Here is a 57,671-nt window from a genome sequence, read left to right on the forward strand (position 1 = left end):
GCAGTTTTCGGCGGTAAGTTGCTTCAGTTCATCGAAGCCAAAAGGAAGTTGAAAAAGAGGTGTTGACAGCAGCGTGTAACGCTGTAGAATTCGCCTCCCGCTGATGAGAGATCAGAAGCGCAAGTGGTTGAAGTTGTTGAAGAAATCTTCGAAAGCTTCTGAAAATAATCACTTGACAGCAAATGAGGCTGCTGTAGAATGCGCGCCTCGGTTGAGACGAAAGATCTTAACCAACCGCTCTTTAACAACTGAATCAAGCAATTCGTGTGGGTGCTTGTGGAGTCAGACTGATAGTCAACAAGATTATCAGCATCACAAGTTACTCCGCGAGAAATCAAAGATGTAACCAACGATTGCTGAGCCAAGTTTAGGGTTTCTTAAAAACCCAAAGATGTTTGAACTGAAGAGTTTGATCATGGCTCAGATTGAACGCTGGCGGCAGGCCTAACACATGCAAGTCGAGCGGTAGAGAGAAGCTTGCTTCTCTTGAGAGCGGCGGACGGGTGAGTAATGCCTAGGAATCTGCCTGGTAGTGGGGGATAACGTTCGGAAACGGACGCTAATACCGCATACGTCCTACGGGAGAAAGCAGGGGACCTTCGGGCCTTGCGCTATCAGATGAGCCTAGGTCGGATTAGCTAGTTGGTGAGGTAATGGCTCACCAAGGCGACGATCCGTAACTGGTCTGAGAGGATGATCAGTCACACTGGAACTGAGACACGGTCCAGACTCCTACGGGAGGCAGCAGTGGGGAATATTGGACAATGGGCGAAAGCCTGATCCAGCCATGCCGCGTGTGTGAAGAAGGTCTTCGGATTGTAAAGCACTTTAAGTTGGGAGGAAGGGCAGTTACCTAATACGTGATTGTTTTGACGTTACCGACAGAATAAGCACCGGCTAACTCTGTGCCAGCAGCCGCGGTAATACAGAGGGTGCAAGCGTTAATCGGAATTACTGGGCGTAAAGCGCGCGTAGGTGGTTTGTTAAGTTGGATGTGAAATCCCCGGGCTCAACCTGGGAACTGCATTCAAAACTGACTGACTAGAGTATGGTAGAGGGTGGTGGAATTTCCTGTGTAGCGGTGAAATGCGTAGATATAGGAAGGAACACCAGTGGCGAAGGCGACCACCTGGACTGATACTGACACTGAGGTGCGAAAGCGTGGGGAGCAAACAGGATTAGATACCCTGGTAGTCCACGCCGTAAACGATGTCAACTAGCCGTTGGGAGCCTTGAGCTCTTAGTGGCGCAGCTAACGCATTAAGTTGACCGCCTGGGGAGTACGGCCGCAAGGTTAAAACTCAAATGAATTGACGGGGGCCCGCACAAGCGGTGGAGCATGTGGTTTAATTCGAAGCAACGCGAAGAACCTTACCAGGCCTTGACATCCAATGAACTTTCTAGAGATAGATTGGTGCCTTCGGGAACATTGAGACAGGTGCTGCATGGCTGTCGTCAGCTCGTGTCGTGAGATGTTGGGTTAAGTCCCGTAACGAGCGCAACCCTTGTCCTTAGTTACCAGCACGTAATGGTGGGCACTCTAAGGAGACTGCCGGTGACAAACCGGAGGAAGGTGGGGATGACGTCAAGTCATCATGGCCCTTACGGCCTGGGCTACACACGTGCTACAATGGTCGGTACAGAGGGTTGCCAAGCCGCGAGGTGGAGCTAATCCCATAAAACCGATCGTAGTCCGGATCGCAGTCTGCAACTCGACTGCGTGAAGTCGGAATCGCTAGTAATCGCGAATCAGAATGTCGCGGTGAATACGTTCCCGGGCCTTGTACACACCGCCCGTCACACCATGGGAGTGGGTTGCACCAGAAGTAGCTAGTCTAACCTTCGGGAGGACGGTTACCACGGTGTGATTCATGACTGGGGTGAAGTCGTAACAAGGTAGCCGTAGGGGAACCTGCGGCTGGATCACCTCCTTAATCGACGACATCAGCTGCTCCATAAGTTCCCACACGAATTGCTTGATTCATTGAAGAAGACGATAAAGAAGCAGCCCGAAATTGGGTCTGTAGCTCAGTTGGTTAGAGCGCACCCCTGATAAGGGTGAGGTCGGCAGTTCGAATCTGCCCAGACCCACCAATTTTGTGTGGGAAACGCCTGTAGAAATACGGGGCCATAGCTCAGCTGGGAGAGCGCCTGCCTTGCACGCAGGAGGTCAACGGTTCGATCCCGTTTGGCTCCACCACTACTGCTTCTGTTTGTTGAAAGCTTAGAAATGAGCATTCCATTGTGATGATGGTGAATGTTGATTTCTAGTCTTTGATTAGATCGTTCTTTAAAAATTTGGGTATGTGATAGAAAGATAGACTGAACGTTACTTTCACTGGTAACGGATCAGGCTAAGGTAAAATTTGTGAGTGGCTCGAAAGAGCCAAATCGAATTTTCGGCGAATGTTGTCTTCACAGTATAACCAGATTGCTTGGGGTTATATGGTCAAGTGAAGAAGCGCATACGGTGGATGCCTTGGCAGTCAGAGGCGATGAAAGACGTGGTAGCCTGCGAAAAGCTTCGGGGAGTCGGCAAACAGACTTTGATCCGGAGATGTCTGAATGGGGGAACCCAGCCATCATAAGATGGTTATCTTACGCTGAATACATAGGCGTAAGAGGCGAACCAGGGGAACTGAAACATCTAAGTACCCTGAGGAAAAGAAATCAACCGAGATTCCCTTAGTAGTGGCGAGCGAACGGGGACTAGCCCTTAAGTGGCTTTGAGATTAGCGGAACGCTCTGGAAAGTGCGGCCATAGTGGGTGATAGCCCTGTACGCGAAAATCTCTTAGTCATGAAATCGAGTAGGACGGAGCACGAGAAACTTTGTCTGAATATGGGGGGACCATCCTCCAAGGCTAAATACTACTGACTGACCGATAGTGAACTAGTACCGTGAGGGAAAGGCGAAAAGAACCCCGGAGAGGGGAGTGAAATAGATCCTGAAACCGTATGCGTACAAGCAGTGGGAGCCCACTTTGTTGGGTGACTGCGTACCTTTTGTATAATGGGTCAGCGACTTATTTTCAGTGGCGAGCTTAACCGAATAGGGGAGGCGTAGCGAAAGCGAGTCTTAATAGGGCGTCTAGTCGCTGGGAATAGACCCGAAACCGGGCGATCTATCCATGGGCAGGTTGAAGGTTGGGTAACACTAACTGGAGGACCGAACCGACTACCGTTGAAAAGTTAGCGGATGACCTGTGGATCGGAGTGAAAGGCTAATCAAGCTCGGAGATAGCTGGTTCTCCTCGAAAGCTATTTAGGTAGCGCCTCATGTATCACTGTAGGGGGTAGAGCACTGTTTCGGCTAGGGGGTCATCCCGACTTACCAAACCGATGCAAACTCCGAATACCTACAAGTGCCGAGCATGGGAGACACACGGCGGGTGCTAACGTCCGTCGTGAAAAGGGAAACAACCCAGACCGTCAGCTAAGGTCCCAAAGTTATGGTTAAGTGGGAAACGATGTGGGAAGGCTTAGACAGCTAGGAGGTTGGCTTAGAAGCAGCCACCCTTTAAAGAAAGCGTAATAGCTCACTAGTCGAGTCGGCCTGCGCGGAAGATGTAACGGGGCTCAAACCATACACCGAAGCTACGGGTATCACGTAAGTGATGCGGTAGAGGAGCGTTCTGTAAGCCTGTGAAGGTGAGTTGAGAAGCTTGCTGGAGGTATCAGAAGTGCGAATGCTGACATGAGTAACGACAATGGGTGTGAAAAACACCCACGCCGAAAGACCAAGGTTTCCTGCGCAACGTTAATCGACGCAGGGTTAGTCGGTCCCTAAGGCGAGGCTGAAAAGCGTAGTCGATGGAAAACAGGTTAATATTCCTGTACTTCTGGTTATTGCGATGGAGGGACGGAGAAGGCTAGGCCAGCTTGGCGTTGGTTGTCCAAGTTTAAGGTGGTAGGCTGAGATCTTAGGTAAATCCGGGATCTTAAGGCCGAGAGCTGATGACGAGTTAACTTTTAGTTAACGAAGTGGTTGATGCCATGCTTCCAAGAAAAGCTTCTAAGCTTCAGGTAACCAGGAACCGTACCCCAAACCGACACAGGTGGTTGGGTAGAGAATACCAAGGCGCTTGAGAGAACTCGGGTGAAGGAACTAGGCAAAATGGCACCGTAACTTCGGGAGAAGGTGCGCCGGTGAGGGTGAAGGACTTGCTCCGTAAGCTCATGCCGGTCGAAGATACCAGGCCGCTGCGACTGTTTATTAAAAACACAGCACTCTGCAAACACGAAAGTGGACGTATAGGGTGTGACGCCTGCCCGGTGCCGGAAGGTTAATTGATGGGGTTAGCTAACGCGAAGCTCTTGATCGAAGCCCCGGTAAACGGCGGCCGTAACTATAACGGTCCTAAGGTAGCGAAATTCCTTGTCGGGTAAGTTCCGACCTGCACGAATGGCGTAACGATGGCGGCGCTGTCTCCACCCGAGACTCAGTGAAATTGAAATCGCTGTGAAGATGCAGTGTATCCGCGGCTAGACGGAAAGACCCCGTGAACCTTTACTATAGCTTTGCACTGGACTTTGAATTTGCTTGTGTAGGATAGGTGGGAGGCTTTGAAGCGTGGACGCCAGTCTGCGTGGAGCCAACCTTGAAATACCACCCTGGCAACTTTGAGGTTCTAACTCAGGTCCGTTATCCGGATCGAGGACAGTGTATGGTGGGTAGTTTGACTGGGGCGGTCTCCTCCTAAAGAGTAACGGAGGAGTACGAAGGTGCGCTCAGACCGGTCGGAAATCGGTCGTAGAGTATAAAGGCAAAAGCGCGCTTGACTGCGAGACAGACACGTCGAGCAGGTACGAAAGTAGGTCTTAGTGATCCGGTGGTTCTGTATGGAAGGGCCATCGCTCAACGGATAAAAGGTACTCCGGGGATAACAGGCTGATACCGCCCAAGAGTTCATATCGACGGCGGTGTTTGGCACCTCGATGTCGGCTCATCACATCCTGGGGCTGAAGCCGGTCCCAAGGGTATGGCTGTTCGCCATTTAAAGTGGTACGCGAGCTGGGTTTAGAACGTCGTGAGACAGTTCGGTCCCTATCTGCCGTGGACGTTTGAGATTTGAGAGGGGCTGCTCCTAGTACGAGAGGACCGGAGTGGACGAACCTCTGGTGTTCCGGTTGTCACGCCAGTGGCATTGCCGGGTAGCTATGTTCGGAATAGATAACCGCTGAAAGCATCTAAGCGGGAAACTAGCCTCAAGATGAGATCTCACTGGAACCTTGAGTTCCCTAAAGGGCCGTCGAAGACTACGACGTTGATAGGTTGGGTGTGTAAGCGCTGTGAGGCGTTGAGCTAACCAATACTAATTGCCCGTGAGGCTTGACCATATAACACCCAAGCAATTTGCTTGCTTCGAGCTGAAAAGCGAAAGAGCACCAGATTGCGGTGTGTGAAGACGAAATGAACCGAAAGTTCGACTCTTGCAAACACCGAAAGCTATCACATACCCAATTTGCTGAAGCGAGGCCAGCTGGTCGCGACTCAGTACCCGAATTTCTTGACGACCATAGAGCATTGGAACCACCTGATCCCATCCCGAACTCAGTAGTGAAACGATGCATCGCCGATGGTAGTGTGGGGTTTCCCCATGTGAGAGTAGGTCATCGTCAAGATTAAATTCCGAAACCCCATTTGCGAAAGCAGATGGGGTTTTGTTTTGGGCGATCGGAAAGTGCGAAGACGCTCATCCGAGCAATCTTCAGTGCTAAAGTCCATGCCTCGATTTTGCTTTTCCCAAGGAAGCCGTTATGCCGGATGCGACGTCCCCCAGCGCTGGATTCATGGTGGTTCATGGCAATCGCCTGGACGAACTACGCAGCCTGGTGGTGAGCTGGATGCGCCGTTACCCACTGGCTCCCCTGGAAAACGAAATTGCCCTGGTACAGAGCAACGGCATTGCCCAGTGGCTCAAACTGGCCCTGGCGGAAGACCCAGAAGACGGCGACATGGGCGGCTGCGGAATCGCTGCCGCGATCGATGTTCAGCTCCCCGGCAGCTTCATGTGGCAGCTCTATCGCATGGTCTTGGGGCGTGACGAAATCCCCCCCACCTCCCTGCTCGATAAAGCCCCACTCACTTGGCGCCTGATGCGCTTGCTTCCTGAGCTCATTGATCAGCCGCACTTCGAGCCATTGCAGCGCTTTCTGACGAACGACGCAGACTTGCGTAAACGCTACCAGCTCGCGGAACGTCTGGCTGACTTGTTCGACCAATACCAGGTCTATCGTGCCGACTGGCTGGAGGACTGGGCCGCCGGCCGCCACCAATTGCGCAACGGTCGAGGGGAATCCAAGCCTCTTAACCCCGCCAATTGCTGGCAAGCCGAGTTATGGCGCGCACTGCTGTTGGACGTCGGGGAAGAGGGGATGGCCGAAAGTCGCGCCGGCGTCCACCAACGCTTTATCGAACGTATCAATGCTCTTGAGGAAGCGCCGAAGGGCTTGCCTTCTCGGGTGATTGTTTTCGGGATTTCTTCCTTGCCTGCCCAAGCGCTCGAAGCGTTGGCTGGCCTTGCCCGTTTCAGCCAAGTCTTGCTGTGCGTGCACAATCCTTGTCGCCACCACTGGTCCGACATCGTCGCCGACAAAGATCTACTGCGTAACGAATACAAGCGTCAATCACGCAAAGCCTGTATGCCGGTCACCATCGACCCACAAACCTTGCACCAGCACGCCCATCCGCTGCTGGCCGCCTGGGGTAAACAAGGCCGCGACTACATCAGTCTGCTGGACAGTTACGACGACCCGAACAGCTACCGCGCTGCCTTTCGTGATGGCCGCATCGACCTGTTCAGTGACAGCGAACCCACGACACTGCTTAACCAACTCCAGGACGATATCCTCGAGCTGCGCCCACTCAACGAAACCCGCGACCTATGGCCCGCAGTCGATCTGGAGCGTGACACCTCAGTTCGCTTCCACATTGCCCACAGCGCCCAGCGCGAAGTGGAAATCCTTCACGATCAACTGCTCCAACGCTTCAGCGCCGACCCCACGCTTCGTCCAAGGGACATCATTGTCATGGTCCCCGACGTCGACAGCTACGCACCGCATATTCGTGCGGTCTTCGGCCAGTTGGAAAGAAGTGATTCACGCTTCATCCCCTTTACCCTGACCGACCAAGGTCAACGTGGCCGCGACCCTCTGCTGATCGCCGTCGAACACCTGCTCAAACTCCCCGACAGTCGCTTTCCCGTCAGCGAAATTCTTGATCTGCTGGACGTCCCGGCCTTGCGTGAACGCTTTGCCATCAAGGAGCGCGACCTGCCCACATTGCACCGCTGGATCGAAGGTGCCGGTATCCGTTGGGGGCTCAACGCGGAACAACGGGCCGGCCTCGGTCTGCCAAGTGAGCTGGAACAAAACAGCTGGAGTTTCGGCCTTCGCCGTATGCTGCTGGGTTACGCCGTCGGCACCGGTGCTGCCTGTAACGGCATTGAACCTTACGACGAAATTGGCGGACTCGATGCGGCATTAATCGGCCCGCTGGTGGCTTTACTCGACGCACTCGGCGATGCCCATCAGGCGCTGTCCCAACCCGCGGCTCCCCACGAGTGGGGCGAACGTTTGCAACGCCTGATACAACTGTTTTTCCTGCCCAGCAGTGAGCACGACGATTACCTGCTGGGTCAGCTTGAGCAACTAAGGGAAACCTGGCTGGTAACCTGCGAGTCAGTAGGCCTACAGGATGAGTTATCGCTCACCGTAGTCCGTGAAGCATGGCTCGCCGGCCTGGACCAAGGTCGTCTATCCCAGCGATTCCTCGCCGGGGCTGTCAATTTTTGCACCTTGATGCCTATGCGCGCGATTCCGTTCAAGCTGGTTTGCCTGCTTGGTATGAACGACGGCGACTACCCGCGAGCCCAACCACCCTTGGATTTCGACCTGATGGGCAGCGACTATCGCCCAGGCGACCGTTCGCGTCGCGAAGACGACCGTTACCTACTACTTGAAGCGCTGCTATCGGCCCGAGACCAGCTTTACATCAGTTGGGTCGGCCGAAGCATCCGCGATAACAGCGAGCGTCCTGCGTCTGTTTTGATCGGCCAACTGCGCGACCATATCGCCAGCGGCTGGCATAACGCAGAACCAGAAAAGCCACTGCTGGACGCGATGACCCAGGAACACCCGCTCCAACCCTTCAGCGCCCGCTACTTCCACGAAGGCGATCCGCTGTTCAGCTACGCCCGCGAATGGCAGTTGCTACACGAAGCGCAGGTAGCCGCACCTGAGCAAGATGATCTGGCACAACACCATCAGGAAGAACCCCTGAGCCTCGGCCAGTTGCAAGATTTCCTACGCAACCCGGTCAAACACTTCTTCAGTCAGCGTCTGAAAGTGTTCTTCGAGGCCGCCGAAGTGCCGCTGGCCGATGAGGAACCCTTCGTTCTCGATGCGCTGCAACGTTACAGCCTGAGCGATAGCCTGTTGAATGCGGCGCTGTCCCAACCCGATCACCTGGACCAAGCCCTCAACGCCCAGGCCCTGCGTTTGCAAGGAAGTGGCTTACTGCCCATGGTCGGTTTTGGCGAGTGCCTGCGCAACGAATTGATCGAGCCCCTGCCGGGTTTGCTGCAACGCTACCAACAATTACTGGCGCTCTGGCCCATTCCACACATCGGTGCCGAACCGATCAGTTTTGAGCATCAAGGCATTGCATTGGAAGGCTGGATCAGCGGCCTGCACCGACGCAGTGATGGCGGATTGCTTAGCGTCACCACCATCCCCAATAGCATTGGATCGATCAAGGCACGCAAGTGGCATCGACTGATCCGCCCTTGGGTCAACCATGTGGTGGCGTGCGCCTGTGGCCTACCGTTGAGCACGGGTCTGGTGGCCAGTGACGATACGTTGCTACTGGCCCCGCTGGATAAGTCCGCCGCCCAGGAACTCCTCTGCAACCTACTGCTGGCCTGGCACAGTGGAATGAGAAAACCGCTGCCGGTAGCCGTAAAAACGGCCTTCGCCTGGCTTAGCCAAACCGACCCGGCCAAAGCGCAGGTGGCAGCGAGCAAAGCCTATGAAGGTGACGGCCTGACCACCGACGGCGAACGCCGCGAAACTCCGGCGCTTACCCGGCAGTTCCCCGATTACGCAGCCTTGATTGCCAGCGAAGAATTCGAAGGCTGGTGCGAAACCTTGTATCGACCGCTGATCAATGCCCCATGGCGATCACTCACAGGCGGAGAGGCCGGCGCATGAGCAGCAAACCCTTGGCCCTGGCCTTCCCGCTGAGCGGCAGCCAACTGATCGAAGCCAGCGCCGGTACCGGCAAGACCTTCACTATTTCTGCCTTGTATCTGCGTCTGGTGCTGGGTCATGGTGGCGATGAAGCCGGGTTCGGTCGCGAGTTGCTGCCACCGCAAATCCTCGTCGTCACCTTTACCGATGCCGCCACCAAAGAACTGCGCGAGCGTATCCGCATTCGTCTGGCCGAAGCCGCTCGTTTCTTCCGCGATGAGATCGAACAACCCGACGCGCTGATCGCTGACCTGCGCGCGCAATACCTCCCGGAGCAATGGCCCGCCTGCGCCAACCGCCTGGACATCGCCGCGCAATGGATGGATGAAGCAGCGGTTTCCACGATTCACAGCTGGTGCCAGCGCATGCTGCGCGAGCACGCGTTTGACAGCGGTAGCTTGTTCACCCAAACCCTTGAAACCGACCACAGCGACCTGCTCGGCGAAGTGCTGCGCGACTACTGGCGGCTGTTTTGCTACCCAATGCGTGACGACGCGCTCAACTGGGTGCGCAACAACTGGGGCGGTCCTGCCGCATTGATGCCTCGGGTGCGCGCACTGTTCGGCAGCGAAAGGCCCACCGATGAAACCCGCGAACCTGCGGAGCTGATCAATGCCTGCTTGCGGGAGCGCCGAGAAGCCCTGATAGAACTCAAGGCGCCCTGGCAGCAATGGGCCGCAGAGCTGCGTGACATCTGCCTGCAAGCCGTGGCCGCGAAAGCCGTTGACGGGCGCAAGATGCAAGCGCGTTACTTCGAGCCCTGGTTCGAAAAAATCAGCGCCTGGGCCGCTGATGAAACCTTGGAACAACTGGACATCGGCACCGGCTTCACCCGCCTCACCCCCGACGGCATGGCCGAAGCATGGAAGGGCGACCCGCCGCAGCACCCCGGCATCGACGCAATGGCCGGCCTCAAAGCCGCTCTCGACGCCTTACCAACCCCTGACGCCGCCGTGTTGCAACACGCTGCCGGTTGGGTGGGTAAACGCTTCGAAGAAGAAAAGCGCCGTCGCGCAGAAATGGGCTTCGACGACATGCTGATCCGCCTGAATGCCGCTCTGCAGGCAGAGGGCGGCGAACGCTTGGCCAGCGTGATCCGAGAGCAATTCCCGGTGGCTCTGATCGACGAGTTCCAAGACACCGACCCGGTGCAGTACAGCATCTTCGACAGCATTTACCGCATCGAAGAGAACCACCTCGACAGTGGCCTGTTCCTGATCGGCGACCCCAAGCAAGCGATCTACGCGTTCCGTGGCGCCGACATCTACACCTACCTGCGCGCCCGCCAATCCACCACCGGCCGCCACCACACCTTGGGTACCAACTTCCGTTCCAGCCATGCGATGGTCGATGCGGTGAACCATGTGTTCCAGCGCGCAGAAACGGGCCGGGGCGCGTTCCTGTTCCGCGAGCCGAATGGCGATAACCCGGTGCCGTTCCAGCCGGTGTTATCCCAAGGCCGCAAGGAAAAACTGCAGGTCGACGGCCAAACGCTACCGGCCATGCACCTTTGGCACCTGCCCACCGACCAGCCGGTGTCCAACGCGGTGTACCGCCAACAACTGGCCGCCGCCTGTGCTACGCAGATTGTCGAGTTGCTCAACGGCGGCCAGCAAGGCACGGCCGGTTTTCTAAGGCCGGATGACAGCTTCAAAGGCGTACTGCCGTCAGACATCGCCATCCTCGTGCGCGACGGCAAGGAAGCCCAAGCGGTGCGCGCCGAGTTGGCCGCCCGTGGTGTGCGCAGCGTATACCTGTCCGACAAGGATTCGGTGTTCGCCGCCCAGGAAGCTCACGACTTGCTGGCCTGGCTCAAGGCCTGTGCCGAGCCGGACGTCGAGCGGCCGCTACGGGCTGCCCTGGCTTGCGTCACCTTGAACCTATCACTGCCTGAACTGGAGCGTCTGAACCAGGACGAACTGGCGTGGGAACGCCGCGTGATGCAGTTCCGTGGCTACCGCGTGATCTGGCGAACCCAAGGCGTGCTGCCGATGCTGCGTCGTCTGCTGCACGACTTCAAACTGCCGCAAACCCTGATTGCCCGCAGCGACGGCGAACGTGTGCTGACCAACCTGTTGCACCTCAGCGAGTTGTTGCAACAAGCTGCGTCGGAACTTGACGGTGAACAGGCGTTGATCCGCCACCTGGCCGAACACCTCGCGTTGTCCGGTCAAGCCGGGGAAGAGCAAATCCTGCGCCTGGAAAGTGATGAGCAACTGGTCAAGGTCGTGACCATTCACAAATCCAAGGGCCTGGAATACGACCTGGTCTTCCTGCCCTTCATCTGTTCGGCCAAGCCGGTCGACGGCAGTCGCCTACCGCTGCATTACCACGATGAACACGGCAAGTCCCAAGTCAGCCTGCGTCCTACGCCTGAGTTAATCGCCCAGGCCGATGACGAGCGCTTGGCCGAAGACCTGCGTTTGCTCTACGTGGCCCTGACCCGCGCCAAACATGCCTGCTGGCTTGGCGTTGCCGACCTCAAGCGCGGCAACAGCAGCAGCTCGGTATTGCACCTGTCGGCGCTGGGCTACTTGCTCGGCGCTGGAGCTTCGTTGGGCGAGTCTGCGGGACTGGCGCGCTGGCTGCTGGATCTGCAGGAAGGCTGCCCGGCCATCCACTATGCCCACGTGCCCGATGCCCAAGAGATCATGTTTCATCCGCCGCGCAACCAAGCGACTTTGCTCGCACCGTTGCTGCCTAAGCGCAAAGCTGCCGAAAACTGGTGGATCGCGTCCTACAGCGCCTTGCGAATGGGTGAAAGCATGAGCGTCGCCAACCTCGAAGCGCCAGAAAGCCCACAAGCGCAAAAGCTGTTTGATGACGAACGCCTCGATCCCGACGCACCGCGTGAAGTGGCGGCTTCCGGCGGCGATATTCACCGTTTCCCACGCGGTCCTAACCCAGGCACCTTCCTTCACGGCCTCCTGGAGTGGGCCGGTGAAGAAGGTTTCAACGCGACGTCGCAAGCCATCGAGAACGCTGTAGGTGCGCGCTGCAATCGCCGTAACTGGGAAGGCTGGATCATCACCCTCAGCGATTGGCTGGGTCACTTACTGCACACGCCATTGCCTGTGGATAACGACCACGTCAGCTTGAGCAGCCTGCAGCAGTATCAGATCGAAATGGAATTCTGGTTCGCCAGCCACAAAGTCGACGTGCTTGCCCTCGACAAGCTGGTCTGCCAGTACACCCATAACGGTGTCTCCCGTGTCGCTGCCGAGCCGGTGCTGCTCAACGGCATGTTCAAAGGTTTTATCGACCTGACCTTCGAATACGATGGCCGCTACTACGTGGCTGACTACAAATCCAACTGGCTCGGCCCTGACGACTTGGCCTACACCCAAGCGGCCATGGAGCAGTCGATCCTTGAGCATCGATATGACCTGCAATACGTCCTTTACCTGCTGGCGCTGCATCGCCAGCTCAAGGCGCGTCTGCCGGACTACGACTACGACCGCCACGTCGGTGGCGCGCTGTATGTGTTCTTGCGGGGCACCCAAGCCGTCAGCCGAGGAGCGTTTTTCACCCGGCCGCCGCGTGAGCTGATCGAAGGCCTGGACCTGCTGTTCCAGGGCAAGCCCATCCCGCCCAAGGTTGAGCCCGCCTGGGAACAAGGAGTGTTGTTATGAGCCTGTTGCCATCACCGCTTGAGGCGCTGGAACCCCTGAGCCGCGCCGCCGACCTGGTGCAGTTGCTGGAGCGTTGGGTTGACCGCGGTTGGCTGCGCGCATTGGACAAAGCCTTCGTCGGTTTCCTGCACGAGCTCGACCCACACGCCGACCCTTTGGTGTTACTGGCCGCGGCGCTGACCAGCCATCAACTGGGCCACGGCCATGTGTGCCTGGATCTGTTCGAAACCCTCAAAGCGCCAGACTTTGCATTGTCCTTGCCGCCCGAAGGCGACCTGCAAACCGGCGCCATGCTGCTGCCGTCGCAGTTGCTCGACGGCCTCGACGGCGCCCACTGGTGTCACGCATTGGCCGCCAGCCCGTTGGTCGCCCTGGCGGTGGACGGCAGCGAATCGGCACACAGTCGTCCCTTGGTACTGTCGGGCACACGCCTGTACCTGCGCCGCTACTGGACCTACGAACGGCGCATCGACACCGCATTGCGCTTGCGTCTCGCCACCCAGGAAACCGTCGCCGCGGATTTGCCCCAACGCTTGAACGGCTTGTTTGACCAGCCGGCGCCCGATGGCGTGATCGACTGGCAAAAACTCGCCTGCGCCCTGGCTACCCGCGGTGCCTTCAGCATCGTCACCGGCGGCCCCGGCACCGGCAAGACCACCACCGTGGTGCGCCTGCTCGCGCTGTTGCAGGCGCCGGCCGTAGAGTCCGGTAGCCCGTTGCGCATCCGGCTGGCCGCGCCTACCGGTAAAGCCGCCGCGCGCTTGACCGAATCCATCAGCCAGCAAGTGCTGTCGCTGACAGTTCCGCAAAGCGTGAAGGAAAAGATTCCGACCCAGGTCACCACGGTTCACCGTTTGCTGGGCAGCCGTCCGGGCACTCGGCACTTCCGCCATCACCTTGGCAACCCGTTGCCCCTGGATGTGCTGGTGGTGGACGAAGCCTCGATGATCGACCTGGAAATGATGGCCAATCTGCTGGACGCGTTACCGCCCCATGCCCGCTTGGTGTTGCTAGGCGACAAAGACCAACTCGCCTCGGTAGAGGCCGGCGCCGTACTGGGTGATTTGTGCCGCGACGCCGAAGCCGGCTGGTACAGCCCTCAGACTCGTCAATGGCTGCAAGCCGTCAGCGGTGAAGACCTCGACGCCAGCGGCCTGCTGGAGGACCTCGACGGCAGCCATCCTCTGGCCCAGCAAGTGGTGATGCTGCGTTACTCGCGACGTTTCGGCGAAGGCAGCGGCATCGGCCAATTGGCGCGCTGGGTCAACCAGCAAAACGCCGAAGAGGCCCGCAAGTTACTGGCCGCGCGTAGCCATAACGACCTGTTCTGCGTCGGCCTTAAAGGTGAGCATGACCACGCCCTGGAACGGCTGGTGCTGGATGGGCAGGGCGATGGCGCCCAGGGTTATCGCTATTACCTCAACTTACTGCACTGCGCGCGTCCGGCCCTCGAAACCCCGCGCGACGATCTCGCCTGGACCCAGTGGGCGCAACAACTGCTGCAAGCCTTTGATGCGTTCCAACTGCTCTGCGCCGTGCGCAAGGGCCCTTGGGGTGTGGAAGGGCTGAACGTGCGCATCACTGCAGCCTTGCGCAAAGTGCGGCTGATCGAGGGTGACGAGCAATGGTATGAAGGTCGCCCGGTGCTGATGACACGCAACGATTACGGCCTGGGCTTGATGAACGGCGACATCGGTATCGCCCTGAAGCTGCCCGAAAGTGACGGCGGCCCTCAGGTGCTGCGCGTCGCTTTCCCACGTAACGACGGCCAAGGCGGCGTGCGATTTGTATTGCCCAGCCGTCTGAATGATGTGGAAACCGTATACGCCATGACCGTGCACAAATCCCAAGGCTCGGAATTCACCCACACCGCGCTGATCCTGCCGGACGCCTTGAACCCGGTGCTGACCAAGGAACTGATCTACACCGGCATCACCCGCGCCAAACGCTGGTTCAGCCTGATCGAGCCCCGTGGTGGTGTGTTTGAGGAGGCCGTGCGGCGCAAGGTCAAGCGTTTGAGTGGGCTGATGCTGGAGTTGGGTCCGGAGTCAGAAATATCTGACGCTGTGCTATCGTTGCGGCATCACCCCGATAACACCTGAGAGTATCGCTGCATGAACGTGGCCGTCTCGCCCACTGAGCGTAGTTTGAGCTGGAGACGCCTACTGCTGATGGCGGTTCTATGCCTGCTGGCACCTCGCGTATTTGCCGAAGCCCCGGGCCCGGCTGATCAGCGCGCCCAGGCGGTCACCCAAGTGGTACTTGGTATTCTCAGTTATGCCCGCTGGCCCGTGGAGCCTGAGCAACTGCGCCTGTGCATCCTCGGTCCGACTCAATACACCGACGATCTGATCAAGGGCACCACCCAGGCCACCGGTCGTCCGGTCGTGGTGCGACGCCTGCTGGTCGACCACCCCGATGTCGTCAACGCCTGTGATGCCGTGTACATCGGCAAACTCAGCACTGACGAACGCAGCCGCCTGTTTGACTCGTTGATCGGCCATCCGGTGCTCAGCATCAGCGAAGGCGGTGACCAGTGCACCGTGGGCAGCCTGTTCTGCCTGCGCGTGGGCGATGAGCAAGTGTCGTTTGAGGTCAACCTCGACTCGGTGGCGCGCAGCGGCGTGCGTATTCACCCCAGCGTGCTGCAACTGTCCCGTCGTCGGGCGCCGGCCTCATGACAGCCGTGACTGTGCGACCCACTCTGCGCTCCGTTATCGGCCGCGGGCATATGATCCTGGCGCTGGTAGCGGTGACCCTGGCCAGCGTGTCCCTGACCCTGCTCGGCGTCTTGGCGCTGCGGGTCTACGCCGAACACAACCTGCACCTGATCGCGCGTTCCATCAATTACACCGTCGAAGCGGCGGTGGTGTTCAACGACCGCGCTGCGGCCACCGAAGCCCTTAGCCTGATTGCTTCAACTGAAGAAGTGGCCCAGGCCGATGTGTTCGACGCCAGCGGCAGGCTGTTGGCGCATTGGGAACGCCCGGAAACCGGCATGCTCTCGCGGGTTGAACTGGCACTGGCGCATACCCTGCTTGAACAGCCCATCAATCAGCCGATCCTGCACCAGGGGCGGACCATCGGCAGCATCCACCTGACCGGCCACGGTGGCAGCCTGCTGCGCTTTCTACTCAGTGGTCTGGCGGGGATCCTAATCTGTACCGCTCTCAGCGCTTGGGTTGCCCTGCACCTCGCGCGCCGTTTGCTGAAGGGCATCACCGGGCCGCTGCAAAGCCTCGCCGCCGTGGCCCACGCCGCGCGCTGCGAACGCGACTTCGACCGTCGCGTGCCGCCGGCGCGCATCGCCGAACTCGATAGCCTGGGCAGCGACTTCAATGCTTTGCTTGGCGAGATGGAAGCCTGGCAAAGCCACCTGCAAAGCGAAAACGAAACCCTCGCACACAAGGCCAACCATGACAGCCTTACCGGCTTGCCCAACCGTGCGTTCTTCGAAGGCCGGTTGATCCGTGCCCTGCGCAGCGCTGCCAAGGCCAAGGAACAATTGGCGGTGCTTTACCTCGACAGCGACCGCTTCAAAGAGATCAATGACAGCTTTGGACATGCGGCAGGGGATGCCGTGCTCGTGGCCGTCGCCGAGCGCGTGCGTGCGCAACTGCGAGAAGACGACCTGGTAGCACGCCTGGGCGGCGATGAGTTCGCCATCCTGCTGGCGCCGCTGCACAAGGTTGAAGACGCCCAGCGCATCGCCGACAAGATCATCGCCAGCATGGACACACCGATTGCCGTGCCTGGCGACACCCAGGTGTTTACCTCCCTCAGTATTGGTATCGCCATCTACCCCGAACACGGTGTCACCCCCGGCACCTTGCTCAATGCCGCCGATGCGGCGATGTACCAGGCCAAACGGTTTTCCCAGGGCGGCCAGCAAACGGCAGAGTCGGAGCACTCTACCGCCAATGTTCAACACAGGAGTTGATCCCTTGTTTTCTAGCGCGCGCGTTTTACTTATCTCGTTGCTGGTGGCCTTCCTCGCCCTCGGCGGGTGCCAGACAGCCCCACCCAAAGGCCTGAGCCCGGCGCAGGTCGCAGTCCTCAAACAACAGGGTTTCGAACTCACCGACGAAGGCTGGGCATTCGGCCTGTCGGGCAAAGTCCTGTTTGGCAGCGACGTAGAAACCCTCAACCAACCCAGCACCGATATCGTGCAGCGCATCGGTAAGGCCTTGCTGGGCGTGGGCATCGAACGCGTGCGCGTTGACGGCCACACCGACACCTCGGGCAAGGAAACCTACAACCAGCAACTGTCCCTGCGCCGCGCGAAAAGCGTGGCGACGGTGCTGCAAGGCGTGGGCATGAAAGAAGAAAACATCCAACTGCGCGGGCTGGGCAGCGCTGAGCCCGTCGCGTCTAACGCGACAGCGGCGGGGCGCACCGAGAATCGACGGGTGTCGATTGTAGTCATCGCCGACTGACTGGACTCAGCGCGACAGCACTTTGCAATGCAATCAAATGTGGGAGAGGGCTTACCCCCGATGAGGGAGTATCAGTTGATGCATTTTTGACTGATCCACTGCGATCGGGGCATAGGCCTCCACATAACTCCCAAAGGCTGACACCTAACTCTGTGGTGAGCGGGCTTGTCCCGCGCTGGGCTGCGAAGCGGCCCCAAAACCAGCCGCTGAGTTCTAACAGGAAACTTCCCGGGTGATAGATGAGTAGATACCCATGTCTTGATGGCCGCCTGATAGCCGACCCAGGATGCTGGCCGAGTACATACCCGTTGCTGCGGTAACGGCGACTCAGGGGGGCGCCCTTACGGCGGCTCACTTTTGAAAAGCGCAAAAGTAAGCAAACCGCTTCTTAAAGAAAATCTTCGGCGTAGGCCCTTTAATCCGCGAACGTGATCTCCTGCGTCTCCCCCATCAACAACCCCTGGTTCTGCTCCGTCACTTCCCTGATGTAATCCCACAACAACGTAATCCGCTTCAGCTTCCTCAAATCTTCCCGGCAATACATCCAGAACTGCCGCGTAATCGCAATCTGCTCCCCCAGCACGGGCAACAACCGTGGATCTTGCGCTGCCAGAAAGCACGGCAAGATCGCCATCGACCGGCCCTGCTGCGCGGCCACGTACTGCGCAATCACGCTGGTGCTGCGCAGGCTGGCGCTGGCGCCGGGCACTACGTTGGCCAGGTAAAGCAGCTCGGAGCTGAACGCCAGGTCGTCCACGTAGCTGATAAACGGATGCTCGGCCAAATCCGCGGGTTTTCGGATGGGCGGGTGTTGGTCGAGGTATTCCTGGGTCGCATACAGCTGCAGCTTGTAGTCGCACAGTTTGCAGCACACGTAGGGCCCGTGTTCCGGGCGTTCCAGGGCGATGACGATGTCGGCTTCGCGTTTGGACAGGCTGATGAAGTGGGGCAGGGGCAGGATGTCTACCGAGATCGCGGGATACGTGTCGACAAAGTGGCTCAACTGCGGGGTCACGAAAAAGCTGCCAAAGCCTTCGGTGCAGCCCATGCGTACATGGCCAGACAGCGCAACGCCGGAGCCCGAGACTTGCTCGCAGGCCATGTGCAGGGTGCTTTCGATGGACTCGGCGTAACCCAGCAGACGCTGACCTTCGGGTGTCAGGACGAAGCCGTTGGTCCGGGATTTTTCGAACAGCAACGTGCCGAGGGACACTTCCAGTGAACTGATGCGACGCGACACGGTGGTGTAGTCCACCGCCAGGCGTTTGGCGGCGACGCTGGCCTTGCGCGTGCGGGCCACTTCGAGGAAAAACTTCAGGTCGTCCCAGTTCAGGGAACCCAGTGATGTGATGTTTTTTTGCATATTGGACCGGCTTTTATGTGCGTTCTTATTAGAGATTTGCACATCTATACTCCAAAAACAGTCCGAACGCCTCATTCTTCAAGGCGATTCAACGCCTTGGTTCTCTAGCATAAATATAAGATTTGGAGACCACATGAACGCATCTGCCGATATTTCCGTGCAACAGGTCAAGTTGCTGATCAACGGCGAGTGGGTCGAGTCCAAGACCACCGAGTGGCAAGACATCGTCAACCCGGCTACCCAGCAAGTGCTGGCCAAAGTCCCGTTCGCCACGGCCGATGAAGTCAACGCCGCCATCGACGCAGCCCATCGCGCCTTCCAGACCTGGAAGCTGACGCCGATCGGCGCGCGCATGCGCATCATGCTCAAGCTACAAGCCTTGATCCGCGAGCATTCCAAACGCATCGCCGTAGTCCTCAGCGCCGAGCAGGGTAAGACCATTGCCGATGCCGAGGGCGACATTTTCCGTGGCCTGGAAGTGGTGGAGCACGCCTGTTCCATCGGCACCCTGCAAATGGGCGAGTTCGCCGAGAACGTCGCGGGTGGTGTCGACACTTACACCCTGCGTCAGCCCATCGGCGTGTGTGCCGGCATTACCCCGTTCAACTTCCCGGCAATGATTCCGCTGTGGATGTTCCCGATGGCCATCGCCTGCGGTAATACCTTCGTCCTCAAGCCGTCCGAACAAGACCCGCTGTCGACCCTACTGCTGGTGGAGCTGGCGCTGGAAGCTGGTGTGCCGCCTGGCGTGCTGAACGTGGTGCACGGCGGAAAGGCTGTGGTGGATGCGCTGTGCACCCATAAAGACATCAAGGCCGTGTCCTTCGTCGGTTCGACGGCCGTCGGTACCCACGTCTACGACCTGGCGGGCAAGCACGGCAAGCGCGTGCAATCGATGATGGGCGCCAAGAACCACGCCGTGGTGCTGCCGGATGCCAACCGCGAACACACCCTCAATGCTCTGGTCGGTGCCGGTTTCGGCGCGGCGGGCCAGCGTTGCATGGCCACCTCGGTGGTGGTGCTGGTGGGGGCGTCCAAGCAGTGGTTGCCGGATCTCAAGGCGCTGGCGCAAAAACTCAAGGTCAACGCCGGTAGTGAAGCGGGCACGGATGTCGGCCCGGTGATTTCCACGCGCGCCAAGGCCCGTATCCTGGAGTTGATCGAAAGCGGCGTGAAAGAAGGCGCCAAGCTGGAGCTGGATGGCCGCGACATTCAGGTGCCGGGCTTCGAGCAAGGCAACTTCGTCGGTCCGACCCTGTTCTCGGGCGTGACTACCGACATGCAGATCTACACCCAGGAAATTTTCGGCCCGGTGCTGGTGGTGTTGGAAGTCGACACCCTCGATGAAGCCATCGCGCTGGTCAACGCCAACCCGTTTGGCAACGGCACCGGGCTGTTCACCCAAAGCGGTGCGGCGGCGCGTAAGTTCCAGAGTGAAATCGATGTAGGCCAAGTCGGCATCAACATCCCGATTCCGGTGCCGGTGCCGTTCTTCAGCTTCACCGGTTCCCGTGGCTCCAAGCTCGGCGACCTCGGCCCGTACGGTAAGCAAGTGGTGCAGTTCTACACCCAGACCAAAACCGTCACCAGCCGCTGGTTCGATGACGACACGGTCAACGATGGCGTCAACACCACCATCAACCTGCGCTGATTCGGGAGACGACCATGAAGATTGCATTTATCGGCTTGGGCAATATGGGCGCGCCAATGGCCCGTAACCTGCTTTTGGCTGGGAATAAGCTGAATGTATTCGACGTTAATCCAGGCGTGTTCAAGGAGTTCGCAGAACTGGGCGCCACCGTCACAGGCTCACCGCGTGAAGCTGCACAAGGCGCCGAGCTGGTGATTACCATGCTGCCCGCCGCTGCCCATGTACGTAGCGTCTGGCTGAATGAAGACGGCGTGCTGGCCGGCATCGGCAAAGGCGTGCCCGCCGTGGATTGCAGCACCATCGACCCGCAAACCATCCGCGATGTTGCCGCTGCTGCGGCCAAGCAAGGCGTGGTGATAGCTGATGCTCCAGTCTCTGGCGGCACCGGCGGCGCTGGCGCAGGGACGTTGACCTTCATGGTCGGCGCCACCCCGGAACTGTTCGCCACCCTGCAACCGGTGCTGGCGCAGATGGGCCGCAACATCGTGCATTGCGGTGACGTGGGCACGGGGCAAATCGCCAAGATCTGCAACAACCTGCTGCTGGGCATCAGCATGGTTGGCGTCAGCGAGGCTATGGCATTGGGTGATGCACTGGGCATCGACACCCAAGTGCTGGCCGGGATCATCAACAGCTCCACCGGGCGCTGCTGGAGTTCGGACACCTACAACCCATGGCCGGGCGTGATCGAAACGGCGCCGTCATCCCGAGGTTACACAGGCGGGTTTGGTGCCGACCTGATGCTCAAGGATTTGGGCCTGGCTACCGAAGCGGCTCGCCAGGCGAAACAACCCGTGATTTTGGGGGCAGTGGCTCAGCAGTTGTACCAATCGATGAGTCAGCGTGGGGAAGGGGGGCAGGACTTCTCGGCGATTATCAACAGCTATCGCAAGCCCAAATAACCCACCAGTGGGACGGCAATTGTAGTGAGCGTGCTTGCCCCGCGCCGGGCTGCGAAGCGGGCCCAATGAAAACGCCGCATTCTTTCAGAAAGAATGCGGCGTTTGTTCTCAGGGCCGCTTCGCAGCCCAGCGCGGGGCAAGCCCGCTCACCACAATAAGTGGGTCAGCTCGGTAAACCGGAGCACCTCAATAAGTGGCTCACTTCAGTAAACCAGTGCACCACAAAAACCTCAGGCGAATACAAAATACTTGCGCACCGTCTCGACCACTTCCCATGTCCCCTTCATCCCCGGCTCTACCACAAAGATATCCCCAGCCCGCAGGTGAATCGGCTCCATCCCTTCAGGGGTGATGATGCAGTAGCCTTCCTGGAAGTGGCAGTACTCCCACTTCACATAATCCACGTACCACTTGCCCGGGGTGCAGATCCAGGTGCCCATGATCTTGCTGCCGTCTTCGCTGGTGTAGGCGTTGAGGTTGACGGTGTGCGGATCGCCTTCGAGTTTTTCCCATTTGCAGGCATCCAGGACCGGCAGGGGATGGGTGTCGCGCAGTACGGTAATGGGCGTGGACATGATGGCTCCGAGGCAGGTAATGGGAAGATGCACCCTAAGGCCTTGTGCGTTGCGCCAGTGGTCTGAACTCGACATCGGGATGCCCAGAAGCGCAGGTGAATGCGACTCCTCAGGCTATGTGCAGTCAATGTGGGAGGGGGCTTGCCCCCGATGGCGCCGGGTCAGCCTGCACCTGTGTCAACTGACCCACCGCCATCGAGGGCAAGCCCCCTCCCACATTAATCCTTGGTGGCAGCTCCACCGTGGCCAGGCGACACTTCTGAGCGTAAATAAGTAATTTCCTCGCAGTAAGTGCGAAAGATTTCCCGCTTGGCGCAGGAATTCGCAAGAAAATTCAGCCCTGGCCCTCGTATCATTCACCCCAGTAACCGCCGAGAGCCTTTAAATGAACCCAATAAAAACGTGGTGGGATATCAGCCCGCCCTTGAGTACGGCGACCCCGACCTGGCCGGGTGATACGCCGTTCCAGGAAGAGCGCGTGTGGCAGTTCGGCCCGGAGTGCCCGGTGAATGTAGGGCGCATTACCTTGTCGCCGCACACCGGCGCCCACGTGGATGCGCCGCTGCACTACAGCGCGGACGGTGCACCCATCGGTGAAGTGTCGTTGGATGTGTACATGGGCCCGTGTCGGGTGCTGCATTGCCTCGGCAGCGGCGCGCTGGTGCAACCGCATCAATTAGAAGGCCGTGTGGACAACTTGCCGGAGCGTGTGTTGCTGCGTACTTATCCACACGCGCCGCTGACTGAATGGGACTCGAATTTCACCGCCATCGCGCCGCAAACCATTGAGCTGCTCGCCAGCCTCGGCGTGCGCCTGATCGGTATCGACACGCCCTCGCTGGATCCGCAACAGTCCAAGACCATGGATTCCCACAACGCCGTGGCCCGGCATGGGATGGCGATTCTCGAAGGCATCGTGCTCGACGAGGTAGCGGAAGGCGACTACGAACTGATCGCGCTGCCGCTGCGCTTTGCCAACCTGGACGCCAGCCCGGTCCGCGCTATTCTCCGTCCGCTCAAGGAGCCCACGCGATGAGCCAATGTCCCTTCTCTGCTGATTACCAACCGCCGGAAGAATGGCATAACGCCGAGCTGAATTTTTCCGAGTCCATGAGCTACGGCGACTACCTGGACCTGGGCAAAGTCCTCAGCGCCCAGCACCCGCTGTCGCCGGACCACAACGAAATGCTCTTCATCATCCAGCACCAGACCTCTGAGCTGTGGATGAAACTGATGCTCCACGAACTCAAGGCCGCCCGTGAGCATGTGCGACTGGGCGAGTTGCCGCCAGCGTTCAAGATGCTGGCGCGGGTGTCGCGGATCTTTGACCAACTGGTGCACGCCTGGGCCGTGCTGGCGACCATGACGCCTTCGGAATACAAAGCGATTCGTCCGTTCCTGGGGCAATCGTCCGGGTTCCAGTCGTTCCAGTACCGCGAGATCGAATTTATCCTCGGCAATAAAAGCGCGGCGCTGTTGCGGCCTCACGCCCATCGGCCGGAGTTGTTGAACGAGTTGAAAGTGGCGATTGCCACGCCGTCGCTGTATGACGAAGCGATCAACTTGATGACCAAGGCGGGCCTTGCGATTGATCCCCAACGCGCCGAGCGCGACCCGACGGCGGCCACCGTTCACGATGAGTCGGTGGAGGCGGCGTGGCGCGAGGTGTATCGCGATCCGAGCCGTTATTGGGATTTGTATCAGTTGGCTGAAAAGTTTATCGATCTGGAGGATTCGTTCCGCCAGTGGCGCTTCCGGCATGTGACCACCGTTGAGCGCATCATCGGTTTCCAACCCGGTACTGGCGGCACCGAAGGCGTGGGGTATCTGCGCAAGATGCTCGACACCGTGCTGTTCCCCGAGTTGTGGCGAGTGCGCTCCACGCTGTAAACAAAAAGCCCCGGATTACCGGGGCTTTTCATTTGCAATGCAATCAAATGTGGGAGGGGGCTTGCCCCCGATGGCGGTGGGTCAGTGGGCACATAAGTGACTGACACACTGCTATCGGGGGCAAGCCCCCTCCCACATGGGTATTACTGCGCAGCGGCGACCGCTTTCGCCTTACTCACTCGCAACCGGTAAGCCACATAGATAATCCCCACCCAAATCGGCATCGCATACACCGACTCGCGAATACCCGGGATCGCCAGCATCACGCTGATGATCATCAGCATGAACGCCAGGCACAGGTAGTTGCTGAACGGGAACCAGAAGGTCTTGAACGATGGCGTCACGCCTTGCTCGCCCATGGCCTTGCGGAACTTGATGTGGGTGATGCTGATCAGCGCCCAGTTGATCATCAGCGACGCAACCACCAGCGCAAACAGCAACTCCAGCGCACTCTGCGGCGCCACGTAGTTGACCACCACGCACAGCATCGTCACCAACGCCGAGATCGCCAGGGCCCGCAGTGGTACGCCTTGCTTGTTGAGCTTCATCAGCGCTTTTGGCGCATCGCCTTGCTCGGCCAGGCCGAACAGCATGCGGCTGTTGCAGTACACGCCGCTGTTGTACACCGACAGCGCCGCGGTCAGCACCACGAAGTTGAGGATGTGCGCGGCCGTGTCGTTACCGATCAGCGAGAAGATCTGCACAAACGGGCTGCCGCTGTAGGGGTCGCCCGACGCGCCGAGGGTTTGCAGCAGTTGGTCCCATGGGTACAGCGACAGCAGCACGGTCAGGGCACCGACGTAGAAGATCAGGATCCGGTAGACCACCTGGTTGATCGCTTTGGGGATCACTTTGCGCGGTTCGGTGGCTTCGGCGGCGGTAATACCCACCAGCTCCAGGCCACCGAACGAGAACATGATGAACGCCATCGACATCAACAGCCCCATGCCGCCATTCGGGAAGAACCCGCCGTGGCTCCACAGGTTACTGATGGACGCTTGCGGGCCGCCGGTGCCGCTGAACAGCAGGTAGCAGCCGAGCACGATCATGCCGACAATCGCCACCACCTTGATGATTGCGAACCAGAACTCGGTTTCACCGAAGAACTTCACGTTCAGGGTGTTGATCAGGTTCACCGCAACAAAGAACACCAGCGCGCTGACCCAGGTCGGGATCTCCGGCCACCAGAACTGGATGTACTTGCCCACGGCCGTCAGTTCGGCCATGCCCACCAGTACGTACAGCACCCAGTAGTTCCAACCGGCCAGGAAGCCCGCGTAGCCGCCCCAGTATTTGTGGGCGAAGTGGCTGAACGAGCCGGCCACCGGCTCTTCGACGATCATTTCACCGAGCTGGCGCATGATCAGGAACGCAATGAAGCCCGCAATCGCGTAGCCCAGGATCATCGACGGGCCCGCCGACTTGAGCACCCCGGCCGAGCCGAGGAACAACCCCGTGCCAATCGCCCCTCCCAAGGCGATCAGCTGAATATGCCGGTTCTTCAGGCCACGCTTGAGGCCCACCGGGTTAACCATGTCATCCGCCATTAACGTTCCCTTCTACTTGTTTTTCTTGGGGTTGATTGCACGCCGCACCAGCCCCTCAGAAGTGCTGAGGAGTCAGATATTACTCTGCGTAAACTTTTCGTAATACAGCTGAACGCCATCAAGTGCCTGATCCGCCAGCCATTGTTGGATGGATTCGACCATTGGAGGGGGCCCGCAGACATACATATCCGCCGATCCGTCCCGCAATTCGGCCAAGTCGAAATGTTGGGTGAGGTAGCCGCGCTTTCCGGGCCAGTCATCTGCGGGGTCGCTGAGGACTTCGGTGTAGCGAAAACCTGGCAGTTTCGCCGCGTAGGCCGCGATGCGTGTCGCTTCGCATAAGTCCTCGGCACCGCGCACGCCATAGTAGAGGTGCACCGGCTGGTCGCAGCCAGTGGCGGCCAGTTGATCGAGCATGCCCAGAAGCGCCGACAACCCGGTGCCGCCGGCGACCAGCACCAGCGGTTGGCTGACGTGCCGAAGGTAGAACGCACCCAGCGGTGCCTCCATCAGCAGTTCATCGCCGACTTGGCAGCGCTCACGCAGGTAGTTGCTCATCACCCCATCGGGCAGCAAGCGGATCAGAAACTGCACCTGATTGCCCGCCAGGTTGGCGAAAGAGTAGGAACGCCAACTGTCCGTGCCTGGCACCGAGAGGCGTGCATATTGGCCGGGTAGAAAATCCAGTGGCGCGTCCAACTGCACGTTGAGGATCGCCGTACTGGCCGACACCAATTGCACCTCGCTGACCGTTCCGCGCACCTGCACCGGGTTCGGTGCATTGCACAAGCTCGAATCAAAGTCGAAGTAGAAGGTGGCGTCGGACTTCACCCGCGTCTGGCAACTGAGCATCTTGCGGTGTTGCAGGTCGAGGCTTGAGAGGGCTTCGTCGTCCACGTAGTCCTGGGTGTAGTCGCCCGATTCGCAACGACCCTGGCAGGTGCCGCATACACCTTCGCGGCAATCCAGGGGGATCTTGATGCCATTGCGCAGGGCCGCATCCAATAGGATTTCATGGGCGCCCACTGGGAAAAACAGGGTCTTGCCGTCGGCAAAACTGAAGGCCACTTTGTGATTCATGTGTTGTTCTCTGCATATTTATGACGTACGTACGGCCTGTTGTGGTGAGCGGGCTTGCCCCGCACTGGGCTGCGAAGCAGCGGCATGAAAGTCGCCGCATTTTTCCCGCCAAACCGCAGTGCTTGCACCAGGGGCCGCTGCGCGCCCCAGCGCGGGGCAAGCCCGCTCACCACAAAAAGCCCGCTCACCACCACAACAAGGGTGCTTTAGAGGTGATAGAAATCCAGCACCGAGTTGATGGTGTCGTTGAGCAGCAGCGCATGCTTGCGAGTGATCAGCCAACTGTCTCCCTCAGGTTTGAGGCGGTAAGTGGCCTGTCCGTAAAACTGCTCCGAAGTCGCCAGCCGATAGAACAGCGTGTGCCAGTTCAGCTTCACTTCCAGCGAGCCATCCGCCTGTTCTGCGATGCGCACGTTATTGATCAGGTGCAAGGTGCGCGGCATTGGCGTGGCCGAGGCTGCCTTGCCGGTGCGCAGGCGAAAGACTCGGTCTTCCAGGCCTGAGCGGTTGGCGTAGTAGATCAACGACATCTCGCGTTTGGGATCGCGGGTGTACACATGCTCCGAGTCCCATTGCGGCAGATGGAACTCGCTCTGCGGATCGAACAGCTGCACATAGGCGTCCCAGTCTTGGGCGTCGCAGAGTTCGGATTTTCGGTAGAAAAACTGCTCGATCCTGTATTGCAGTTGGGCATTCATCATTGCACCTCCCGCAGTGTCAGCGCTTGTCGATCAAGGCCGTTGAGCAGGAACTGCTGCCAGTTGCGGTGCTGGTTGACGTACAGCCCTTCGTGGGTGAATTCAGTGCCGGTCATGGCCGGTTGGATGCCGATGGCTTCACTGTTCGGTGTCGGGCCGGTCTCCCAGCGATGGCTGCCACGGGAGATATCGCTCCAGCGCTCCAGGCGGCCTTGGAAACCACGCTGGGCTTCACGAAATTCCACCAGGTCGTCCGGCGTGCCCATGCCCGATACGTTGAAGAAATCCTCGAATTGGCGAATGCGGTTTTCGCGGTCAGCGTCGGACTCGTTTTTCACCCCCAGGCATTGGCTGATGATCTCGGTCTTGTTCCACGCCACCGGGCGGATGATGCGCAGTTGCGAGCTGATCTGATCGAGGAAGAACAGGCTCGGATAGATGTTCAGATTGCGCAGGCGGTGCATCATCCATTCGGCTTTTTGCTGGCCGTGTTCTTCCACCAGGCGCGGCATGATGGTGGCGTAGCCGGAACGCACGGTCGGGTTGGGCATGTCGCTGAACAACAGGCTGTGGCCGTTGTTGAAGGCGAACCAACCGTCATCGGTATTCGCGTCGCCTGCACCGAGTTTGCTGTAGTCCAGTGTGGTGCCGGAACCTGTGCCGTTCTCGGTATTCACCTGTTGGCGATGCTGCACCGTGGCCACGTAGTTGTAGTGCACGGTGCTCACGTGATAACCGTCCAGACCGTTTTCGTTCTGCAGCTTCCAGTTGCCGTCGTAGGTGTAGGCGGATTTTCCCGGCAGCACTTCCAGCTCACCGGTGGCGGATTGCGCGACCATCATGTCGAAGAACACTTTGGCATCGCCGAGGAAGTCTTCCAGGCTGTCCGTGCCGTTCACGTCCAGACTGATAAACACAAAACCTTTGTAGCTTTCGATTCGCGCTTTTTTAAGGCCGCGGGTGGCTTTGTCGAAACCTTCCGGGTATTCCCCCGGCGCCTTGACCTTCACCAACCGGCCATCGCTCTTGTAACACCAGGCGTGAAACGGGCAGGTAAAGGTGGACTGGTTGCCCTTGCCGACGCGGGTGAGGGTGGTGCCGCGATGCTGGCAGGCGTTGATCAGCGCATTGAGCTGGCCTTCGCCATCGCGGGTGATAATCATCGGCTGGCGCCCGGCGCGCATGGTCACGAAGTCATGGTTATGGGCCAGTTCGCTTTCGTGGCAGGCGTAGATCCAGTTCTTTTCGAAGATCAGTTCCATCTCCAGGTCGAACAGTTGCGGCTCGGTGAACATGTCCCGGGCGATGCGGAACACTTCGTCCGCCGGACGAAAATCCAGGCAGCTTTCGATAAAGCTTTTCCACTGCTCGACGCTTCTTGCACCACTCATGGGAGGCACCTTTTTGATAGGGGCTAATCGGTGGTTTATTAGAGGCAGCGGGGCAGGGCGTGGGCTATCCGCTTAATGGGGGAAGATGGGCCGCAAAGTTGGGCGCGGAGTACCCAATACGGTGCGGCGAGGTAACGTCATGCGCTACTGTCATAGGGCGCGAGGGGCATGAAAACCGGTGACTTATCCACATAGTCGGCCCTTGCTATCCACCCAGTGGCGCTACCACCGGCGTGGCGCAGAACTTGCTGTCCAACAACGATAACGACGCGCCGTCAGAGCGCGCAAACGCCTAACCGCCGTGGGTGCACCCTGATGAGCAGCCAGACACGCGATATCCATATCCAACGCTTCGACCTCGAAGGCGCCCGCAGCTGGATGTCCGGCATCTGCGGGCCGCACCGCCTGGCGACGACGACCCCGGAGCGCCTGCGTTTTCACCACAGCGCCAATGTGTTCAAGTCCCGCGCGACCACCTTGGGCGTGATCGAATACGGCACCGATGTGACCATCGATATCGAGGATGCCGAGCACTTCAGCAGCTACAGCCTCAGCCTGCCGTTGGTGGGTGAGCAGGAGTTGAGCAAGAACGGTGAGCGCCTGAGTTCCAATCGCGACCAAGGCGTGATCATCTCGCCCAACGAGCACCAGGTGCTGGCGATTTCCGGGGACTGTCGCAAGCTGCAAGTGGTGATTACGCGGGCAGCGATGAGTGAGTCACTGGAAGGTTTGTTGCAACGGCCCATCGACGCACCGCTGCGCTTTGAGTCGGTGATGGATGCGGTGGATGGCGCCCCGGCCTCGTGGTGGCGCATGGCGCGTTACTTCATTGCCGAACTGGAGCGCAGCAGCGAGTTGTATGAACAGGCCGCGTTTACCCGGGATCTGGAAAGCTCGCTGATCAAGGGGTTGATCCTGGCCCAGCCCAATAATTACTCCGAAGAACTGCGCGACGTACTGGGCGTGAAACTGCCGCATTACTTGATCCGCGCGCGCCAATACATTCACGACAACGCCCGCGAAGCGCTGCACCTGGAAGACCTGGAAGCCGCAGCAGGCGTGTCGCGCTTCAAGCTGTTCGACGCTTTCCGCAAGTACTTTGCCCTGTCGCCGATGGCCTACCTGAAGAAGTACCGACTGGGCGCGGTGCGCCAGGAAATCCTTGAGCACGGTTCAATTCGTACCATCTCCGAGATTGCCTTGGGCTGGGGCTTTACTCACTTGGGACGGTTTTCGGCGGAGTATCGCAAGCTGTTTGATGAGTCGCCCAGCCAGACGCTGCAGCGCAATCGCCTGCGCAGTACTTGAGCCTGATGAAGAGCAAAATGTGGGAGGGGGCTTGCCCCCGATAACGGTGGATCAGTCAGCCCATTCGTTAACTGGCCCAGCGCAATCGGGGGCAAGCCCCCTCCCACAGGGAGATCGCAGTGTTTATAGCGTTTCAGATCAGTTCTTCCACCAACTGCAGGCAATGACTAAGCCCCGGCGACTGATCATTCACCCTTCGGCTGAGAATAATCGGCGAGGTCGCGGTGGTTTCCACAATCGGCGTGTAACCGATATCCGCCCGATGCAGCACCTGCACCGACGCAGGCACCAGCGTCACGCCCATGCCAGCGCCGACCAGGCCAATCGCGGTCTGCAGCTCGTTAGTCCACTGCGCCACCTTGAGGCTTAAACCGTGGGTATCGAACAGCGCGATCACATGGTCGGCATAACTGGGGCGTGGGTTGCCGGGGTACAGCACAAACGGCTCGGCGGCCAATTGGGCGAGGGTGGCCGGCGCCGCCAGCAGCGGGTGGCCGGCAGGCAGTACCGCCACCAGTCGATCCTCCACCAGTACACGCTGGTCAATGGCTGGGTCGTCGATGCGGATACGCCCGAAGCCGACATCAATGCGCCCGGCCTTGAGCGCTTCGACCTGCTGCAAGGTGGTCATTTCGGACAAACCCAATTCCAGCTCCAGAGCGTCATGGCTGCGCAGCCGCCGGATCAGCTCGGGCAGTACGCCATACAAAGTCGACGGCGCAAAGCCGATGCCCAGCCAGGTCTTTTCGCCCTGGCCGATGCGCCGGGTGCTGTCGCAGACCTTGTTCAACTGTTCGAGCAGCACATTGGCGTGTTCATAGAAAAACCGCCCGGCTTCGGTCAGTCGCAGCGGGCGGCCGCGTTCCAGCAGAATCACCCCCAGCTCATCCTCCAGTTGCTGGATCTGCCGGCTCAACGGTGGTTGGGCGATGTGCAGGCGTTCGGCGGCCCGGGTGAAGTTGAGGGTTTCGCCCAGCACCTGGAAGTAGCGCAGATGACGCAGTTCCATGACGGCTCCTTTCATACCTTGAGAGTATTGTTCGAGACTAATTCTATATTGGCTCCACGCAAAGAGCGGGAACAGAATCAGCGCAGACCTATAAAGAACCCAGCGGGTATTGCCATGCCGATTTGCGCCATTGAGTCGATCGAGACCATTATCGTCGACCTCCCCACCATTCGCCCGCACAAGCTGGCAATGCACACGATGCAGAACCAGACCCTGGTGATCATCCGCGTGCGTTGCGCCGACGGCATCGAAGGCATCGGTGAGTCCACCACCATCGGCGGTCTGAGCTACGGCAACGAGAGTCCCGACAGCATCAAAATCAATATCGACCGCCACTTCGCGCCGCTGCTGATCGGCCAGGACGCCAGCAACATCAACGCCGCCATGTTGCGCCTGGAGCGCAGTATTCGCGGCAATACCTTTGCCAAGTCCGGTATTGAAAGCGCGTTGCTCGATGCATTGGGCAAGCGCCTGAACCTGCCGGTGAGCGAGCTGCTCGGCGGCCGTGTCCGTGACGCGTTGCCGGTGGCCTGGACCTTGGCCAGCGGCAACACCGAACAAGACATCGCCGAAGCCGAAAAGATGCTCGACCTGCGCCGCCACCGCATCTTCAAACTCAAGATCGGCGCCGGTGAAGTCGGTCGCGACCTCGCTCATGTGATCGCGATCAAAAAGGCCTTGGGCGAGCGCGCCAGTGTGCGTGTCGACGTCAATCAGGCCTGGGATGAAGCCGTCGCCCTGCGCGCGTGCAAGGTGCTTGGCGACAACGGCATCGACCTGATCGAACAACCGATCTCGCGCAATAACCGTGGCGGCATGGCCCGGCTGAACCTGTCGAGCCCAGCGCCGATCATGGCGGATGAATCCATTGAATGTGTCGAGGATGCCTTCAACCTCGCCCGTGAAGGTGCGGCGTCAGTGTTCGCCCTCAAGATCGCCAAGAACGGCGGCCCGCGTGCGGTGTTGCGCACGGCCGCGATTGCTGAAGCGGCGGGTATCGGCCTGTACGGCGGCACCATGCTCGAAGGCGGCATCGGCACCCTGGCCTCGGCCCATGCGTTCCTGACCTTGAACAAGCTGGCGTGGGACACCGAACTGTTCGGTCCGCTGCTGCTCACCGAAGACATCCTCACCGAACCGCCGGTGTACCGCGATTTTCAGTTGCATGTCTCCACTGCGCCGGGCCTGGGCCTGGCCATCGATGAAGAGCGTCTGGCGTTCTTCCGTCGTGACAAACACTAAGAGGCGCTTGCCATGTTGTTCCACGTAAAAATGACCGTGAATCTGCCCGTCGACATGAACCCTGAGCGCGCCGGCCGCCTCAAGGCCGACGAAAAAGCCCTGGCTCGACGTTTACAAGAGCAAGGCAAATGGCGCCACCTGTGGCGCATCGCCGGGCTTTACGCCAACTACAGCGTGTTCGATGTCGACAGCGTGCAAGAGCTGCACGACCTGCTGATGCAACTGCCGCTTTATCCCTACATGGCCATCGAAGTGAACGCCCTGTGCCGGCACCCTTCGTCGATCCATGAGGACGACCGTTAAGCCTGTTCTACACCTAACAATTACAAGATGAGGATCGCACCATGTCCATCCGACTGTCCCAGACTGCCCACGCCCAACAGTTTCTCGAAGAAGCCAGCGGCAACCTTAATGACGGCGGTAACCCGCGCACCAAAGCGCTGATCTACCGGATTTTGCGCGACACCGTGAACATCATCGAAGACCTGGACGTGACGCCGGAAGAGTTCTGGAAGGCGGTCAACTACCTCAACGAACTGGGCAAGAACCAGGAAGCCGGACTGCTTGCCGCCGGGTTGGGCCTGGAGCACTACCTGGACATGTTGATGGACGCCGCCGATGAAGAAGCCGGCAAATCCGGCGGCACGCCACGTACCATCGAAGGCCCGCTGTACGTGGCCGGTGCGCCGCTGTCCCAGTACGAAGCGCGGTTGGATGATGGGACGGATGCCGCAGTGCCGCTGTTCATGCGCGGACAAGTGCGCGACACCAACGGTAAACCGTTGGCTGGGGCGATTGTGGATGTGTGGCAGGCCAACACGGGCGGCACTTATTCCTGGTTCGATAACACCCAGTCGGAATTTAACCTGCGCCGACGCATAGAGACCGACGCCCAGGGTAACTACCGTTTTCGCAGCATCGTGCCGTCGGGCTACGGCTGCCCGCCGACTGGACCGACCCAGCAACTGCTCGATCAATTGGGGCGCCACGGGCAGCGGCCGGCACATATCCACTTCTTCATCTCGGCGCCGGGGCATCGGCACCTGACGACACAGATCAACCTGTCGGATGACCCGTACCTGCACGATGACTTTGCCTACGCGACGCGGGATGAATTAATTGCCGAGATTCGCTTCAGCGACGATCAGCAACTGGCGCGGGAGTTTGGGGTGGAAGGGCGGTTTGCACAGATTGATTTTGATTTTGAGTTGCAGACGGCTGATGCGCCGGTAGAACAGAAACGCATGCAGCGAGTCCGCGCCCTCGAAGACTAAATGCGGTCAAAAATGTGGGAGGGGGCTTGCTCCCGATAGCGGCGGATCATTCAACATTTAAGTGACTGACACACCGCCATCGGGGGCAAGCCCCCTCCCACATTTGATCTGAGGCGTGGCTGACTATTTGCGTACGACGAGATCAAGCACCTCATCCTTATCCTTGATCTTCTGCAGCACGATTTCCGAGCGTATATCCATCACCCCCGCCGTGCGGTTCAGGTGGTTCACGATAAAGTCCGAAAAGTGCTTGAGGTTGCGCGCCTGCACCCGCAGCACATAGTTGCTGGCGCCGGTGATCACATAGGCGCTGGCCACTTCCGGCCAGCCTTGCACCTTCTTGATAAACGTCTCATGCCAATCCTCCACATCCTGGCGCAACGACAGGTGGACGATGGCTTCCAGCTCGATCCCCAATTGTTCGGCATTCAGCACTGCGCGGTAGCCGCTGATGATTCCTTCGCTCTCCAGCAGACGCAAACGGCGCAGGCAGGCGGAGGGCGACAGTGCGACTTTTTCCGCCAGTTCCTGGTTGCTGATACGGCCATCCTGTTGCAGGAAATGCAGGAGGCGCAGGTCGGTGGCGTCAAGAATCATGGTTTGAATAAATCCGCGTGTTTAGGGGTTAAATTCGAATTTCCTACTGCTTAATTAGCCTGTTACCCACCACTTTGCACGAAAATTCTCTAAAGCTTCGTTCATTATTTGGTTCATTCCCGCCTATAAAAACCAGGACTCTCCATGACCACCCGAAGCCATTGCCAAACTCTCGACGCCCAGGACCCGCTGGCGCCGTTGCGCAATCAATTTTCCTTGCCGGAGGGTGTGATCTACCTCGACGGTAACTCCCTTGGCGCGCGTCCGGTGGCATCGCTGGCGCGGGCGCAACAGGTGATTGCCGAGGAGTGGGGCAATGGCTTGATCCGCAGTTGGAACAGCGCCGGTTGGGCAGACTTGTCCCAGCGCCTGGGCAATCGCCTTGCGCCGCTGATCGGTGCGCGGGACGGCGAAGTGGTGATCACCGATACCACCTCCATTAACCTGTTCAAAGTGCTCAGCGCTGCACTGACGGTGCAGCGCCAACGCGCAGCAGAGCGCAAGGTAATCGTCAGCGAAGCAAGCAACTTTCCCACCGACCTGTACATCGCCGAAGGCTTGGCTGAATTGCTGCAACAGGGTTACTCCCTGCGTCTGGTGAACAGCCCGGACGAACTGCCCCAGGCCATCGACGCCGACGTGGCGGTGGTGCTGCTCACCCACGTCAACTACAAGACCGGCTACATGTATGACATGCAGGCGCTTACTGCCTTGAGCCATGAATGTGGCGCGCTGAGTATCTGGGATTTGGCGCACTCGGCGGGCGCGGTGCCCATCGATCTGCATAACGCCGGGGCCGATTACGCGATTGGCTGCACTTATAAATACCTCAACGGCGGCCCAGGCTCCCAGGCGTTTGTGTGGGTCAATCCGGCGTTGGTCGACCTCGTACGCCAGCCGCTTTCGGGCTGGTTCGGGCATACCCGGCAGTTCGCCATGGAAGCCAACTATGCGCCGAGCGCCGGTATTGCCCGCTACTTGTGCGGCACCCAACCGATCACCTCGCTGGCGATGGTGGAGTGTGGGCTGGCGATTTTTGAGCAGACTGATATGGCCAGCCTGCGCACTAAATCCCTGGCGTTGACGGATCTGTTTATCGAGTTGGTTGAAGCCCGTTGCGCGGCTCATGGCCTGGTGTTGATCACCCCGCGTGAGCATGCCCGGCGCGGTAGCCATGTGAGTTTTGAGCACCCCGAAGGTTATGCAGTGATTCAGGCTCTGATTGCCCGTGGCGTGATCGGCGATTACCGCGAGCCGCGGATTATGCGGTTTGGGTTTACGCCGCTCTATACGAGCTTTATTGAGGTCTGGGACGCTGTGGAAATCCTCGGTGAGATTCTCGACGAGAACACCTGGGACCAGCCGCAATTCAAAGTCCGCCACAGCGTCACCTGAATAAACGCAGACAACATTATGGGAGAGGGCTTGCATCAGATACACAATGGATAAACACCAAAGACCTCATGTGGGAGGGGGCTTGCTCCCGATGGCAGTGTGTCAGTCGCCGGATTGGCAAGCTGATACACCTCCATCGGGAGCAAGCCCCCTCCCACAGGGGATCTGCGGCAACAGACAAATAGTGCGACCACAATAATAAAGGGGCACCCCACGTGACTACGCCAGACACCGGCTTTGCCGAGATCACCCAACGCGAACTGGGCCTTCGGCGCCAGCTCACTTCCGGCCAGATGAGCATGATCGCCATCGGTGGCGCCATCGGCACCGGCTTGTTCATGGGCAGCGCCTATGCCATCGGTTATGCCGGGCCGAGCGTGCTGGTGAGCTACGCCATTGGTGCACTGATCACCTTGCTGTTGATGGGCTGCCTGGCGGAGATGACCGTTGCGCATTCCACCTCGGGTTCCTTCGGCGCCTATGCCGAGTTCTACATCAGCCCGCTGGCTGGGTTTCTGGTGCGTTATGCCTATTGGGCGGCGATTGTGCTGGCGGTGGGCGCCGAGGTCACGGCGGTGGCGATGTACATGAAGTACTGGTTCGCCAACGTGCCGGAGTGGGTGTGGATTGTGTCGTTTTCCAGTGTGCTGATCCTGCTTAATGCGATCAGCGTGAAGACGTTTGGAAACTTTGAATACTGGTTCTCCACCATCAAGATCAGCGCCATCGTCGGCTTCATCATCCTGGCTGTGTATGTGGTGTTCGGCTCCGGCAACCCGGAGTATGGCGTGCAGAATTACACCGCACACGGCGGTTTTTTCCCCCATGGCTTGAGCGGCATGTGGATTGCCGTGATTGTGTCGATCTTCAGTTACCTGAGCGTCGAGATGATCGCTGTGGCTGCCGGTGAAGCCGCCGACCCGGAGCAGGCGGTGAAGAAGGCCTTTCGCGCGACCATCGTGCGCCTGGTGGTGTTTTACCTGCTGACCCTGGCGCTGATGCTGGCCATCGTGCCGTGGAATCAGGCCGGGCAGACCCAAAGCCCGTTCGTTACAGTGATGCAGACTATCGGCATTCCCGGAGCCACCGGAGTGATGAATTTCGTGATCCTGATCGCCGCGTTGTCAGCGATGAACAGCCAGCTCTACATCACTACACGCATGATGTTCAGCCTGTCCCGCGCGGGCTTCGCACCCAAGTCCATGGGCGCGTTGAGCAAAAGCGGCATCCCGCTGAATGCACTGCTGCTGTCCAGTTCGGGCATTGCCCTGGCGACCTTGTTGAATGTGGTGTACCCGGAAAGCTCGTTCACCCTGATGATGGCGATCTCGATGTTTGGCGCGATCTTCACCTGGTTCATGATCTTCCTCACGCACCTGTTTTTCCGTCGCTATCGCAAGCGTCACGGCGGGGCGAAGTTGTCATTCCAACTGCGCCTGTTTCCCTACAGCACATTGCTGGGTCTGGTGCTCATGGGCGCGGTGATGATCACCACGTATTTCACCGAGGCGTTCAAGATGACGTTGGTGTTTGGCGTGCCGTTCCTGTTGATTCTGTCGGCGGTGTATTACGGGTTCTTCCGCAAGGGCAGGGCCAAGGCGTTGAACAAGGCTTTGGCGTAGCCCGGCAGTTGCTCGAACGAACGTGCGCAAAGCAACAGCTGTCGGCGGGCCCAGTCTTCTCCCAGAGGCTGGGCCTTGAAGTGGCGCGCCAAGGGCCAGCGATCCAACGCGGCCTGGGGCACGATGCCCAGGCCAGCACCTCGTGCGACCATCCGAATCACCCCATCAAAGCCCTCGGCGCGGATGCGCGTCTGTAAGCGGAACCCCGCGTGCAGCGCTTGTTCTTCCAGGTACACCGACAGTGCGCTGTGGACCGCGAGGCCGACGTAATCGTGTTGCAGGCTGTCGATAAAACTCACCGGGCTCGCTGCCAGGGGATGATCCAGGGGCATGATCAGCACCAGCGGGTCATCGCGAAAGGGCAGGGTCTGCAAACCGTGGGTGTCTACTGCATCGGAGATGATCCCCAGGTCGGCCGTGCCCTGACGCAGGGCCTGGATGATGCGCAGGCTGGGCAACTCCTGCAGGTCGATATCGAGGTTGGGGTGTTCGCGTAGAAAGTCCGCGAGCAGTTCCGGCAGGTATTCGCTGAGCGCAGTGGTGTTGCACAGCAGGCGCACTTGGCCTTTGATGCCGTTGGCGTATTCGGCGAGGTCCTGTTGCAGATGGTCGGCCTGTTGCAGCAGCAGGCGAGCGTGGCGCGCGAGGGCTTTACCTGCAGGTGTCGGCGTGACACCCCGACGGCCCCGCTCAAGCAATTCGATGCCCAGCGATGCTTCCATAGCGCGGATGCGTGCGCTCGCGGCTGCCAGGGATAAATGGCTGCGGCTGGCGCCGGCGGTGATGTTGCCGGTGTCCAGGGTATGCAGGTAGAGGCGCAGATCGATCAGGTCAACGTGCATGGGTAGGATTCTCGGATGGCTCTACTGGCCGCATCGGGGGCAAGCTCCCTCCCACATTTGGATGGGTGAACACAGTCTAAGTGGGAGGGGACTTGCCCCCGATGCGGCCCCAAGGCTCTTGCTAAACAAGAGGCTGCCTCAGTATATGGCGAATTTCAGAACGCATCGAAAAGTCGCACACTCTGCCCATGATTACCTTCCTTGCGTTCTACCAAAACCTCGGTCCCGCCGTTACTTTGCTGGTGATTGGCACGTTCCTGCTGGCGGGCACCGTCAAAGGAGTAATCGGCCTCGGCTTACCGACAGTGGCCATGGGCATGCTCGGCTTGGCTATGTTGCCGGCGCAGGCTGCGGCGTTGCTGATCATTCCTTCAACGGTCACCAACCTTTGGCAACTGGCATTCGGCGGGCACCTGAGTGGCTTGCTCAAACGCCTTTGGCCGATGCTCGTGCTGATTTTCCTCGGCACCGGGCTGGGTACGGTGTGGCTTGGCATGGAAGGTGGGCACTGGGTGGTGCGCGCGCTGGGCGCGGCGTTGCTGGTGTATGCATTGAGCGGGTTGTTTTTGCCCACCTTCAAGGTCAAGCCGCAGACCGAACGCTGGTTGGGCCCGTTGTGTGGGCTGATCACCGGTTTGATCACCTCGGCCACTGGCGTGTTCGTGATTCCTGCGGTGCCGTATTTGCAAGCCTTGGGCCTGAGTCGCGATCAGTTGGTACAGGCCCTCGGCCTGTCGTTCACCGTGTCGACGCTGGCGCTGGCGGCGGGATTGGCTTGGCGTGGCACCTTGGGCGGCGGTGAAGTGAGTGCCTCGCTGCTCGCGCTGGTGCCGGCGCTGCTGGGCATGTGGCTGGGCCAAGCGCTGCGCCAGCGAATCAGTGCGGTGTTATTCAAGCGGGTATTTTTCATCGGCATGGCCCTGTTGGGCGGTCATCTGCTGATCAGTGGTTAACAATCTCATGGGTATTCGTGCTTTTTGATCAAAGGTATTTTGCCGGGTGACGGCTTATTCCGAAGGGGCAGGGCCGATAATCTGCCTCCAGACATTTTCAACCTTCTGGATCCCCTCCCATGAAAAAAGTACTCCTGCTCAACGGCGGCAAAAAATTCGCCCACTCCGATGGCCGCTACAACACCACCTTGCATGAAACCGCCCTGGCTGTGCTGGATCGAGGCGGTATCGACGTTAAAGTCACCCATATCGACGAAGGCTACGACGTGGCCGAAGAGGTGGCCAAGTTCCTCTGGGCCGACGTGATCATCTACCAGATGCCTGGTTGGTGGATGGGGGCGCCGTGGATCGTCAAGAAGTACATCGACGAAGTCTTCACCGAAGGCCATGGCAGCCTGTACGCCAGCGACGGTCGCACCCGTTCCGATGCCTCGCAGAAATACGGCAGTGGCGGCCTGATCCAGGGCAAGCAGTACATGCTGTCCCTGACCTGGAACGCACCGCAGCAAGCCTTCGACGACCCGAGCGATTTCTTCGAAGCCAAGGGCGTGGATGCGGTGTACTTCCCGTTCCACAAGGCCCACGAGTTCCTCGGCATGACCGGCTTGCCGACCTTTTTGTGCGTGGATGTGATGAAACGTCCGGCCATCGAGGCAGACGTGGCGCGCTATGAGCAGCATCTGGCGCAGGTGTTCAAGCTCTCGGTGTAATAAGCTGCACTGAACCGATAACGAGGACCGTCCGTGAAAGCCCGATCCGATGAGCTACAGATCTTCGTCAGCGTCATCGAGTGCGGCTCGATTTCCGCAGCGGCGGAGCAGGTCGGGCAGACGCCGTCGGCGGTCAGCCGTACCTTGTCGCGCCTGGAAGCCAAGCTCGACACCACGCTGATCAACCGCACCACGCGACGCATGGACCTGACCGAAGAGGGCAAGTATTTCTTCGAACAGGCCAAGCTGATCCTGGCGCAGATGGATGAGCTGGAAGAGCGCCTGTCGTCACGTCAGAAGAACCCTGCCGGGCGGCTGCGTATCAACGCGGCCGTGCCGTTTATGCTGCATGGGATCGTGCCGTACATTGCCGAGTTTCGCAGCTTGTACCCGCAGATCCAGTTGGAGTTGAACAGCGATGACTTGATCATCGACCTGCTGGAACAGAGCACCGACATCGCCATTCGCATCGGCGCCCTGGCCGACTCGACCTTGCATGCGCGCTCCCTCGGTTGTACGCCGCTGCATATCCTGGCCAGCCCTGAATACCTTAAGCAATACGGCGCCCCCACCACGGTGGCCGAGTTGGCTGACCACACGTTGCTCGGCTTCAGTCAGACCGAAACCCTCAACCACTGGCCGCTGCGCCATGTGGAGGGTGACCGCTGGCTGATTCAGCCGAGCATCGCTGCCTCCAGCGGCGAAACCCTGCGCCAGTTGGCGCTGGAAGGGCAGGGTATTTGTTGCCTGTCGAACTTCATGACCAGCGCCGACATCGACGCCGGCCGCCTGGTGCCGGTCCTGGAAGCCTTCAACAGCGGTTATCGCCAGCCGATCCACGCGGTCTTCTACCGTAACTCGCAGTTGGCGTTGCGCATCCAGTGCTTCCTGGACTTTATCCAGGCCAAACTGGCGCGGTATGCCTGCTGATTCGTGACTGCCACGCAAGATTGAATTGGGCGTCAGGGGCTTATTCGGTAAGGGTGGAGCCGGGATACTGGGCCTATCACTTACCCAGTCAGGAGAAATCTCCATGAACGTATTCGTTACCGGCGCCGCAGGTTTTATCGGCGGTTCGATTGCCACCGGCCTGGTCAAGGCCGGCCATCACGTCACCGGCCTGGTACGCAGCGCCGAGCAAGCGGCTGAGCTGACGGCCCTGGGCATCGCTCCGGTGATCGGCAGCCTCGATGACGCTGCCGTGCTTACCGAGCAAGCGCACAAGGCCGATGCGGTGATCAACGCCGCCAGCAGCGACCATCGTGCTGCGGTAGAAACGCTGTTGACCGCCTTGCAGGGATCAAACAAGCCGTTCCTGCACACCAGCGGTTCGAGCATCGTCGGCGATGCATCGGGCGGTAAGGCCAGCGACGTGATCTATTTCGAAGACAACCTGCCGGAGCCGACCGTCGACAAGGCCGCGCGTGTGGCCATCGACAACCTGATCCTGGCTGCTGCCCAGGACGGCGTGAATTCGGCGGTGATCTGCAACACCCTGATCTACGGCCACAGCCTGGGCGTACAGCGTGATAGCGTGCAATTGCCGCGCTTGCTCAAGCAGGCGCGCAAGAGTGGGGTGGTGCGCCATGTGGGCACAGGGCAGAACATCTGGTCCAACGTGCACATCGAAGACGTGGTTGCGTTGTACCTGCTGGCGCTGACGAAGAACGTACCGGGCACGTTCTACTTTGTGGAAAGCAGCGAAGCGGCGTTTGTCGACATGACCACGGCCATCGCTGACGCGCTGAAGCTGGGCAAGCCGCAGGACTGGCCATTGGCCGAGGCTGAAGCCGAGTGGGGTTATGAAATGGCCAATTACGGCCTGGGTTCGAACAGCCGGGTGCGCGGCAAGCATGCCCGCGAACTGCTGGGCTGGGCACCAAAGCGCACGTCGGTGGTTGAGTGGATTCGTCACGAAATGGTGTGATGTTCGCTTGAGACCGAGTCGGCCATCGGGAGCAAGCCACCTCCCACATTAGAATGCGTTCCAAAACTGGAACACGGCCAAGTGTGGGAGGGGGCTTGCCCCCGATGGCGACCACTCGGTCTTCCAGACTAGCCCCACCCCGCTCATTTCCGTACCATTCCCCGCCTTATCCCCCGCAACTCCCTGGTACCTCATGAACCTCACCCGACTGCGCGCCGATGCCCTGGCCGGCCTCACCACGTCTTTCGCGCTGCTGCCCGAATGCATCGCCTTTGCTCTGGTGGCTCACCTTAATCCGCTGATGGGCCTATACGGCGCCTTTATCATCTGCACCCTGACGGCCTTGTTCGGCGGTCGGCCCGGTATGGTCTCCGGCGCGGCGGGCTCGATGGCGGTGGTGATCGTCGCGTTGGTGGTGCAGCACGGCGTGGAATATTTGCTGGCAACGGTGCTGCTGGGCGGGTTGATCATGGTCGCCTTCGGCCTGCTGCGCCTGGGCAAGCTGGTGCGCATGGTGCCGCATTCGGTGATGCTCGGGTTCGTCAACGGCCTGGCGATCATCATTGCCCTGGCGCAGTTGGAGCATTTCAAGAGCGGTGAAACCTGGCTCAGCGGCACGCCGTTGTATTTGATGACCGGGCTGGTGGCGGCGACCATGGCCATTGTCTACCTGCTGCCGCGCCTCACCCGCGCGGTACCGCCGGCCTTGGTGGCGATTCTCGGCGTGGGCCTGGCGGTGTACCTGCTCGGTCTGCCAACCCGCACCCTCGGCGACATGGCCCACATCGCCGGTGGCCTGCCGACCTTCGCGTTGCCGCAGATCCCCTGGACCCTGGAAACCCTCGGCATCATCGCGCCCTACGCTTTCCTGATGGCCATGGTCGGCCTGCTGGAAACCCTGCTGACCCTGAACCTTACCGACGAAATCACCGAAACCCGCGGCTATCCTGATCGCGAAAGCGTGGCGTTGGGTGCGGCGAATATGGTCTCGGGCCTCTTCGGCGGCATGGGCGGTTGCGCGATGATCGGGCAAACCGTGATCAACCTCAGCTCCGGCGGACGTGGGCGCTTCTCCGGGGTGTTTGCCGGGGTGATGATTCTGTTGTTCATTCTGTTTCTGTCACCGCTGATTGAGCGGATCCCGCTGGCGGCGCTGGTGGGGGTGATGTTCGTGGTGTCCCAGCAGACCTTCGCCTGGGCGTCGCTGCGGGTGATCAACAAAGTGCCGCTCAATGATGTGCTGGTGATTATTGCGGTGACGGTGATCACGGTCTTTACCGACCTGGCCACCGCCGTACTGTGCGGTATCGTGATCGCCGCGCTCAACTTCGCCTGGCAACAGGCCCGTGAGTTGTACGCGGATGAGCACCTGGAAGCCGACGGTAGCAAGCTCTATCGCCTGCACGGCACGTTGTTCTTTGCCTCGACCACGCCGTTTTTGAACCAGTTTGACCCGGCCAATGACCCGGATCAGGTGACGCTGGATTGTCGTCACCTGAGCTTTGTCGACTACTCAGCGATTGCCGCGCTGATGACCTTGCGCGAGCGCTACACCAAGGCCGGCAAGCATCTGCGGGTGTTGCATTTGTCTGAGCGCTGCAAGAAGTTGCTCAAGCGTGCGCGGGTGCATCACGACTAATTGAGCCTCTTTGGCGAGGGAGCTCATTACCAAGGTTTGCGACCGCTGCGCAGCCCAACGGGAGCAAGCTCTCTCGCCACAACATTACGGCCCGACCAGGTCTTCCAATTCCTGGGCGCGGGTCTGGGTCATGTCCAGCACGCAGCCGGAACCGTTGACTTGGTCGATGGTGCCGCCGGTGGCGGAGCCGGCGAAGGCGCAATTGGCGTCACGGTATTTGATCCACAGGCGCTGCAGGTCCTGCAGTTGCTGCTGGCGCGTGCCTTCCAGGGCGGCGATGGCGGTCTTGTAGGCTTTGTTCAGGCGCGTGTCCTGCACCTTGGTTTCCTTGACGTTGCAGCTGACCATATCGGCAGTGGTGTTGGCGCCGTCCATGCATTTTTTCAGCGCCGGGTTGTCGGCAGCGGCGGCAGTGCCGCATACGGCGAGAAGCAGGACGCCGGCGGCGAATGTGGTGCGAATCATGCTCGATTTTCCTGGCAACAGTGGGTGTGCATTCTATGACTCAGCCCGCTGGGCTGAGTTTCCGGTCTTCTCTGATCTTCATGTAAGAACAGCCCCCCAATTTTCATACGCAGGTGTAGGGCATGTCCCAACGCGACAGCGCTTGTCTGTGGGCGAAACTTACTTTCATAAAATTTGAAAATGCTCCTCGGTAATGATTTATGAGTTTCACAACCAATTCGACGTGACCCTTTCCGAGGAGTACCGCATGGCCGCATCACCGGGCTTGGGGCTGTTGGCATACGCTGCCATCGCCATCATTGCTTTGATCGTGCTGATTGCACGTTACCGACTCAACCCGTTTATCGTCATCACCCTGGTATCCATCGGCCTGGCGCTGATGGCCGGGATGCCGGCGGACACCATCATGGGCTCCTACGAGGCGGGTGTTGGCAAGACCCTTGGGCACATCGCGCTCGTTGTGGCGCTGGGCACCATGCTCGGCAAGATGATGGCCGAGTCCGGTGGCGCCGAGCAGGTGGCGCGCACGCTGATCAATCGTTTTGGCGAGCGCAATGCCCATTGGGCGATGGTGTGCATTGCCTTTCTGGTGGGGTTGCCGCTGTTTTTCGAGGTGGGTTTTGTGTTGCTGGTGCCCATCGCCTTTACCGTCGCCCGACGCGTAGGCGTGTCGATTTTGATGGTCGGCTTGCCGATGGTCGCCGGTTTGTCGGTGGTACACGCGCTGGTGCCGCCGCATCCGGCGGCGATGATGGCCGTGCTGGCGTATAACGCGTCGGTGGGGCAGACGGTGCTGTATGCGATTCTGATCGGTATCCCCACGGCGATCATTGCAGGGCCCGTCTACGCCAAGTTCATCGTGCCGCACATCCACCTGCCGGCAGAAAACCCGCTGGAACGCCAATTTATCGAGCGTGAACCGCGCACCCGTTTGCCGAGTTTTGCCCTGACCATGGGCACCATCCTGTTGCCGGTGGTGCTGATGATGATCGGCGGATGGGCCAACGTAATCTCTACGCCGGGCACCGGTTTCAACCAGTTCCTCTTGTTTATCGGCAACTCGGTCATCGCGTTGCTGGTGGCGACCTTGGTGAGCTTCTGGACCTTGGGGCTGGCCCAAGGCTTCAACCGCGAATCGATCCTCAAGTTCACCAACGAATGCCTGGCGCCGACGGCCAGCATCACCTTGCTGGTGGGGGCGGGCGGCGGTTTGAATCGCATCCTGGTGGACGCTGGGGTGACCAATGAAATTCTCGGCCTTGCCAATGCGTTCCAACTGTCGCCCCTGGTGATGGGCTGGCTGTTCGCGGCGTTGATGCGCATTGCGACCGGCTCGGCCACGGTGGCCATGACGACGGCGTCTGGCGTGGTCGCGCCCGTCGCCATGGGCTTGGGTTATCCACACCCTGAATTACTGGTGCTGGCCACCGGTGCGGGCTCGGTGATCTTTTCTCACGTGAATGACGGCGGCTTCTGGCTGATCAAGGAATACTTCAATATGACGGTAATCCAGACCTTCAAGACCTGGACCGTATTGGAGACTCTGATCTCTGTGGTTGCCTTCGGTCTGACTTACGGTCTGTCCTGTATTTTGTAACCCGGAGCCCCCATGGACATCCTCTACCAGATCCGCGCCCGCCAGGCTTCTTTCAGCGCCGGCGAAGGACGTATCGCCAAGCTGATGCTCGATGATGTGGGTTTTGCGGCGTCGGCCAGCCTGGATGAGTTGTCCCAACGGGCTGAAGTCAGTACGGCGACCTTGTCGCGGTTTGCACGCAGCGTCGGTTGCCGCGATCTACGCGATTTGCGCCTGCAACTGGCCCAAGCCAGCGGCGTCGGCAGCCGTTTCCTGGACCCGGCGGGGTTGCCCGAACAGTCGGCGTTTCACCGGCAGATTCTCGGTGATATCGAGGCGACGTTGCGTCAGCACTTGTCGGGGTTCAACCAGGCGAGTTTCGCCGATGCGGTCAGCCTGCTGAGCAAGGCCCGGATGATCCACGCGTTCGGCATGGGCGGCCCGTCGAGTCTGTGCAGCGACGAGTTACAGGTGCGCCTTGTCCGCCTGGGCTACCCGATTGCCGCTTGCCATGACCCGGTGATGATGCGCGTCACGGCCGCCACCTTGGGGCCGGAACATGCGCTGATCGTCTGTTCGCTGACCGGTATTACGCCGGAACTGCTGGACGTGGTGGACCTGGCGCGCAACTACGACGCCCGCATCATCGCTATCACCTTGGCCGATTCCCCCCTGGCGCGATTGGCGGATGTCCTGTTGCCGCTGCAACCAGCCGAAACCAGCTTTATCTACAAACCCACCGCAGCGCGCTACGGCCTGCTGCTGGCCATCGACCTGCTCGCTACCGAGTTGGCGCTGGCCCTGCCGGACGACAACCAGGAACGCCTGCGCCGGATCAAACTGGCCCTGGACGATTATCGCGGCGGCCCCGATAGCTTGCCGCTTGGAGACTGATATGAAGTACGACACGCTGATTCGCCACGCGCTGATCATCGATGGCAGCAACACACCCGGTTATGTCGCGGATGTGGGGCTGCGCGATGGGCGTATCGAGACAATCGGTGATCTGTCTGCTGCGACGGCCGAGCATGAAATCGACGCCACCGACCGCGTGTTGGCGCCGGGGTTTATCGATGTCCATACCCACGACGACACGGTGGTGATCCGTCATCCGCAGATGCTGCCCAAGCTCAGTCAGGGCGTGACCACGGTGATTGTCGGCAACTGTGGCATCAGCGCTTCGCCGGTGAGTTTGCGCAACGACCCGCCGGACCCGATGAACCTGCTGGGCAGCGCTGCGGCGTTTGTATATCCCCGTTTCAGCGACTATCGCAGCGCCGTTGAAAGCGCCCATCCAGCGCTCAACGTCGCGGCATTGATCGGCCACACGGCGCTGCGCAGCAACCACATGGACGATCTGCATCGCACCGCCACACCGGATGAAATCACCGCCATGCGCGTGCAGTTACAAGAGAGTCTTGAAGCCGGCGCCCTCGGTTTATCCACAGGCCTGGCCTACGCCAGCGCGTTCAATGCCGAGACCGATGAAGTGCTGCAACTGAGTGAAGAACTCACGGCCTACGGTGCGGTGTACACCACCCATCTGCGCAGCGAATTCGAGCCAGTGCTGGAGGCGATGGACGAAGCTTTTCTGATCGGCCGGCACGCCAAGGTGCCGGTGATTATTTCCCACCTCAAATGCGCCGGGGCGGGTAACTGGGGGCGCAGTCCGCAGCTGCTGGCCGCTCTGGAGCAGGCGGCGAAAACCCATCCGGTGGGATGTGACTGTTATCCCTACGCAGCCAGTTCTTCGACCCTGGATTTGAAGCAAGTGACCGATGCGTTTCGCATCACCATTACGTGGTCCACGCCCTATCCGGACATGGGCGGGCGAGATTTGCAGGACATTGCTGGCGAATGGGACGTCTCCTTGATGGACGCCGCCCGCCGTCTGCAGCCTGCGGGTGCGGTGTACTACGGGATGGATGAAGCGGATGTGCGACGCATCCTCGCGCATCCATTGTCGATGGTGGGGTCGGATGGCTTGCCTGAAGATCCGTTTCCCCATCCACGCTTGTGGGGCGCGTTCCCACGGGTCTTGGGGCATTTCAGCCGGGATATCGGGTTGTTCCCGTTGCATACCGCCGTGCACAAGATGACCGGCTTGTCGGCGGCGCGTTTCGGCCTGGTCGAGCGGGGTGAAATTCGCGAAGGGCACTGGGCGGACCTGGTGTTGTTCGACCCGTTGCGGGTGCGGGATGTGGCGGATTTCAAAAATCCAGAGCAGGCGGCAGAGGGCATTGATGGTGTGTGGGTCAATGGCGTGCTGAGCTACAGCGATGGACAGGCCAATGGTCAGCGCCCAGGACGATTCCTGGCTCGCCAGGGAGATTTGCGTCGGGGGTTCAGCGCTCTATAGTGGGCGATCTCAAAAACGGAGCGGTTGCCATGCACTTAGGAAAAGTCACCCCTATCCTGCGGATTTTCGACGAGACCAAGGCGTTGGAATTCTATGTGGAGTTCCTTGGGCTCAAGGTTGATTGGCAGCATCGTTTCGAGGCGAATTACCCGCTGTACCTGCAAGTATCCTTGGGCGAGTGCGTGCTGCATCTGTCCGAGCATCATGGCGACGCTTCGCCGGGCGCGGCGGTGCGGATTCAGGCGCAAGGGGTAGATGCCTACCAGCAGCAATTGCAGGCTAAGGATTACCGTTATGCCAAGCCCAGCGTTGAAGAAACGCCTTGGGGATCGCGGGAGATGAGCATCAAGGATCCATTTGGGAATCGTGTGGTGTTTGTTCAGGAAGGCGAGGGCTGAGAGGCCAATCGCAGGCAATAAAAAAACCGCCTTAGTAGGGCGGTTTTTTATTGCAGCCCCAGCTTTTGGCTGGGGCTGCATCTGTGGCGGGTCAGGTATCGCAGCGATTCTTAAACCCGGAAATGGCTGACCATCTGCTGCAACTGGCTGCCCAAACGTGCCAGTTCCACACTCGATTTGGCCGTCTCGTCACTGGCGGTGGCGGTCTGTTCCGACACGTCACGTACATTGACGATGCTGCGGCTGATCTCTTCGGCCACGGCGCTTTGTTGCTCGGCGGCGGCGGCGATCTGCTGGTTCATCGACTGGATGTTCGACACCGTACGGGTGATGTTTTCCAGGGATACACCGGCCTTGCGCGTCAGCTCCACGCTGCTGTCGGTGAGGCTGCGGCTGTTGTTCATCACATTGGCCACTTGCTGGGTGCCGTTCTGCAAACCGGCGACCAGACCTTCGATTTCTTCGGTGGATTTTTGCGTGCGTTGGGCCAGGCCGCGCACTTCGTCGGCGACCACGGCAAACCCGCGACCGGCTTCACCGGCGCGTGCTGCTTCGATGGCGGCGTTGAGGGCCAGCAGGTTGGTTTGTTCGGCCACGGCTTTGATCACGTCCATCACGCTGCCGATCTTGTTGCTCTCTTGTTGCAGATGGCTCATGGCGTCGGTGGAACGCGCCACTTCGGCGGCCAGGCGTTCGATCTGGGCAATGGCTTCGGCCACCACTTTGTCGCCTGCACGGGCTTGGCCGTCGGCATCGGCAGCGGCCAGGGAAGCCTGTTCGGCGTTGCGCGCGACTTCCTGCACGGTAGCGGTCATTTCATGCATCGCGGTGGCGACTTGATCGGTCTCGATCTTCTGGCTGTTCACGCCGGCACTGGTCTGCTCGGTCACGGCCGATAGTTCTTCGGCGGCGCTGGCGATCTGGGTCACGCCGTCACGAATACCGCTGATCAATTCACGCAAGGTGGTGCCCATGCGCTGGATGCCTTGTTGCAGCACGCCCAGCTCATCACGGCGGGTGACCTGGATGTTGTGGCTCAAATCGCCGGAGGCAATGCGTTCAACCACGGCCAGGGTTTCCTGGATCGGGCGAGTGATCTGGCGGGTGATGACCAGCGCGGCAATGATGCCAACCAGCAGGGCCAGCAAGGTGCTGATCAATTGCAGGCTACGGGCCTGGGCGCTTTCGGCGTCGCGGCGATCCAACTGGATCTCGTAGAGCTTGTCGCTGATGTTGACGATATCAGTGCCTTGGGTGGTCATTTCTGCGCGAGCAGCAACGATATTGGCGTTGGCCACCTTGTAGTTCTGGACAGCCGTGCGGTAGGCGCCAAGAGCGGTTTCCAGCGCGGTCAGCGCGCTTTGCTGGCTGGCGCCAAAGGCGGCACTGAGGTCTTTCAAGCTGGCAATGGCTTTGTCGATCTGTGCGGCAGCGCGGGCTTCGGTATCCGGGCTGACGTTGCCGGTGTAGCCGCGCACTTCGTAGCGGGCCAGTTGGAATTGCATCTTGGCGTCGGCCACGGCCTGGAACTGAGCAAAGTGCTCCGCGCTGTCAGGCATCTGCTTCACGCTGGCTTCCAGCGCGTCGATCTGGGCGTTGGCGCTGTCGGCCTTGTCGCCCATCACTTGGCGAGAGGCATTGCCGTTACGGTAAGCCTCGCGCATTTTGTTCAGGGATTGCTGGTAGGCGGTAATGACCGATTTCTGCTCATTGAGCAGCTTGAGGTTTTCCGGGCTCTTGAAGCTGTCCAGCAGTTTCTGTTGCTGGGCAACGAAGGCATCGAGGCTGGTCTGCACGTTCTGCGCCACGGCTTCGTCACCGTTGGCCAGCATGTATTGAAGGCGCACGATGCGCAGTTTGGTCAGCGACGCGTTGAGCTGGGTGATGTCGCTCATCCAGTTGCTGCGGTCGATCAAGCCGCCCAGGCTGGTCCAGCCAGTGAGTGCCAGGATCGAGGTGAGGACAAGCACCAGGCCGAAGCCCAGGCCCAGTTTGAGGTTGACGCTGATGTTACCGAACCAGCTGTTCATCGAATGCTCCGCAAGAGTGATGTCTGTTTGCTGGACGGTGTTGTTATTTGAGCCAGCCAAGGTGTAGCGCTGTATCGGCGGCGGGATGTGAATCTGAAGGGCGTTTTATTTCAAGTGGCGACGAAGGGTCGTCAGCGGTGTGCAGAACCACTGAGGGCTCATCAAGGGGCGGTCTTGTGTGCTAGTCTGCGGGCCCTTTTAGTTTTGGGCAGCGCGGGAAATCGCGTTGTCCTGCAGCGGAGCCTCTTCATGTCCGAAGTTAATCTGTCCACCGACGAAACCCGCGTCAGCTACGGTATCGGCCGTCAGTTGGGCGACCAACTGCGCGACAACCCGCCACCGGGCGTGAGCTTGGACGCAATCCTGGCTGGCCTGACCGACGCGTTCGCAGGTTCGCCAAGCCGCGTTGACCAAGAGCAAATGGCTGCCAGCTTCAAAGTGATCCGTGAAGTCATGCAAGCCGAAGCAGCCGCCAAGGCTGAAGCCGCTGCTGGCGCTGGTCTGGCCTTCCTGGCTGAAAACGCCAAGCGTGATGGCATCACCACACTGGCTTCCGGCCTGCAATTTGAAGTGCTGACTGCCGGTGAAGGCGCCAAGCCGACCCGTGAAGACCAAGTCCGTACCCACTACCACGGCACCTTGATCGACGGCACTGTGTTCGACAGCTCCTACGAGCGTGGCCAGCCAGCAGAATTCCCGGTTGGTGGCGTGATTGCCGGTTGGACCGAAGCCCTGCAACTGATGAATGCTGGCAGCAAATGGCGCCTGTACGTGCCGAGCGAACTGGCTTACGGCGCTCAAGGCGTTGGCAGCATTCCGCCGCACAGCGTTCTGGTATTCGACGTCGAGCTGCTCGACGTTCTGTAAGACCTGCTGATTACCTGTGGGAGCGAGCCTGCTCGCTCCCACAGTGTTTTAGGGGGTTGCTCATGGATGAAACTTGCCATTGAGCTCCGTCGCCGGGCGCAACGCTCGGGCATAGCAAAACAGAAACAGATTACGCACCACCTCTTTAAGCACACCGGGTTCACTTGAACTCAGGCCATTGACGTCCAGGTCGCCCTGGTCCTGCAATTCATTCAGCGCTTCTTCTTCCAGTACCGCACAGACTTCGCCGGTTTCCCGATGCAGTATCCGCAGGTAAGGGTGTGGGCGGTCCAGCCAGGCATCTATCAAATAAGTCATGGTGCATCTCCTTGATCGGTTTCAATGAGAATAATTCTTATTCGTAGAATAGCAAGCGTCTATTGGCGGTTTGTTGGTTTTTCTGTGTGGATATTGAGGCAGGTCAGGGGGAGGGCAAAACGCCATCCCGCGGCTGGCGCGGGATGGATACAGCAGATTCAGACTTTGCGAACGAACTCGGATTTAAGCTTCATCGGGCCGATGCCGTCGATCTTGCAATCGATATCGTGGTCGCCATCGCACAGGCGGATGTTCTTGACCTTGGTGCCGACCTTAACGACCAGAGACGTGCCTTTGACCTTGAGGTCCTTGATCACTGTGATGGTGTCGCCGTCCTGCAGGACGTTGCCCACAGAGTCTTTCTTCACGGTTTCATCGCCGGCCACTTCGGCCTCGCCATTGGCGGACCACTCATGGGCGCATTCCGGGCAGATCATCTGGGCGCCGTCTTCGTAGGTGTATTCGGAATTGCATTTCGGGCAGGGTGGCAACGTGCTCACTAAAGCTCCTTAAAGGTCAGGATGGCTAAAAGTCGCACATTATATAGGGTTTTGTGGTGTTGCAGGCTCTATGAAATCCAAATGTGAGAGGGGGCTTGCTCCCGATAGCGATGGATCAGCCAGTCATATATCGACTGAACACCGTCATCGGGGGCAAGCCCCTCCCACATTGGTCTGTGTCTGCAGGTATGGCTTAGTGCGTACGTGCGACTGCAAACTCACTCAGCTCAACCAGGGCGTCCCGGTATTCGCTGGCAGGCAGGGCTTCCAGGCACTTGATCGCACGGGCCACGTAGTCACGCGCCAGTTGTGCGGTGTAGTCCAGGGAGCCCGAAGCTTCCACGGCTGCGCGGATGCTTTCGAGGTCTTCTATGCCGCCTTTCTGAATCGCCTTGCGCACCAAAGCTGCCTGTTCTGGCGTGCCTTCGCGCATGGTGTAGATCAGCGGCAAGGTCGGCTTGCCCTCGGCCAGATCGTCGCCGACGTTCTTGCCCAGGGTCTCGGCATCGCCACGGTAGTCGAGCAGGTCGTCTACCAGTTGGAACGCCACGCCCAGATGGTCGCCAAAGGTGCGCAGTGCTTCGGCCTGTTCGGCGGTCGCGCCACACAATGCCGCGGCGCTGTGGGTGGAGGCTTCAAAGAGCATCGCGGTCTTGCCGCGAATCACTTCCATGTAGGTTTCTTCGGTGGTGCTGGCGTCGCGGACCTTCGACAGCTGCAACACTTCGCCTTCAGCGATGATGCGCGTGGCCTGGGACAGGATCTTCATCACCGGCATCGAGCCCAGTTCGACCATCATTTCGAACGAGCGCGAATACAGGAAGTCGCCGACAAGCACACTTGGTGCGTTACCCCACATCGCATTGGCGGTCTCGCGGCCACGGCGCATGCCGGACATGTCGACCACGTCGTCATGCAATAGGGTGGCGGTGTGCAGGAACTCGATGGTGGCGGCCAGCAGGCGCAGGTCATCGCCTTCGCGGCCCAGGGCCTTGCCGCACAGCAACACTAATAAAGGACGCAGGCGCTTACCGCCCGCCGACGTAATATAGTCGCCAATTTTGGAGACCAGCGGCACTTTAGACGTCAGCTGCTGCTTGATGATGCCGTCGACGGCGCTAAAATCGTCCGCGACCGCGCGGTAGAAAGCTTGGGGTTGCATCAGCGACAGTCGCTCCAGAAGGGTTGCGCGGCATGCTAGGACCCTGACCCCGTAGTGTCAAGGCGCGATGGACGGCCACTTGCAACACCCATTTACCTTGCGTACAATCGCGCACCCTGAACTTCCTGGGCAGCACCTGCCTTACGCAATTGCATTCGGGACGTCCATCCCATGCAGCCATGCCAGCCAATACCTCTTCTTATAAAGCGCTGGGTGAGCAGGATTATCGGAGAAATACCATGTCGTACGCAGTAATTGTTACTGGTGGCAAGCAATACAAGGTCGCCCCAGGTGAATACCTGAAGATCGAAAAACTGGAAATCGCTACCGGCGAATCCGTTACTTTTGATCGCGTTCTGTTGGTCGCCAATGGCGATGACGTGAACATCGGCGCTCCAGTTGTTGCTGGCGCTACCGTTGTGGCTGAAGTGATCTCCCAAGGTCGTCACGATAAAGTCCGCATCATCAAGTTCCGTCGTCGTAAGCACCACATGAAGCGTATGGGCCACCGCCAGTGGTACACCGAGATCAAAATCACCGGTATTCAGGCTTAATTTCAGCCTAATTCCTCACTAGGAGAATTGACTCATGGCACACAAAAAAGCTGGTGGTAGTACCCGTAACGGTCGCGACTCAGAAGCCAAACGCCTTGGCGTTAAGATGTATGGCGGCCAGAAAATCATTCCGGGCAACATCATCGTGCGTCAGCGCGGCACCCAATTCCACGCCGGTTACGGTGTAGGCATGGGCAAAGATCACACCCTCTTCGCGAAAATCGAAGGCGTGATCAAGTTTGAAGTAAAAGGCGCGTTCAACCGCCGTTACGTGAGCGTTGTCGCAGCTTAATTGCGAAATCGCTGGAAAAGCCCTGTCTCGCGACGGGGCTTTTTCGTTTGTGGGGTGAGTCTCTTGCAAAGCTGTTTGTGATGGGCTCCGGCGCTGGATTTGCGGTCGCTGATTGAGGTCGCTGCGCTCATTTTTGCAAGAGTCTTATGTCTTGGTTTCTTAAGCTCGTCCATGCGGCGAGAGGCGTTTTGTTATGAAGTTCGTTGATGAAGTATCCATCCGAGTAAAAGCAGGCGACGGCGGTAACGGTTGCATGAGTTTCCGTCGCGAAAAATTCATCGAAAACGGTGGCCCCAACGGCGGTGACGGCGGTGACGGCGGTTCCATCTACATGATGGCCGACGAAAACCTCAACACCCTGGTCGACTACCGTTACACCCGGCACTTTGATGCCGAGCGTGGCTCCAACGGAGGCAGTACCGACTGCACCGGTAAAAAAGGCGAAGACCTGGTACTGCGCGTACCGGTTGGCACCACGATCATCGATTCCGCGACCCAGGAAGTGATTGGCGACCTGACCAAGGCCGGCCAGAAACTGATGGTTGTGCAGGGTGGCTGGCACGGTCTGGGTAACACCCGATTCAAGTCCAGTACTAACCGTGCACCGCGCCAGACCACGCCGGGCAAGCCTGGCGAGCAGCGTGACCTCAAGCTGGAAATGAAAGTACTGGCAGACGTGGGTCTGCTGGGCTTGCCGAACGCAGGCAAAAGTACCTTCATCCGCTCGGTATCGGCCGCCAAGCCGAAAGTCGCTGACTACCCGTTCACTACCCTGGTGCCAAACCTGGGCGTGGTCAGCGTTGACCGCTGGAAAAGCTTCGTGATCGCCGATATTCCTGGCCTGATCGAAGGGGCTTCCGACGGCGCAGGCCTGGGGATTCGCTTCCTCAAGCATTTGTCCCGCACCCGTTTGCTGCTGCACCTCGTCGACATGGCGCCATTGGATGACACCAGTGCACCAGACGCCGCCGAAGTGATCGTCAGCGAGCTGACCAAGTTCAGCCCGGCCCTGGCCGAGCGTGATCGTTGGTTGGTGCTGAACAAGTGCGACCAGATCCTCGAGGAAGAGCACGAGGAGCGCGTCAAGGAAATCGTTGATCGCCTGGAATGGACGGGTCCGGTCTACGTGATCTCGGCCATCGCCAAAGAAGGCACCGAGCGCCTGACCCGCGACATCATGCGCTACCTCGAAGACCGTGCTGACCGCCTGGCGGCCGACCCGGTGTTCAAGGCCGAACTCGCCGAACTCGACCAGCAGATCGAAGACGAAGCCCGTGCCCAGCTGCAAGCTCTGGACGACCAGCGTGCCCTGCGCCGCAGCGGCGTGAAGTCGGTCCACGACATCGGCGACGACGATTGGGACGAAGAAGACGTGGATGATGAAGACGGTCCAGAAATCATTTACGTGCGCGACTGATTCGTTGCAGTAAACTTAAGCGCCGCTCACATGAGCGGCGTTTTGGTATCTGGGTATTACGTAGCCACGAATAACGTTATGGGCAGCGCTGGGTCGCGCGGCCCTCTATCTAAGGTTGAAGATGATGCGGAGCAAAGTGACAGGTGCGCAGCGTTGGGTCGTAAAGATCGGAAGTGCGCTGCTGACGGCGGATGGCAAAGGCCTGGATCGCGCAGCAATGAGCGTCTGGGTGGAGCAGATGGTGGCCTTGCATGAGGCTGGTGTCGAGTTGGTGCTGGTGTCGTCCGGGGCGGTTGCCGCCGGGATGAGCCGTCTCGGCTGGACCGCGCGACCCAGCGCGATGCACGAACTGCAAGCCGCTGCCGCCATCGGCCAGATGGGCCTGGTGCAAGCCTGGGAGTCCAGCTTCGCCGAGCACGGCCGCCACACGGCGCAGATCCTGCTGACTCACGACGACCTGTCCGACCGCAAGCGCTACCTCAACGCCCGCAGTACGTTGCGCGCCCTGGTGGAGCTCAAGGTGATCCCGGTGATCAACGAGAACGACACCGTGGTCACCGACGAAATCCGTTTCGGCGACAACGACACCCTGGCCGCACTGGTAGCCAACCTGGTGGAAGCCGACTTGCTGGTGATCCTCACTGATCGCGACGGCATGTTCGACGCCGATCCGCGCAACAACCCCGATGCGCAGCTTATTTATGAAGCCCGCGCCGATGACCCGGCGCTGGACGCCGTGGCCGGCAGTGTCGGCGGTGCCCTGGGCCGTGGCGGCATGCAGACCAAGCTGCGGGCTGCGCGCCTGGCTGCACGCTCCGGTGCCCACACCATTATCGTCGGTGGGCGCCTGGAGCGCGTGTTGGACCGCCTCAAGGCTGGCGAACGCATCGGCACGTTGCTGTCGCCGGAACGCGGCATGCTGGCGGCGCGCAAGCAGTGGCTGGCCGGGCATCTGCAAACCCGTGGCACTCTGGTGCTGGACGACGGCGCGGTATCGGCACTGTCCCAGGGCAACAAGAGCCTGCTGCCGGTGGGCGTCAAGCTGGTACAGGGCAGCTTCCGCCGCGGCGAAATGGTGGTGTGCGTAGCGCCCGACGGTCGTGAAATCGCCCGTGGCCTGGCCAATTACAGTGCCCTGGAAGCACAGAAAATTATTGGACAATCGTCTGACGCGATTGTCGGACTATTAGGTTACATGGCCGAACCTGAACTGGTTCACCGCGACAACCTGATCCTGGTCTAACCAAAGGAATATACGATGCGTTTAGTGAAGTTTGCGTTGGGCCTGCTGTTGCTGACGCCGTTGCTGGCAAGCGCCGAAGAGGTTGGCCAGGTGTCGACGGTGTTTAAATTCGTCGGCCCCAACGACCGAATTGTCGTCGAAGCGTTTGACGACCCCAAGGTCGACGGCGTGACCTGCTACTTGTCCCGCGCCAAGACAGGTGGCGTTAAAGGCGGCCTGGGCCTGGCCGAAGATCGCGCTGAAGCATCGATTGCCTGCCGTCAGGTCGGCCCGATCCGCTTCAAGGGCGAACTGAAGGACGGCGACGAAGTGTTCAAGGAACGCACCTCGCTGGTGTTCAAAACCATGCAAGTGGTGCGTTTCCTCGACAAGAAGCGCAACACCCTGGTGTACCTGGTCTACAGCGACCGCCTGATCGAGGGCAGCCCGCAGAACGCCGTGACCGCAATTCCGATTTTGCCGTGGCCGACCGCTCAGTAATCCGCAGGCGGGTTTTGTAATCGGCGTCTATGATTGCAGGCTTGCGGGTTGTAACCTCAAGGCGCCGCTTTGCTAAGAACATGGGATATCTGGAGTTCGTCATGAGTGCTTTCCACGACCTGAAACTCAAAGCTTTGGACGGACAAGAGTTGCCACTGGCGCCCTTCAAGGGGCAAGTAGTGCTGGTGGTCAATGTAGCCTCCAAATGTGGCCTGACCCCGCAATATGCGGCGTTGGAGAACCTCTATCAGCAGTACAAGGACCAAGGGTTTACTGTGCTGGGCCTGCCGTGCAACCAGTTTGCCGGCCAGGAACCGGGCACCGAGGAAGAAATCCGCGAGTTCTGCAGCCTGAACTACGGCGTGACCTTTCCCTTGGGCAGCAAGCTCGATGTCAATGGCCCTGAGCGTCACCAGCTCTACCGGTTGCTGGCGGGTGAGGGGGCCGAATTTCCCGGCGATATCACCTGGAATTTTGAGAAGTTCCTGCTGGGTAAAGATGGTAGGGTCCTTGCTCGATTCTCACCGCGTACCCCGCCGGAAGACCCTTCGATCGTCCAGGCCATCGAAAAAGCCTTGAGCTAAATCACTTCTCTTGTGGTGAGCGGACCTTTCCCGCTATGGGCTGCGTAGCAGCCCAAATACCCCACCGCTTTTACCCCTTAATCACCAAAATCAATAGTGCTACCGGGCGCGTTCCACTCCTCATATTATCCGCATCATAAACCCAGTCTCCCGTGGAGTGCTCCATGCCCGTCCAAGCCTTGTTCAAACCCTTCCAGCTCGGTGCACTGCAACTGTCGACCCGCGTGGTCATGGCGCCGATGACCCGCTCGTTTTCTCCGGGTGGTGTACCTAATTCCAACGTCATCGAATACTACCGTCGCCGTGCGGCCGCTGGCGTGGGCTTGATCATCACTGAAGGCACCGTGGTCGGTCACCAGGCCTCTAACGGCTACCCGAATGTCCCGCATTTCTACGGTGAAGCGGCCCTGGCCGGGTGGAAGAAAGTGGTCGATGCCGTGCACGCCGAAGGCGGCAAGATTGTCCCTCAGTTGTGGCATGTCGGCAGCGTGC

Annotated in this window: 47 protein-coding genes, 2 tRNA genes, 3 rRNA genes and 1 pseudogene (1 of these 53 running past the window's edge); 38 read left to right on the plus strand and 15 right to left on the minus strand. The window is 59.4% G+C overall.

The window, feature by feature from the left end; genetic code table 11:
* Positions 1-397: 397 nt before the first annotated feature.
* The 11 genes from ACVWXD_RS00005 (at position 398) to ACVWXD_RS00055 (ending at position 17,319) form a co-directional block, all read left to right on the plus strand.
* A 16S ribosomal RNA gene (locus ACVWXD_RS00005) occupies positions 398-1,934 on the plus strand.
* A gap of 83 nt (positions 1,935-2,017) precedes the next feature.
* Positions 2,018-2,094 (plus strand) — tRNA-Ile (locus tag ACVWXD_RS00010).
* Positions 2,095-2,124: 30 nt separating this feature from the next.
* Positions 2,125-2,200: transfer RNA gene (locus ACVWXD_RS00015), tRNA-Ala, on the plus strand.
* A 247-nt stretch (positions 2,201-2,447) separates the two neighbouring features.
* Positions 2,448-5,339: ribosomal RNA gene (locus ACVWXD_RS00020) — 23S ribosomal RNA — on the plus strand.
* 169 nt (positions 5,340-5,508) lie between these two features.
* Positions 5,509-5,624: ribosomal RNA gene (gene rrf, locus ACVWXD_RS00025) — 5S ribosomal RNA — on the plus strand.
* Together the 16S, 23S and 5S rRNA genes with 2 tRNA genes alongside form the textbook arrangement of a ribosomal RNA operon.
* Positions 5,625-5,759: 135 nt before the next feature.
* Positions 5,760-9,212, plus strand: a complete 3,453-nt coding sequence (gene recC / locus ACVWXD_RS00030) for an exodeoxyribonuclease V subunit gamma (RefSeq protein ID WP_457370563.1) — start codon at positions 5,760-5,762, stop codon at positions 9,210-9,212.
* Positions 9,209-12,883: an exodeoxyribonuclease V subunit beta gene (gene recB / locus ACVWXD_RS00035; protein WP_457370564.1), complete on the plus strand. Its 3,675-nt coding sequence runs from the start codon at positions 9,209-9,211 to the stop codon at positions 12,881-12,883. The genes recC and recB overlap by 4 nt, the downstream gene beginning before the upstream one ends.
* Positions 12,880-14,985, plus strand: a complete 2,106-nt coding sequence (gene recD / locus ACVWXD_RS00040; RefSeq protein ID WP_286819521.1) for an exodeoxyribonuclease V subunit alpha — start codon at positions 12,880-12,882, stop codon at positions 14,983-14,985. The genes recB and recD overlap by 4 nt, the downstream gene beginning before the upstream one ends.
* A 12-nt stretch (positions 14,986-14,997) precedes the next feature.
* Entirely contained in the window at positions 14,998-15,564 is a 567-nt protein-coding gene (locus ACVWXD_RS00045) for a YfiR family protein (protein ID WP_032885562.1), read from the plus strand.
* Positions 15,561-16,823 (plus strand): diguanylate cyclase domain-containing protein, encoded by a 1,263-nt coding sequence (locus ACVWXD_RS00050; protein WP_099602222.1) that lies wholly within the window; start codon positions 15,561-15,563, stop codon positions 16,821-16,823. Before ACVWXD_RS00045 ends, ACVWXD_RS00050 begins: the two co-directional genes overlap by 4 nt.
* A gap of 4 nt (positions 16,824-16,827) precedes the next feature.
* A complete protein-coding gene (locus tag ACVWXD_RS00055; protein ID WP_032885564.1) occupies positions 16,828-17,319 on the plus strand; it encodes an OmpA family protein in 492 nt (163 codons plus the stop codon).
* Between the two features lie 415 nt (positions 17,320-17,734).
* Here ACVWXD_RS00055 and ACVWXD_RS00060 read toward each other — a convergent pair whose 3' ends face one another.
* Entirely contained in the window at positions 17,735-18,682 is a 948-nt protein-coding gene (locus ACVWXD_RS00060) for a LysR family transcriptional regulator (RefSeq protein WP_457370565.1), read from the minus strand.
* Positions 18,683-18,815: 133 nt separating this feature from the next.
* Between ACVWXD_RS00060 and ACVWXD_RS00065 the strand changes: the two genes are divergently transcribed.
* A complete protein-coding gene (locus ACVWXD_RS00065) occupies positions 18,816-20,333 on the plus strand; it encodes a CoA-acylating methylmalonate-semialdehyde dehydrogenase (protein WP_401383694.1) in 1,518 nt (505 codons plus the stop codon).
* Positions 20,334-20,347: 14 nt separating this feature from the next.
* On the plus strand, positions 20,348-21,235 hold the full coding sequence (gene mmsB, locus ACVWXD_RS00070; protein WP_122681293.1) for a 3-hydroxyisobutyrate dehydrogenase: 888 nt from the start codon (positions 20,348-20,350) through the stop codon (positions 21,233-21,235).
* 230 nt (positions 21,236-21,465) lie between these two features.
* Here the strand turns inward: mmsB and ACVWXD_RS00075 are convergent, their stop codons facing one another.
* Positions 21,466-21,810, minus strand: a complete 345-nt coding sequence (locus tag ACVWXD_RS00075; RefSeq protein WP_032885568.1) for a cupin domain-containing protein — start codon at positions 21,808-21,810, stop codon at positions 21,466-21,468.
* A gap of 385 nt (positions 21,811-22,195) precedes the next feature.
* Here ACVWXD_RS00075 and kynB point away from each other — a divergent pair, with 385 nt between their 5' ends.
* Positions 22,196-22,846 (plus strand): arylformamidase, encoded by a 651-nt coding sequence (gene kynB / locus ACVWXD_RS00080; protein ID WP_442117721.1) that lies wholly within the window; start codon positions 22,196-22,198, stop codon positions 22,844-22,846.
* Positions 22,843-23,700, plus strand: coding sequence for a tryptophan 2,3-dioxygenase (gene kynA, locus ACVWXD_RS00085; protein ID WP_032885570.1), 858 nt, complete (start codon positions 22,843-22,845; stop codon positions 23,698-23,700). The genes kynB and kynA overlap by 4 nt, the downstream gene beginning before the upstream one ends.
* A 143-nt stretch (positions 23,701-23,843) precedes the next feature.
* Here kynA and ACVWXD_RS00090 read toward each other — a convergent pair whose 3' ends face one another.
* From ACVWXD_RS00090 to antA, 4 genes are all read right to left on the minus strand, one after another.
* Positions 23,844-25,247, minus strand: coding sequence for an amino acid permease (locus ACVWXD_RS00090; RefSeq protein WP_122680718.1), 1,404 nt, complete (start codon positions 25,245-25,247; stop codon positions 23,844-23,846).
* Between the two features lie 72 nt (positions 25,248-25,319).
* The gene (gene antC / locus ACVWXD_RS00095) at positions 25,320-26,327 is read right to left on the minus strand and encodes an anthranilate 1,2-dioxygenase electron transfer component AntC (RefSeq protein ID WP_401383688.1); all 1,008 of its coding nucleotides are present in this window, start codon (positions 26,325-26,327) and stop codon (positions 25,320-25,322) included.
* Between the two features lie 206 nt (positions 26,328-26,533).
* Positions 26,534-27,025, minus strand: a complete 492-nt coding sequence (gene antB, locus ACVWXD_RS00100; protein WP_032885573.1) for an anthranilate 1,2-dioxygenase small subunit — start codon at positions 27,023-27,025, stop codon at positions 26,534-26,536.
* Positions 27,025-28,416, minus strand: coding sequence for an anthranilate 1,2-dioxygenase large subunit (antA, locus tag ACVWXD_RS00105; protein WP_032885574.1), 1,392 nt, complete (start codon positions 28,414-28,416; stop codon positions 27,025-27,027). Before antA ends, antB begins: the two co-directional genes overlap by 1 nt.
* Before the next feature lie 315 nt (positions 28,417-28,731).
* Between antA and ACVWXD_RS00110 the strand changes: the two genes are divergently transcribed.
* Positions 28,732-29,724 carry an AraC family transcriptional regulator gene (locus ACVWXD_RS00110; RefSeq protein ID WP_032885652.1) on the plus strand — a complete coding sequence of 331 codons (993 nt, stop codon included), beginning with the start codon at positions 28,732-28,734 and terminating at the stop codon, positions 29,722-29,724.
* Between the two features lie 133 nt (positions 29,725-29,857).
* On the opposite strand, the gene ACVWXD_RS00115 is transcribed toward ACVWXD_RS00110, so the two are convergent.
* Positions 29,858-30,733, minus strand: coding sequence for a LysR family transcriptional regulator (locus ACVWXD_RS00115; protein ID WP_095186358.1), 876 nt, complete (start codon positions 30,731-30,733; stop codon positions 29,858-29,860).
* A 114-nt stretch (positions 30,734-30,847) separates the two neighbouring features.
* Here ACVWXD_RS00115 and ACVWXD_RS00120 point away from each other — a divergent pair, with 114 nt between their 5' ends.
* The 3 genes from ACVWXD_RS00120 to catA are packed head-to-tail and all read left to right on the plus strand — an operon-like array spanning position 30,848 to position 33,249.
* Complete coding sequence (locus tag ACVWXD_RS00120; protein ID WP_032885576.1) at positions 30,848-31,975, plus strand: muconate cycloisomerase family protein; 1,128 nt, start codon at positions 30,848-30,850, stop codon at positions 31,973-31,975.
* A gap of 12 nt (positions 31,976-31,987) precedes the next feature.
* Positions 31,988-32,278: a muconolactone Delta-isomerase gene (gene catC / locus ACVWXD_RS00125; protein ID WP_260368086.1), complete on the plus strand. Its 291-nt coding sequence runs from the start codon at positions 31,988-31,990 to the stop codon at positions 32,276-32,278.
* Between the two features lie 41 nt (positions 32,279-32,319).
* Positions 32,320-33,249, plus strand: coding sequence for a catechol 1,2-dioxygenase (catA, locus tag ACVWXD_RS00130; protein ID WP_122680716.1), 930 nt, complete (start codon positions 32,320-32,322; stop codon positions 33,247-33,249).
* Positions 33,250-33,372: 123 nt separating this feature from the next.
* Here catA and ACVWXD_RS00135 read toward each other — a convergent pair whose 3' ends face one another.
* Positions 33,373-33,846, minus strand: coding sequence for an Lrp/AsnC family transcriptional regulator (locus ACVWXD_RS00135; RefSeq protein ID WP_032885579.1), 474 nt, complete (start codon positions 33,844-33,846; stop codon positions 33,373-33,375).
* Between the two features lie 144 nt (positions 33,847-33,990).
* Between ACVWXD_RS00135 and kynU the strand changes: the two genes are divergently transcribed.
* Positions 33,991-35,241, plus strand: a complete 1,251-nt coding sequence (kynU, locus tag ACVWXD_RS00140; protein ID WP_457370566.1) for a kynureninase — start codon at positions 33,991-33,993, stop codon at positions 35,239-35,241.
* A gap of 215 nt (positions 35,242-35,456) precedes the next feature.
* Positions 35,457-36,863 carry an amino acid permease gene (locus tag ACVWXD_RS00145; RefSeq protein ID WP_032885581.1) on the plus strand — a complete coding sequence of 469 codons (1,407 nt, stop codon included), beginning with the start codon at positions 35,457-35,459 and terminating at the stop codon, positions 36,861-36,863.
* On the opposite strand, the gene ACVWXD_RS00150 is transcribed toward ACVWXD_RS00145, so the two are convergent.
* Positions 36,809-37,705 (minus strand): LysR substrate-binding domain-containing protein, encoded by an 897-nt coding sequence (locus ACVWXD_RS00150; RefSeq protein ID WP_457370567.1) that lies wholly within the window; start codon positions 37,703-37,705, stop codon positions 36,809-36,811. The genes ACVWXD_RS00145 and ACVWXD_RS00150 overlap by 55 nt on opposite strands.
* Positions 37,706-37,893: 188 nt before the next feature.
* Here ACVWXD_RS00150 and ACVWXD_RS00155 point away from each other — a divergent pair, with 188 nt between their 5' ends.
* From ACVWXD_RS00155 to ACVWXD_RS00175, 5 genes are all read left to right on the plus strand, one after another.
* Positions 37,894-38,658 carry a sulfite exporter TauE/SafE family protein gene (locus tag ACVWXD_RS00155; protein WP_099602213.1) on the plus strand — a complete coding sequence of 255 codons (765 nt, stop codon included), beginning with the start codon at positions 37,894-37,896 and terminating at the stop codon, positions 38,656-38,658.
* A 119-nt stretch (positions 38,659-38,777) separates the two neighbouring features.
* Positions 38,778-39,368 (plus strand): NAD(P)H-dependent oxidoreductase, encoded by a 591-nt coding sequence (locus tag ACVWXD_RS00160; RefSeq protein WP_032885584.1) that lies wholly within the window; start codon positions 38,778-38,780, stop codon positions 39,366-39,368.
* A gap of 33 nt (positions 39,369-39,401) precedes the next feature.
* Positions 39,402-40,298 (plus strand): LysR family transcriptional regulator, encoded by an 897-nt coding sequence (locus ACVWXD_RS00165; RefSeq protein ID WP_095186365.1) that lies wholly within the window; start codon positions 39,402-39,404, stop codon positions 40,296-40,298.
* Between the two features lie 103 nt (positions 40,299-40,401).
* A complete protein-coding gene (locus tag ACVWXD_RS00170; RefSeq protein ID WP_032885586.1) occupies positions 40,402-41,295 on the plus strand; it encodes an NAD-dependent epimerase/dehydratase family protein in 894 nt (297 codons plus the stop codon).
* Between the two features lie 193 nt (positions 41,296-41,488).
* Positions 41,489-42,934 carry a SulP family inorganic anion transporter gene (locus tag ACVWXD_RS00175; protein WP_401383676.1) on the plus strand — a complete coding sequence of 482 codons (1,446 nt, stop codon included), beginning with the start codon at positions 41,489-41,491 and terminating at the stop codon, positions 42,932-42,934.
* An 84-nt stretch (positions 42,935-43,018) separates the two neighbouring features.
* On the opposite strand, the gene ACVWXD_RS00180 is transcribed toward ACVWXD_RS00175, so the two are convergent.
* A complete protein-coding gene (locus ACVWXD_RS00180; RefSeq protein ID WP_032885588.1) occupies positions 43,019-43,399 on the minus strand; it encodes a lysozyme inhibitor LprI family protein in 381 nt (126 codons plus the stop codon).
* A gap of 193 nt (positions 43,400-43,592) precedes the next feature.
* Here ACVWXD_RS00180 and ACVWXD_RS00185 point away from each other — a divergent pair, with 193 nt between their 5' ends.
* Genes ACVWXD_RS00185 through ACVWXD_RS00200 form a run of 4 tightly spaced genes read left to right on the plus strand, consistent with a single transcriptional unit; the run spans position 43,593 to position 47,732 of the window.
* Positions 43,593-44,996 (plus strand): GntT/GntP/DsdX family permease, encoded by a 1,404-nt coding sequence (locus ACVWXD_RS00185; protein ID WP_286819510.1) that lies wholly within the window; start codon positions 43,593-43,595, stop codon positions 44,994-44,996.
* Positions 44,997-45,008: 12 nt separating this feature from the next.
* Positions 45,009-45,869 carry a MurR/RpiR family transcriptional regulator gene (locus ACVWXD_RS00190; protein ID WP_032885590.1) on the plus strand — a complete coding sequence of 287 codons (861 nt, stop codon included), beginning with the start codon at positions 45,009-45,011 and terminating at the stop codon, positions 45,867-45,869.
* A 1-nt stretch (position 45,870) separates the two neighbouring features.
* Complete coding sequence (locus ACVWXD_RS00195) at positions 45,871-47,334, plus strand: N-acyl-D-amino-acid deacylase family protein (protein ID WP_457370568.1); 1,464 nt, start codon at positions 45,871-45,873, stop codon at positions 47,332-47,334.
* Between the two features lie 29 nt (positions 47,335-47,363).
* Complete coding sequence (locus ACVWXD_RS00200) at positions 47,364-47,732, plus strand: glyoxalase superfamily protein (RefSeq protein WP_457370569.1); 369 nt, start codon at positions 47,364-47,366, stop codon at positions 47,730-47,732.
* A 110-nt stretch (positions 47,733-47,842) separates the two neighbouring features.
* Here ACVWXD_RS00200 and ACVWXD_RS00205 read toward each other — a convergent pair whose 3' ends face one another.
* The gene (locus ACVWXD_RS00205; protein WP_371260691.1) at positions 47,843-48,706 is read right to left on the minus strand and encodes a methyl-accepting chemotaxis protein; all 864 of its coding nucleotides are present in this window, start codon (positions 48,704-48,706) and stop codon (positions 47,843-47,845) included.
* A pseudogene (locus tag ACVWXD_RS00210) lies at positions 48,698-49,762 on the minus strand (methyl-accepting chemotaxis protein); the annotation flags it as partial. The gene ACVWXD_RS00205 and the pseudogene ACVWXD_RS00210, both read right to left, overlap by 9 nt.
* A gap of 249 nt (positions 49,763-50,011) precedes the next feature.
* On the opposite strand from ACVWXD_RS00210, the gene ACVWXD_RS00215 reads away from it, so the two are divergent.
* Positions 50,012-50,629 carry an FKBP-type peptidyl-prolyl cis-trans isomerase gene (locus ACVWXD_RS00215; RefSeq protein WP_032885594.1) on the plus strand — a complete coding sequence of 206 codons (618 nt, stop codon included), beginning with the start codon at positions 50,012-50,014 and terminating at the stop codon, positions 50,627-50,629.
* A gap of 60 nt (positions 50,630-50,689) precedes the next feature.
* Here ACVWXD_RS00215 and ACVWXD_RS00220 read toward each other — a convergent pair whose 3' ends face one another.
* The 3 genes from ACVWXD_RS00220 to ACVWXD_RS00230 form a co-directional block, all read right to left on the minus strand.
* Positions 50,690-50,947 carry a PA4570 family protein gene (locus ACVWXD_RS00220; protein ID WP_003194088.1) on the minus strand — a complete coding sequence of 86 codons (258 nt, stop codon included), beginning with the start codon at positions 50,945-50,947 and terminating at the stop codon, positions 50,690-50,692.
* A gap of 158 nt (positions 50,948-51,105) precedes the next feature.
* Positions 51,106-51,447 (minus strand): zinc ribbon domain-containing protein YjdM, encoded by a 342-nt coding sequence (locus ACVWXD_RS00225; protein WP_457370570.1) that lies wholly within the window; start codon positions 51,445-51,447, stop codon positions 51,106-51,108.
* Between the two features lie 193 nt (positions 51,448-51,640).
* Positions 51,641-52,609 (minus strand): polyprenyl synthetase family protein, encoded by a 969-nt coding sequence (locus tag ACVWXD_RS00230; RefSeq protein ID WP_032885595.1) that lies wholly within the window; start codon positions 52,607-52,609, stop codon positions 51,641-51,643.
* 239 nt (positions 52,610-52,848) lie between these two features.
* On the opposite strand from ACVWXD_RS00230, the gene rplU reads away from it, so the two are divergent.
* The 7 genes from rplU to ACVWXD_RS00265 form a co-directional block, all read left to right on the plus strand.
* Complete coding sequence (rplU, locus tag ACVWXD_RS00235; protein ID WP_003176051.1) at positions 52,849-53,163, plus strand: 50S ribosomal protein L21; 315 nt, start codon at positions 52,849-52,851, stop codon at positions 53,161-53,163.
* A gap of 34 nt (positions 53,164-53,197) precedes the next feature.
* Entirely contained in the window at positions 53,198-53,455 is a 258-nt protein-coding gene (gene rpmA, locus ACVWXD_RS00240; RefSeq protein ID WP_003176049.1) for a 50S ribosomal protein L27, read from the plus strand.
* A gap of 193 nt (positions 53,456-53,648) precedes the next feature.
* Positions 53,649-54,872: an Obg family GTPase CgtA gene (gene cgtA, locus ACVWXD_RS00245; RefSeq protein ID WP_015885843.1), complete on the plus strand. Its 1,224-nt coding sequence runs from the start codon at positions 53,649-53,651 to the stop codon at positions 54,870-54,872.
* 124 nt (positions 54,873-54,996) lie between these two features.
* Positions 54,997-56,115 (plus strand): glutamate 5-kinase, encoded by a 1,119-nt coding sequence (gene proB, locus ACVWXD_RS00250; RefSeq protein ID WP_026013771.1) that lies wholly within the window; start codon positions 54,997-54,999, stop codon positions 56,113-56,115.
* A gap of 15 nt (positions 56,116-56,130) precedes the next feature.
* Positions 56,131-56,595 (plus strand): CreA family protein, encoded by a 465-nt coding sequence (locus ACVWXD_RS00255; RefSeq protein ID WP_032885596.1) that lies wholly within the window; start codon positions 56,131-56,133, stop codon positions 56,593-56,595.
* A gap of 101 nt (positions 56,596-56,696) precedes the next feature.
* Positions 56,697-57,179, plus strand: coding sequence for a glutathione peroxidase (locus ACVWXD_RS00260; protein WP_099602207.1), 483 nt, complete (start codon positions 56,697-56,699; stop codon positions 57,177-57,179).
* 164 nt (positions 57,180-57,343) lie between these two features.
* A protein-coding gene (locus tag ACVWXD_RS00265; protein WP_032885598.1) for an NADH:flavin oxidoreductase crosses the window boundary here: on the plus strand, positions 57,344-57,671 show its 5' portion. 776 nt of this gene lie beyond the right edge of the window; only the first 328 of its 1,104 coding nucleotides appear in the window; it begins with the start codon at positions 57,344-57,346; the stop codon falls past the right edge of the window.

The organism is Pseudomonas sp. TE3911 (genome assembly GCF_054062775.1).

Excerpts from the sequence above, each read along its gene's own strand:
- ACVWXD_RS00065 (WP_401383694.1), top strand. The coding sequence starts at position 18,816 with ATGAACGCATCTGCCGATATTTCCGTGCAACAGGTCAAGTTGCTGATC.
- antB (WP_032885573.1), bottom strand. The coding sequence starts at position 27,025 with ATGAATGCCCAACTGCAATACAGGATCGAGCAGTTTTTCTACCGAAAA.
- catA (WP_122680716.1), top strand. The coding sequence starts at position 32,320 with ATGTCCATCCGACTGTCCCAGACTGCCCACGCCCAACAGTTTCTCGAA.
- ACVWXD_RS00230 (WP_032885595.1), bottom strand. The coding sequence starts at position 52,609 with ATGCAACCCCAAGCTTTCTACCGCGCGGTCGCGGACGATTTTAGCGCC.
- antC (WP_401383688.1), bottom strand. The coding sequence starts at position 26,327 with ATGAATCACAAAGTGGCCTTCAGTTTTGCCGACGGCAAGACCCTGTTT.
- ACVWXD_RS00195 (WP_457370568.1), top strand. The coding sequence starts at position 45,871 with ATGAAGTACGACACGCTGATTCGCCACGCGCTGATCATCGATGGCAGC.
- ACVWXD_RS00060 (WP_457370565.1), bottom strand. The coding sequence starts at position 18,682 with ATGCAAAAAAACATCACATCACTGGGTTCCCTGAACTGGGACGACCTG.
- catC (WP_260368086.1), top strand. The coding sequence starts at position 31,988 with ATGTTGTTCCACGTAAAAATGACCGTGAATCTGCCCGTCGACATGAAC.
- ACVWXD_RS00220 (WP_003194088.1), bottom strand. The coding sequence starts at position 50,947 with ATGACTTATTTGATAGATGCCTGGCTGGACCGCCCACACCCTTACCTG.
- ACVWXD_RS00045 (WP_032885562.1), top strand. The coding sequence starts at position 14,998 with ATGAACGTGGCCGTCTCGCCCACTGAGCGTAGTTTGAGCTGGAGACGC.
- ACVWXD_RS00120 (WP_032885576.1), top strand. The coding sequence starts at position 30,848 with ATGCCGATTTGCGCCATTGAGTCGATCGAGACCATTATCGTCGACCTC.
- ACVWXD_RS00170 (WP_032885586.1), top strand. The coding sequence starts at position 40,402 with ATGAACGTATTCGTTACCGGCGCCGCAGGTTTTATCGGCGGTTCGATT.
- cgtA (WP_015885843.1), top strand. The coding sequence starts at position 53,649 with ATGAAGTTCGTTGATGAAGTATCCATCCGAGTAAAAGCAGGCGACGGC.
- kynB (WP_442117721.1), top strand. The coding sequence starts at position 22,196 with ATGAACCCAATAAAAACGTGGTGGGATATCAGCCCGCCCTTGAGTACG.
- recB (WP_457370564.1), top strand. The coding sequence starts at position 9,209 with ATGAGCAGCAAACCCTTGGCCCTGGCCTTCCCGCTGAGCGGCAGCCAA.
- ACVWXD_RS00260 (WP_099602207.1), top strand. The coding sequence starts at position 56,697 with ATGAGTGCTTTCCACGACCTGAAACTCAAAGCTTTGGACGGACAAGAG.
- ACVWXD_RS00150 (WP_457370567.1), bottom strand. The coding sequence starts at position 37,705 with ATGCACGTTGACCTGATCGATCTGCGCCTCTACCTGCATACCCTGGAC.
- ACVWXD_RS00075 (WP_032885568.1), bottom strand. The coding sequence starts at position 21,810 with ATGTCCACGCCCATTACCGTACTGCGCGACACCCATCCCCTGCCGGTC.
- recD (WP_286819521.1), top strand. The coding sequence starts at position 12,880 with ATGAGCCTGTTGCCATCACCGCTTGAGGCGCTGGAACCCCTGAGCCGC.
- antA (WP_032885574.1), bottom strand. The coding sequence starts at position 28,416 with ATGAGTGGTGCAAGAAGCGTCGAGCAGTGGAAAAGCTTTATCGAAAGC.
- ACVWXD_RS00190 (WP_032885590.1), top strand. The coding sequence starts at position 45,009 with ATGGACATCCTCTACCAGATCCGCGCCCGCCAGGCTTCTTTCAGCGCC.
- ACVWXD_RS00090 (WP_122680718.1), bottom strand. The coding sequence starts at position 25,247 with ATGGCGGATGACATGGTTAACCCGGTGGGCCTCAAGCGTGGCCTGAAG.
- recC (WP_457370563.1), top strand. The coding sequence starts at position 5,760 with ATGCCGGATGCGACGTCCCCCAGCGCTGGATTCATGGTGGTTCATGGC.
- kynA (WP_032885570.1), top strand. The coding sequence starts at position 22,843 with ATGAGCCAATGTCCCTTCTCTGCTGATTACCAACCGCCGGAAGAATGG.
- kynU (WP_457370566.1), top strand. The coding sequence starts at position 33,991 with ATGACCACCCGAAGCCATTGCCAAACTCTCGACGCCCAGGACCCGCTG.
- ACVWXD_RS00050 (WP_099602222.1), top strand. The coding sequence starts at position 15,561 with ATGACAGCCGTGACTGTGCGACCCACTCTGCGCTCCGTTATCGGCCGC.
- ACVWXD_RS00175 (WP_401383676.1), top strand. The coding sequence starts at position 41,489 with ATGAACCTCACCCGACTGCGCGCCGATGCCCTGGCCGGCCTCACCACG.
- ACVWXD_RS00200 (WP_457370569.1), top strand. The coding sequence starts at position 47,364 with ATGCACTTAGGAAAAGTCACCCCTATCCTGCGGATTTTCGACGAGACC.
- ACVWXD_RS00215 (WP_032885594.1), top strand. The coding sequence starts at position 50,012 with ATGTCCGAAGTTAATCTGTCCACCGACGAAACCCGCGTCAGCTACGGT.
- proB (WP_026013771.1), top strand. The coding sequence starts at position 54,997 with ATGCGGAGCAAAGTGACAGGTGCGCAGCGTTGGGTCGTAAAGATCGGA.
- ACVWXD_RS00255 (WP_032885596.1), top strand. The coding sequence starts at position 56,131 with ATGCGTTTAGTGAAGTTTGCGTTGGGCCTGCTGTTGCTGACGCCGTTG.
- ACVWXD_RS00115 (WP_095186358.1), bottom strand. The coding sequence starts at position 30,733 with ATGGAACTGCGTCATCTGCGCTACTTCCAGGTGCTGGGCGAAACCCTC.
- rpmA (WP_003176049.1), top strand. The coding sequence starts at position 53,198 with ATGGCACACAAAAAAGCTGGTGGTAGTACCCGTAACGGTCGCGACTCA.
- mmsB (WP_122681293.1), top strand. The coding sequence starts at position 20,348 with ATGAAGATTGCATTTATCGGCTTGGGCAATATGGGCGCGCCAATGGCC.
- ACVWXD_RS00155 (WP_099602213.1), top strand. The coding sequence starts at position 37,894 with ATGATTACCTTCCTTGCGTTCTACCAAAACCTCGGTCCCGCCGTTACT.
- ACVWXD_RS00110 (WP_032885652.1), top strand. The coding sequence starts at position 28,732 with ATGAGCAGCCAGACACGCGATATCCATATCCAACGCTTCGACCTCGAA.
- ACVWXD_RS00160 (WP_032885584.1), top strand. The coding sequence starts at position 38,778 with ATGAAAAAAGTACTCCTGCTCAACGGCGGCAAAAAATTCGCCCACTCC.
- ACVWXD_RS00205 (WP_371260691.1), bottom strand. The coding sequence starts at position 48,706 with ATGGGCACCACCTTGCGTGAATTGATCAGCGGTATTCGTGACGGCGTG.
- ACVWXD_RS00135 (WP_032885579.1), bottom strand. The coding sequence starts at position 33,846 with ATGATTCTTGACGCCACCGACCTGCGCCTCCTGCATTTCCTGCAACAG.
- rplU (WP_003176051.1), top strand. The coding sequence starts at position 52,849 with ATGTCGTACGCAGTAATTGTTACTGGTGGCAAGCAATACAAGGTCGCC.
- ACVWXD_RS00185 (WP_286819510.1), top strand. The coding sequence starts at position 43,593 with ATGATTTATGAGTTTCACAACCAATTCGACGTGACCCTTTCCGAGGAG.
- ACVWXD_RS00180 (WP_032885588.1), bottom strand. The coding sequence starts at position 43,399 with ATGATTCGCACCACATTCGCCGCCGGCGTCCTGCTTCTCGCCGTATGC.